This is a genomic window from Alkalibacterium sp. m-11, assembly GCF_054658155.1.
This window is the reverse complement of sequence record NZ_BAAGIR010000006.1, coordinates 1-46109: the sequence shown is the minus strand read 5'-3', so window position 1 is coordinate 46109 and position 46109 is coordinate 1. Positions and strand designations below refer to the sequence as shown.

Here is a 46109-nt window from a genome sequence, read left to right as displayed (position 1 = left end):
ATCTTTCGGGAACAGTGTTCTACAGTACACGGACTAATACTGTAGAAGTGATTTTACATATCTCGAAAAACTTCAAAAAAACGAAGTTTTTTAAACATGCCTTCTTATACTTCTCGTTGCTTTACTGGATCTGTTATAAAGCTGTTTAATCCAGACAAGGATTGGATTATATTACCTTCATCGACAGAAATCATCATACGAGCAACGAGAAATTTGGGAAACATAATTTTTCATAGATTATTGGGAGTTACCACTTTAGTTAATTCTGCGACTGTTCTATGTTCTTCTGCAAGAGATGTGGTAATGACTGCACAATCGTCTATGTCTGCCACTTTAGCAAACGTGACTTCATTAAATTTAGTCGGGTCTGCTAATACATACGTCGCATTTGACTGTCGGATGGCTTTTTTCTTCACAGCTGCCTCTTCAACATCCGGTGTAGTAAAGCCTGCTTCTGGATCGACACCATTCATACCCAAGAATGCTTTGGTAAAATGGTATTCTCCCAGCTGATCTGCCGCAACTGATCCGATGACCGCTTTTGTCCGTTTCTTAATGCGCCCGCCGATAAGTATCGCTTCGATCTGGTAATCGGCCAGACGTGCTGCATGGGGCACACCATTCGTTACTACCGTAATATCCTTATCCGCAAGCAGTGGTATCATCTCATAGGTTGTCGATCCTGCGTCCAGAAAAACCACCTCATGTTCTTCAATCAGTGCAATTGCTTTTCTGGCTATCGCCTGCTTCTCATGAGTGTTTTTGACTGTTTTGTCTTCCATTGATGCCTCATCAGTCGGCTGACGCTTTCTTCTGGCTCCTCCATGAATACGTACCAGCCTGTCCTGATTTTCAAGCTCGGTCAAGTCCCGTCTAATTGTGGATTCAGAATGGTTAAGTTGATCGATCAGTTCTTGTACTGTGATCGTATTTTTTTCATTCAGCACCTTCAGTATATAAGCATATCTGTCTTCTGTAAGCACTTACCTCACCTCTTCACTATTGAATTTTAACATATAAAACGGTCACAAACAATATTAAACGGTCACTTTCAACCAAAACCATTCATAGTTACATAATGACTGAACTACTAGTCGATTGTTCTCTCTAGAAAATGCAATTAATTCAAAATAACATTTTACATCTCTAAGCATATTTGATAAGCTATTAATCAGGAACATTAAATTTATACAATTAAAGATTAGAACTGGATGAGGCGCGGAAATCATGAGTACTTATTTCATAAAGACCTGTAAGTCTGAAATAAGGAAAGGGAAATCTGCCGAAATGACTTATTATTTACAGAGGATAAGTTGTTGGGTTGCATATGAACAATATGCAGACTGCCGCATAGCGTGTGCTTAACGGAGTGCTTCCACTTGTTTATGATAGGTTATTTAAAACAAGTCGGCATTCCCGGCTTGTTTTTTTTATAGTCAAAAAGCTGCACGGTTGAAGCCGTCCGTTTTATCCAATCTGATAAAGGAGCGCCTATGAAAAGAAGTGTACTAAAGTTCGGTGGATCAAGTGTGGCCGACTTCTCAAAAATAAAAAATATTGCGCAGTACATTAAGGAGCGTGTAGAAGCTGACGAGCAGCTAGTTGTCGTTGTCTCTGCTATGGGAAAGACTACTGACCAGCTTCTGGCATCAGTTAATGAACTGACATCTAAACCGAATGACAAAGACCTAGCGATGCTTCTGACGACAGGTGAACAGCAGACCATCTCTTTCCTGTCGCTGGCACTCAATGATCTGAACGTCAACGCCAAACCGCTCACAGGCTACCAGGCCGGCATCGAAACGATTGGTAAACACCTTAAAAGTAAGATTTCATCAATCAAGACTGATCTGCTTGAACAGTTGTTTGAAGAGCAGAACATACTGATTGTAGCCGGATTTCAAGGATTCAATAAGGCCGGTGAACTGACGACCCTTGGCAGAGGCGGATCCGACACGACCGCTGTTGCCATTGCATCCGCCCTTGACTGCCCATGTGAGATTTACACCGATGTGACTGGAGTCTTTTCTACAGATCCTCGTGTCTATCCTGAAGCCAAGAGATGGGACACGATCTCTTTTGAAGAAATGATGGAAATGTCAGCTCTTGGTGCCGGTGTACTGGAGACTAGAAGCGTGGAACTGGCCAATAATCACAATATCCCTATTTATCTTGGAAAAACACTCTCTAATGAGAAAGGAACATGGATCGTGCCGAATGATCAAATGCTCGAAAGAAAAGCCGTGACAGGTGTAGCTCTGGATAAAGAGATGGCTCACGTCACTATCACCTACCCTAACGAAAGTCAGTCCTTCCTGCATGACTTGTTCATCAAACTGGAAGAAGCTGAAATCAATATCGATATGATTTCTCAGATTCAGAATCAGGATGGCCTTCAGCTGTCATTTACATTCAAGGAATCTGAAGAAAGAGAACTGAACGAACTGTTCGACTCGCTTAAGTCGGATTATGATCATCTCTATGTTAAAATCGAAACAACTTACTGCAAAGTATCAGTCATCGGGGCAGGAATGAGAGACATGACTGGTATCGCATCAAAAATTTTTAAGACTTTGATAGAATCTGATATCCCCTTCTATCAGGTCACTACATCAGAAATTAGTGTCTCCTATGTAGTCGATGGAGAAAACGGTGAAAAAGCCACACGTATACTCTGTCAGACATTTGATTTATAAGAAAAGCTTCACGTACCGCTAAGCCTCGACAAGAAAATACCTTAGTATCTGTTCGAGCTTCAGCTCTTACAGATATACTTGAGATCGACCGAGCGATAGCGAGTAGACCTTACAAGTTGTAGTGCTTTAGCACGTACAACTATTGTTGTGATCGACCGAGCGATAGCGAGTAGACCTTACAAGTTGTAGTGCTTTAGCACGTACAACTATTGTTGAGATCGACCGAGCGATAGCGAGTAGAGGAAATGTGCCCCGAATTGCTGTGACTCTAGCATTTCCAATGCGTAGAGACAGAGTATGCGGAAGAAGAGCATCCTGCGCAATGGGTACATTTATCTTTTTCTCGAGAGGCTGGTACGTCCTTACAAGTTGTAGTGCTTCAGCACGTACAACTATTGTTGTGATCGACCGACCAACGGGAGTAGTTAAGCTAGACAACACTTCAACACTTTGAAACTTATTTTTTGATTTATAAGAATTGCGAAAGGATGATTTAACTATGGTATCACTAGCTCTAGTCGGAGCGACCGGCTTAGTCGGTCAGACCATGCTTCAGCTCCTGGACGAGGAATTAATTCCTTTTGATTCCCTTACCCTGTATTCATCAGCCCGTTCAGCTGGAAAAGAAGTAACCTTTAAAGGAAACACGTATATAGTAGAAGAACTGACAGAAGAACACGTCAGAAACAGTCAGTATGATTACGTGTTGATGTCTGCCGGAGGAGGAACAAGTCTCGAGTACGCTCCTATCTTTGAAGAAACAGGTGCAGTCATCATTGATAACTCGAGTGCCTGGAGAATGGATGATTCAGTAGACCTGGTCGTTCCTGAGGTCAACCGCGCATCACTGAAGCGTAAGCTGATTGCCAATCCAAACTGCTCCACTATTCAGTCTGTGGTCCCTTTGAAACCTTTAGCCGATAATTTCGGTGTCACTCGTGTCGCCTATACAACCTATCAGTCTGTATCAGGGTCCGGATGGAAAGGGATAGAGGATTTGGACCGCGGAGAAAAAGGAGAAAAACCTCAGAACTACAACCACCCAATCTATCACAACGTCATTCCACAGATCGATGTCTTTATGGAAGACGGTTATACTAAAGAAGAACAGAAAATGATCAAGGAAACTCAGAAAATACTAAATCAGCCCAATTTAGACGTGACGGCAACGTGCGTTCGCGTACCTGTTCCTCACGCACATGCAGTAGCCATGAACGTGACACTGGAAAAAGAAGTAAGTGTGGAAGAAATCAGACAATCGCTCGAAGGCTTTCCTTCTGTTGTACTGATGGATGACCCTGAAAACGAAATTTACCCTACACCGCTTGATGCTGCTCATAAAAAAGGCGTTTACGTCGGACGGATCAGAAAAGATCCAAGTCTGCCGAACTCGTATCATTTATGGTCAGTAAGCGACAATATACTGAAAGGCGCCGCTTGGAATGCCGTTCAGATACTTGACCAACTGATTAAAGGAGAGGAAAACTGATATGACCCGTTTATTTACAGGAACAGCTGCAGCCGTCACGACCCCTTTCATTGACGGTGCAGTCGACTACGATGCATTACGTGCCCACCTTAACTTTTTAAAAGAAAACAGTATCCAGTCTTTTGTCATTAATGGAACAACTGGAGAAGGCTCGACTTTGACAGCAGAAGAAAAACGCAATTGTCTGAAGATTGCTCTGGAAGTAGCCGACAAAGATATTCCAGTCATTGCCGGAACAGGATCGAACAATACAGCTCAGACGATCGCTGCATCTAAGGAAGCAGAAGCCCTTGGTGTCGATGCCCTGCTCGTTATTACGCCTTACTACAACAAGACTAGTCAGAAAGGTCTTGTTGCACACTTTACAGCCGTTGCAGATGCCGTGTCGATTCCTGTCGTCTTATACGATGTCCCGTCTCGTACCGGCATGACGATTGCTCCTGAAACACTTGAGCTTCTGGATAAACACGATAATATCGTTGCCTTGAAAGATGCTACAGGCGACTTTGCGCACTTTAGCCGGCTTCAGGCAGTGGTAGACGACAGCTTCTCTTTCTACAGTGGAAACGATGACCTGGCTCTTCCCTACTTCGCACAGGGTGGACATGGCATCATCTCAGTACTGGCCAATGCCTTGCCAAATGAATACCAAAAATTGTTTGAGCAGGCGACTACTGATCACAAAGCAGCCCTTGAGACCCATCAGCTGCTTTTCCCGTTAGTGGATGCATTAGGTGTGGATGTCAATCCTATTCCTATCAAGGCTCTTGTCAGTCACCTGGGTTATGGCGAATACGAAATGAGACTGCCTCTTGTAAAATTGGAAGAAAAAGATTCAGACGTGCTGATCAGCTTGTTTGATTCCATCAGAAAGGACGGGTAATATGAAGCTGTTGTTAGTCGGTTATGGCGCAATGAATAAACGTGTCGCTGCACTGGCGGAAAAAGGCGGGCATTCGATCGCCGGTGTGATCACACCAGTCGAAGAAGAGAACTGCCCTTACCCTCTTTTCACATCCTTTGATGATCAGCTGCCTGAAGCGGACGTTCTGATCGACTTTTCTCATCCGGATCTGACCAAGCGCATGCTGCAGTCTGATTTGACTGTCCCGATGGTCATTGCGACGACCGGAGAAAAAGATACCCTGGTCAAACTGATGCAGGAAAAGGCGGAGTCCGCTCCAGTCTTCTTTTCTGCCAACATGAGCTATGGGGTGCATATCGTCACTCAACTGCTCGAGCACATCGCACCGCTTATGGACGCTTACGATATCGAAATGATCGAAAAGCACCATAATAAAAAAATCGATGCGCCAAGCGGAACATTGATCAAGCTGCTTGATGCGATCAAGGATAACGGCCGTCAGGATGCCAGGGAAGTTTACGACCGCAGTCAGGTCACCGAAAAAAGAGACAAGAAAGACATCGGCATTTCCACCATCCGCGGCGGAACGATCGTCGGTGAACACGAAGTCCTGTTTGCGGGTGTAGATGAAGTCATTTCCATCAAGCATACGGCTCAATCCAAAGACATTTTCGCCAACGGTGCCTTGACAGTGGCCGAAAAACTGATCAACAAAACTAATGGGTTTTATACCTACAATAATTTAGGAGTGTAAATAATGAAAGAATTCAGCGCAAAAGAAATCATCCAGTACATCAGTGACTCAGAAAAGACGACCCCTCTAAAAATATATGTGAACACAGCTATGAAGAAAGACGAATTTCCCGATACGTTCAAAGTCTTCGGATCTGATGGCAGCTATACAATTTTCGCTGACTTGAACGACTGGAAACCCTTCTTCAATGAAAACAGTGACGCATTAGCTGATCTGGTCATTGAGCAGGATCGTCGTAATTCAGCTATTCCATTACTCGATGCAACAGAAGTCAACGCCCGCATCGAACCGGGTTCATTCATCAGAGAACATGCGGTCATCGGTGACAGTGCAGTCATTATGATGGGCGCAGTCATAAATATAGGTGCTGTCGTCGGAGAAGGCACTATGATCGACATGGGTGCTATTCTTGGTGGTCGTGCGATCACTGGTAAGAATGTTCACGTTGGAGCCGGTGCCGTTCTTTCAGGAGTCATCGAACCTGCCAGCGCCAAGCCGGTCGTCGTTGAAGACAATGTACTGATTGGTGCAAATGCTGTAGTGCTTGAAGGCGTCACGATCGGTAAGGGCTCAGTCGTTGCTGCAGGTGCGATCGTCACAGAAGATGTTCCTGAAAACACTGTCGTTGCCGGTGTCCCTGCCCGCAAGATCAAAAACACAGATGAAGTCGAATCGGATAAAGTGGCTATTATTTCTGCGCTTAGACAGTTGAAGAAATAAGATCATCATCAGATAACTTTAATTACACAAGCAGCTCGATCTTTATACTATCCCGAACATAAAAAAGAGACATCTGCAGACTGTCCGAATCAACTGGAGGATGACATGACTGATTTACTAGAAAGAGCTATAAAACACAGACAGTTCCTACATCAAATCCCGGAGCTGTCCTTTAAGGAATTTAAAACAACCAACTATATAAGACAGCAGCTCAGCTATCTGGACATTCCCTACTTCGAACCTTTGGAAACAGCTACGGTCGTCTATTTCAAAGGGACTTCTGATGACAAAGAAACGATCGGGTTCAGAGCAGATATCGATGCGCTACCGATAAAGGAAGAAACAGATCTGCCTTATCGATCATCCCATGAAGGTGCAATGCATGCATGCGGTCATGATGGGCACGCTTCTATTCTTCTTACTTTTGCCGAATGGCTCAAGGAACAGTATGACGCTGGGCATTTACACAAGAATGTCTTGCTGATTTTCCAGCCGTCTGAAGAATCAAATGCCGGTGCCGATGCACTGATTCAAGCTTTTCCTTTCGAAGAATACCACGTATCACAGATATACGGTCTGCACCTCGGTCCGGATATTCCGGAAGGCACCCTGGCGACTAAACCAGGTTTTCTGATGGCTAGTGCAACTGAATACCGTATTCGTGTTAAAGGACTGTCTGCTCACGTGGCTCAGAAAGATAAGGGTAACAGTGCGCTTGGCGCAGTGACCCAGATTGCAACACAACTCTCACAAGTTCAGCACTACTTTCTGAACGGGCTACATCAGAATATTCTTCATATTGGAAAACTCTATGCCGGAGAAGCCATTAATACGGTTGCGTCAGAAGGCTATATTGAAGGTACGATTCGCACATACGATCCAGAAGACCTTGAACGCATAAAAGTTAAAATGGAAGAAATCATCAGTGCAACCGATTCATTATACAAAACTGAATCCAAGCTGACTTTGGCTAAAGGGTATCCTTCAGTCTACAATAATGATGAACTGATGGATACTGTGACAGAAAGCTGCAGACGGGCTGACTTATCTCTAGAATTACTGAAAGAACCTTATCTCTTTGGTGAGGACTTCTCATTTTATTCGTCTATTGCCAAAACGAACTTCGCTTTTCTAGGTGTCAGAAATGAAGAAAAAGGATACATCCATGGCCTCCATACTGCATTGTTCAATTTTGACGAATCGATGCTAGAAAAAGGGGTGCACTACTATCAGTCAATCCTTCATACATTAGGAGCTTTGACATGACAGCACGATTGATCAGAAATCAGAAACGGCTGGCTGAACAGGCCCGGGACATTCAGAGTCAGGTCCAGACGATCGCAATTGTTAAAAACGATGCGTATAACTTTGGACTGAAAGACACCTTCGATGCCTTCTACCATGGAGGAATCCGGGCATTTGCTACGACTAACCTGAAAGAAGCCAAACGTCTCAGGAGTTACGACCAGAATGTCCTGGTGCTCCTTCTCGATCCGTCAACTGCATTTGATGAACTTAGACAGCATGACATCACCTTGTCCGTCCCCTCCTTCGAATTTTACTCAACCTATAGAGATGAGCTCGAAGGACTGTCGGTACAGCTGGTGTTCAGAAATGATCTGAATCGACTGGGCTTTACTTCTTCTAAAGATATGCTGACGATATTGGAAGATGACCAGCTTGATGTTAATGGTATATGGACTCATTTTGCTTATGCTGATGATTTTGAAACAGGCCGTCATGCTAATGAGGTCGCAAACTGGCAGGCTGTGCTGAAGGATTTAAATGACCATCTATCTGATCTGACCTATATCCATGCGCAGAATAGTGCGTCCTTTTTAAGAGAAGGCCTGCATGAGGGTCATACACATATCCGCGGGGGCGTCATTCTTTACGGGACACGTCCATATTATCAAGGGCTGGATGAAGCGATCGCCAGGCAGACCGTTGAAGTCACCGCTAACGTGATAGAAATTACCGATGTGCCGGCTGGACAGAATGCCGGATATTCTGCAGCTTTCAGAGCAGAAAAACCTACCCGACTGGCAGTTTGTGATATCGGGTATGGAAACGGACTGATCCTGTCTAGAAGAGACTTCCCTGTACTGATCAATGACCAGTCTTATCCAATAAGAGTAATGATGATGAGCCACCTGCTTGTCGAAATCGATGAGTCTGTCTCTGTAGGGGATAAAGTGGTCTTGTATAACGACCAGCTGCGCTTTGACTGGTTTACTGAACACGGTGCCGGATCCTTCTCACAGCAGATGGCTGCTTTCAACAAGGAAACTTTTGTGGAAGAGTTCATTCCATACTAAATACTATTCAAGAGACAAAAAAGCACCTTGTATAATTCGTAAAAGCAATGGGACACCCGATACAGTTAGGGGTCTCTCATTGCTTATTTTATTCTCAAAATAGCCCTTAAATTCCGGTGGCTTGAACACTATAACCAGAACAGAATCTACCAACGCCCCAAATTGCTCTCTATCTGATAACAAACCTCCCCACTGCTTGTAAACAACTGTACTAAAGAAGTAAAACATTAGAATAATATGACAGCAGTTTAATAAATTGCTATTTTAAATGATTTTGTGAAAAAAGTTTTATTTTATTGGTTGTTTGTGATACACTCACAATATAGGAGATAGCGATTACTTACTTAATTCGCATCTTTTTTACCTTTTCATGTGAACTAACTCACTAATAAGGAGCGAATACAGTGATTACCTTGGCTAGTTTTATATTTTTGATTCTGACCGCTCTGCTTATCTTTCAGTCGATGTTATCCAGTACCATTCAAAACTTGAATATCTTTCTGTTCGCTATTGTGGCCCTCTCAGCCTTTTCTTTACTGTTCCAGATACGAACGGAATGGACTGATTTAAAAGGTACTGTCAAAACCAATGCGGCTACATTGGCAAGCAGTTCCACATACACACTCCTGGCTCTGACAGGAGGCACCTACCTGACCTTTTTCTTAAACCATTCATTTGGAATAGGCGGTGTGCTTGCATCCAGTACCGTAGGGCTTGCAGGAGCATGGGCAGTCAGAAAATACGCAGCAGCAATTTACTGTGGATCTTTTATAGGTATGGCGTGCAGCATTATTTTTTCAAACCCTCTTTCGCTTCTGCTTGCCAGCATCATTTCAAGTGCCCTGTTTATTCTCTCTTCCAATATTTTTGTTGGCTATGGAGGAAAACTTGGATTCATGGCCTTTGCTGGAACCTACAGTGCTTCTGCACTTATAGGTACACCTTTGAGAACAATAGATCCACTTTCTAGAAATTTATACTTCCTTGTTTTTCTGTTTGTCATAATCGCTGGCATGGCTACCTATTTTCTTCAGAAAGCCCTAGAGATGAATGCTGTGACAGCTTCCGCTTTAGTAGGGCTGGTCATTGCCTTGTTATTCCCAGACGCAACCCATACAGTGGTCGTAGCTGCCTTCTGCGCAACTTTTACTGGAATGGTATCCCCTGTTAGAGTATCGACCTACCGTCAGATGCTCTTTTTAAGTGTCCTGACAGGCATACTCTTCATAGCTGCTTTTTCCCTATTTGACGGATCAGGTGGAAAACTGGGTGCCATCGCCTTTCTTTCCACAGTCAGCGGATCAGGGATGATCACTGGTCTCAAGCTGATTAGGAAACGACTCCAGTGTTCAAATGAAAAGTCATACTCTATTTAAATACAACAGAACACCCCTGCCGACAGTTTCAAAACCAGCAGGGGTGTTCTTTTATCATTCATCTAACTAACTTAATGCTTTGGTCAATGGAGGAACAACTTGTTTCTTCCTTGACACAACACCTTCAAGAAGGATCAGGTCATTGTCTACTTCTTTATCAAATGCTTCTGCAGCTTCAGCTTTCTGATCTCCATGAATCAGCGCAACTGAGTCGCTTTCCAGCACGTTTGTTATAACGAGTAGAAACAGATCATAATCCTCAGCTTTACTTTGAGCAGCCATCTCCTCAAGCAGTTCATTCTTACGGTTAAGAACCTCATCCACGTCGACCACATTGACCTGTCCAATGCGAACAGTCAGGTCGCCCATCGGGAAGTTCTTGGCATCTGAATTCAGAATCTGATCAGCAGACTTGTCGGCCGTATTCGTACCGGCTTTCAGCAAATCTTTCCCGTATGCTTCAAGCTCGACACCTGCCCGCTCAGCAAGCTCTCTAGCTGCTTCTTCATCTTCAGGTGTGCATGTCGGTGATTTGAGAAGCAGGGTATCTGAAATGATAGCTGACAGCATCAGTCCGGCGATGTCTTTAGGTACATCGATCCCATTTTCCTTGTATAATTTCAAAATGATGGTGTTTGTGCATCCCACAGGTTCTGCTCTGTAATAAAGAGGATTAGCCGTCTGGAAGTTGGCAATACGGTGATGATCAACAACGGCCACGACATCAACTTTATCGATATCTGATACACTTTGCTGAGCTTCATTGTGATCGACCAGCATGACTTCATCTGCTTCATCGGCAGCTGAAGAGATGACTCTTGGCGCTTTTGTATTGAAGAAATCAAGGGCATATTTTGTTTCGTCTGTAACCTCTCCTAAAGCAACGGCCTCTGTGTTTTTCTCTAACTGATTCTGAAGATATGAAAAGCTGATGGCAGAAGTGATTGCATCAGTATCAGGACTTTGATGTCCGAAAATCAATAGTTTACTCACTGTCATTCTCCTTTGTGATAAATGTCTTTAATATAAGAATATAGTAATTTAGTGAAAATTTCAATCAAAGCAAAAAGAACTTTACCTTTATCGTCTAACGAAATCTAGACAGGCAAAGTTCTTTAAAAATCAGTTTTTCTGATATTTGTAAGTCTTAAGGATACGATTGGCATTTTCAACTCGTTCTGCCGTTGGTGGATCGATATGCTCCAGCTTGTATGGAATACCGAGTTCCTTGTACTTGTATACACCCAGTTTATGGTACGGAAGGACTTCAACCTTCTCAACGCTGTCCAGCTGGTCTATAAAGTCACTTAACCGCTGCAGATACTCATCATAATCGGAGCGTTCAGGGACTAAGACATGCCTCAGCCACATAGGCACGTTTACTTCTGACAAGTAATTTGCCATATCCAGGATGCTCGTATTTGGATGCATCGTATATTTTTTATGAATCTCATTGTCGATATGCTTGATATCCATCAGAACAAGGTCTGTATACTTCATTAACTCCTGAAAACGACTGAAGAAAGGTTCATCATAGGTGAAGGGTTGACCACAGGTGTCTAAAGACATATGGATCCCTTCTGCCTTAGCGAGCTTGAAAAACTCGATCAGAAAGTCGATATGCAGCAGGGGTTCGCCACCACTTACTGTAATTCCACCTTCTTCACCCCAATAGTCCTTATAGTCAATCGCTTTTTCAAGCATTTCTTCGGGAGTGTAGGGCGTGCCGCCTCCCATATTCCATGTATCGGGGTTATGGCAGAATTCACAGCGCATACGACACCCCTGCATAAACACCACAAATCGAATGCCTGGTCCATCCAGTGAACCGAATGTCTCGATTGAGTGTACATATCCTACTGTTTTTTCTGCCATTTGTTGTTCCCCCTATAAATAAGTCCCTTACCGACTTGTCTTACATGTTGTCATGGAATGTTCTGCTCAATACATCAAGCTGCTGTTCTCTCGTCAGTTTGATAAAGTTTACCGCATAACCAGATACTCGGATGGTAAGCTGCGGGTACTCTTCCGGATGCTTCATAGCATTTTCAAGCGTCTCACGGTTTAGCGCATTGACGTTCAGGTGGTGCCCACCTTTTTTGACGTATCCATCCAGCATTGCTGAGAGATTACGTTTTTGAGTCTCTTCTTCTTTTCCTAATGCTTTAGGAACGATAGAGAAGGTATTTGAAATACCGTCAAGCGACTGATCGTATGGTAGTTTCGCTACAGAGTTCAGACTTGCAAGAGCACCGTTTGTGTCTCTTCCGTGAAGCGGATTGGCGCCTGGTGCAAATGGCACGCCTGCTCTACGTCCGTCTGGTGTATTTCCTGTCTTTTTACCGTATACGACGTTTGAAGTAATGGTCAGGATCGATGTTGTGTGTACTGCATTTCTGTAAGTTGGGTGTTTCTTAACTTTACTCATGAATGACTTAAGCAGATCCACCGCGATCTGGTCAACACGATCATCATTATTTCCGTACTTAGGATAATCGCCTTCGATGATATAGTCGACAACTAGGCCACTATCATCTCTTACTGTTTTCACGGTTGCATACTTGATGGCGGACAGAGAATCGACTGTAACTGAGAATCCGGCAATTCCAGTAGCCATAGTACGGACGATTTCGGAATCATGAAGAGCCATTTCGATGCTTTCATAGCTGTACTTGTCATGCATGTAGTGGATGATGTTCAGAGTATTGATATACATGCCTGAAAGCCAGTCAAGCATATCGTCGTATTTTTCCATGACCTCATCATAATCAAGAACTTCAGAAGTGATCGGACGGAATTTAGGTCCAACCTGAGTTTTCTTCATTTCATCTACGCCGCCATTGATGGCATAGAGTAAAGCTTTTGCCAGGTTTGCACGAGCTCCAAAGAACTGCATCTGTTTACCAATCGGCATAGCAGACACACAGCAGGCAATACCATAGTCATCGCCCCACTCTTCACGCATGATGTCATCATTTTCGTACTGTACCGCACTGCTTATGATAGATACTTTAGAGCAGTAGTTCTTGAATGCTGACGGAAGCTTAGTTGACCACAAAACAGTCAAGTTAGGTTCAGGAGCAGGACCCAGGTTGCTCAGCGTGTTTAAGAAACGGTAGCTATTCTTAGTGACCAGGTGACGCCCATCGATTCCCACACCGGCAATTGCTTCTGTTACCCATGTTGGATCACCTGAAAACAGTTCATTGTATTCTGGCGTACGAACGAATTTTACAAGACGCAGTTTCATGACAAAGTGATCGACAAGCTCCTGTGCTTCTACTTCAGTCATGAGGCCTTCTTTAAGATCTCTTTCAATATAGATATCAAGGAAAGTTGATGTGCGGCCTAATGACATTGCGGCACCATTCTGTTCCTTGATTGCGGCCAGATAACCAAGATACAGCCACTGGAACGCTTCTACAGCTGTCCTGGCAGGACGTGAGATGTCAAATCCGTAAATGTTACCCAGTTCCTTCAGTTCGTGAAGAGCTTTTATCTGATCGCTCAGTTCTTCACGTTTACGGATAATATCTTCGCTCATCATAGCAGTATCTGACTGGGCTTTATCCGCTTCTTTCTCTTTTAGTAAACGGTCGACTCCATACAGCGCCACACGACGGTAATCACCGATGATTCTTCCACGGCCATAGGCATCAGGCAGACCGGTAATGACACCTGTGCGTCTCGCGTCTAGCATTTCAGGCGTATATGCATTGAACACTCCTTCATTATGCGTCTTTCTCCAGTCTCTGAAGATATGAGAGAGATAAGGATCTACTTCAAAACCATATGATTCTGCAGCCTGTTCCATCATTCGGATGCCGCCAAACGGCTGAAGTGAACGTTTGAATGGTTTGTCTGTCTGGAATCCGACAACTTTTTCTTTATCTTTAGTCAGATAAGCCGGTCCATGAGAAGTAATTGTTGAAACAATAGAAGTATCCATATCAAGGACTCCGCCTGCTTCACGTTCTTTTTTGTTAAGATCCATCACTTGTTCCCACAGCTCTTCTGTGTGTTTAGTTGGGCCTTCAAGGAACGACTCATCACCATCATACTGTGTGTAGTTACTCTGAATGAAGTTACGGACATCAATGGTATCTTTCCATTTCTTTCCCTTGAACCCTTCCCATAAAGTTTCCAAAGTCATCTCATCTGTGCGTTGCTTTTCCATACTCGATTCTCCTTTGTCTTTCACGTTTTTCTACATGTTCATTTTATCACATTGACTCACTTTATACAAGTGAATATTTGAACAATTAACGACAATAAAGGGGGACTCTCCAACAAGTGCATATTGTGAGTTTAATCACAATGTGTCACAAATCTGACACAATTGCCATTTTAAGCAAGCGATTTCACTGTGTTATGATGTGCTTGTAAAAAGATAAAAACAATTCAAGTGTTGAGCATACAAGCTTTCTTCATTTTTCATCTTTATAAGACGATAGAATTGGAGGAAGACTTATTTTAATCTAACATTGCTCAATACTTCACTAACTAAATGGAGGGAACCCATTATGGTCAAAGTATTAGACAAAACTACCAAAGTAACAAATGTACAGAAAGATATCGATCAGTTAGTCACGAAAGCTAAAGCAGCTCTCGATAATATGTACAAACTCGATCAGGAACAAATCGATAACATCGTGAAGGAAATGGCTCTGGCTGCTCTTGATCAGCATATGCCTTTAGCTAAGCTGGCTGTAGAAGAAACTGGTCGTGGTGTATATGAAGATAAAATCATCAAAAACCTTTTTGCTTCAGAATACATCTACCACAGCATCAAACATGATAAAACAATCGGTGTAATAAATGAGAACGTTCATGAAGGCACAGTTGAAATTGCTGAACCGGTCGGTGTCATTGCCGGAGTTACACCAGTAACCAACCCTACTTCCACAACAATCTTTAAATCTATGATTTCTATTAAAACAGGTAACCCGATCATTTTCGCTTTCCACCCTTCTGCTCAGAAATCCAGTTCAGCTGCGGCACGTGCTGTTTACGAAGCAGCAGTTAAAGCAGGTGCACCGGAAAACTGTATTCAGTGGATCGAAAAACCGTCTGTCGAAGCGACACAGACTTTGATGAAACACGACGGAGTAGCTACTATTCTTGCAACTGGCGGATCAGGCATGGTTAAATCAGCCTACAGCTCAGGAAAACCTGCTCTTGGTGTTGGTGCCGGTAATGTCCCCTGCTACATTGAAAAGACTGCAAATGTCAAACGAGCAACGAACGACCTGATTCTTTCCAAAACATTCGATAACGGAATGATCTGTGCTTCTGAACAAGCTGTCATCGCTGATAAAGAAGTATATGAAGAAGTGAAATCACAGATGATCGACAACGGCTGCCACTTCCTGACTAAAGAGGAACGCATTAAAGTGGAGCAGCTGATGGTTTCAGAAGATAATCACTTGAATCCGGATATCGTCGGACGCTCAGCATATCAGATTGCTAAAATGGCAAACGTAAACGTGCCTGAAGATACGAAAATTCTTGTTGCTGAATACCCTGGTGTCGGAAGAGACTTCCCTCTCTCACGAGAAAAACTTAGCCCAGTACTGGCTGCCTACAAAGTCAATAGTTCTGAAGAAGGAATCAAACGTGCTGAAGAAATGCTTGCGTATGGTGGTTTAGGTCACTCAGCAGTTATCCATTCCAACGACGACCAGGTTATCAGCGAGTTTGACAGTCGAATGAAAGCGGGTCGTCTGATTGTCAACGCACCGTCATCTCAAGGTGCTATCGGTGACATCTACAATGCTTTTCTCCCTTCCCTAACTCTAGGATGTGGATCGTTTGGAGGAAACTCAGTGTCAACTAACGTCAGTACTATGCATTTAATCAATGTGAAGAAACGTGCGAAACGTACAAACAATATGCAGTGGTTCAAGATTCCACCAAAAGTGTACTTTGAACGTAACTCTGTTCAGTATCTGGCAAAAATGCCCGACATTAAGAAAGCGTTCATTGTAACTGATCCTATGATGGTTGAATTGGGCTACGTTGACCGTGTCCTGTATCACCTGCGTAACCGCCAGGAGTATGTTCACTGCGAAATATTCTCAGATGTTGAACCGGATCCATCTAAAGAAACAGTTCTAAAAGGCGCAGAAGCAATGGCTGCTTTCCAGCCGGATGTCATCATCGCCTTGGGTGGAGGGTCTCCAATGGACGCAGCTAAAGGAATGTGGCTGTTCTACGAGCACCCAGATACAGACTTCAACGGCATCAAGCAGAAATTTATGGATATCAGAAAACGTGTCTACAAGTACCCTACTCTTGGAGAGAAAGCACAGTTCGTAGCAATCCCTACAACATCTGGTACTGGTTCTGAAGTAACGTCATTCTCCGTTATTACTGATACTGAAAAATCAACCAAGTATCCTTTGGCAGACTACGAGCTGACTCCGGATGTTGCGATTATTGATCCTCAGTTTGTCATGAGTGTGCCAAAAGTGGTTACAGCTGATACAGGTATGGATGTCCTGACTCATGCGATCGAAGCTTATGTGTCAAACATGGCCAACGACTACACTGACGGTCTGGCAATCAAAGCGATCCAGCTGGTATTCAAGCACCTGCCTGCTGCTTATCACAATGGTGATGACGAAGTAGCTAGAGAAAAGATGCACAACGCATCAACAATTGCCGGTATGGCCTTTGCGAATGCATTCCTGGGTATCAACCACAGTCTGGCACACAAACTGGGTGCACAATTCCACATCGCTCACGGACGCGCCAATGCAATCCTTATGCCACACGTGGTCCGCTATAATGCCAAGAAGCCAACTAAATTCGTTGCCTTCCCTAAATATGAGCACTTTATCGCAGATGTACGCTATGCTGAGATTGCAAAAGCACTTGATCTTCCAGCCAGCACGACTGAAGAAGGTGTCGAAAGTCTGATCAAAGCCATCTATGATCTTGCTAAAGAACTGGAGATTCCAATGGGTATCAAAAATAACGGCGTTGATAAAAAAGCTTTCGAAGCAGTTGTTGACGACCTGGCTGAGCGTGCATTTGAAGATCAATGTACAACAGCTAATCCTAAAATGCCTTTAGTCAAAGAGCTCGCAGAAGTTTACCGTGCAGCTTTTAGAGGCTAAATCATTGCATAGGTAAATTTAATTCAAAAGACAAGACTGATCACTCGGTCTTGTCTTTTTTTTGTAGATCAGTCAGTTTCAATTGTCTACCCTGGTCTGCTGACAGATAACTTTATTATTGAGCAGGTCTTTCTAACGAGAGCATATTAATCAGCCATGACTTAAGCTTCAATTAAAGGAGCGGTAATGACAGTTTCGTGCTTATTCAGATATCTCAAATATAAATAAAGACTTTTTAGTTATAGTTTAGTTAGTCGTCAAGTAAGTAAGCTACAACTAGACCCCTTCTACTTGTAGCTTATATTATTTCATGATTGATATCCTTCTCTTAGACCTCTCCTAATGGAAACTACCGCAGTATACTTTATCATAAGCTAGAACTAGACGTCTCCTTGCTTCACTTTATGTCTGATTTGATGGATCAATGTAGAAAGAGAGTCTTTCTACTTTTACTTCCGCTTGAGAATGCCTCTAAGAAGTAAAAGTAGAACTAGACTGCACAACTCACTGCTGAACGATATGTTGGCAGGAATGATTCTTCACCTTCCGGCTATGTTCTCTCTGATATCCATGCTAAAATGATAAAAAGACCATAGAAATGCGCTGCCCCCTTCCAGCAGCGCAAACAGATATTTCTTATATTTTATCTTCTGATAGCTATTGTTATCGTTGGAACGATCGGCTATTCTCTTCTTCTGAATATCAGTCTTATGGATGCCATCTATATGACTGTAATAACGAAGTCCACTGTCGGTTTTCAGGAAGTCGCTCCTATGACGACGGCTCAAGGCTGAGTCATAAAACGCTTATGGATGCCAATATCCCTGAACAGACAGCTCTGATCAGCATTGCGGTCAAGGAAAATGACAATGCGACGGACGGAATCATATTCAATCTGACGAAAGAGTATCTGCTCAAACCGGGTCAGACACTGATTGTCCTAGGAGAAGACGCTCACCTGAACAAGCTTAAGAAATTAGCAGAAAACTGAATACTATAAATGACCACTGGTAGATTTTATCAAAACAAAAGACGAGCCGCTTTTCTCATCAATAGAAAAGCCGCTCGTCTTTTGTAGTCGTTCAGAAAATCAAAGATATAGCTGGTTTCCAGCCTTGTTTCACGTCATGCACAAATTACTTAACTATCTTTTTCATCTTTTTCATCTTTTTCGATTTCAACTGTTTTTGCCTTGTAGGCATCCACTGGCGTTCCGTCAGAATCTTCATCAAAAATAAAGGATCCGTTACTGTAACGGTCACTGTAGGAATAGTCTTTCGGCACAAGAAGCTGTCTGGTATTCTTGTCCGTGACGATCGTCCATTCATTCTGATCGTCATCTACATCGATTACAAGAGACACCCGATGAGGTTTGTTCTTCAGTTCTCTTAGAACCAGCAGTCCCCTCTTCGCTCTGGAAATCAGGTCGAAATCTTTCGCATTCATTTTCTTGACTGCACCTCTATGTGTTACCAGCATGATGCTCTTGTTCCCTTCTTCAGGATTGAACACGATTCCGTTTACCACATGATCAGTTTTCTTCAAATTGATCGATTTTACTCCACTAGCTCCGGCGCCTACTGTAGACACTTCCGTTAAATTATAACGTAAGCCGAATCCAAGGTGAGTAATCAGGAAGACGTCCAGTTTACTGTCATCGTCAATTAAATAGACGGACAGACATTCGTCAGTTGCTGATTTTAGTTTGACTGCTGTAGCAGACCGCGAGCGGTAAGTCCGTTTTGGTTCGTACTCAGATACTAAGGTCTGCTTGATGTAGCCTTCCTTGGTGATAAAGACGAAACGCTGCTTGTCGCTAAAGTCATCCAGTCCGTAGGCTGCAATGATTTTCTCGTTTGGTGCCAGGCCTATGCTTTGAGATATGTGATGACCAAGATCTTTCCATTTAATATCTGGAATTTCATGGACTGGTCGGTTGATCACGTTCCCTCTGGAAGTAAACAGGACAACCTGCTCGAGCGTCGACATCTTCTCTGTAAAGAGCGAGTAGTCTCCTTCTTTCAGTCCAATTTCTTCGGGAGTAGATGCCCCGTAAGATCTCAGACTGGTTCTCTTAAGGTAGCCATCTCTGGTGACAGAAACAATCACTTCTTCTTCAGCAATCAGCACTTCTTTTTCTACTTTTAATTCTTCAATTTCTTCTTCAATGACTGTTTTACGGTCCTGGGCATAAGTCTTGCCGATTTCCTTTAATTCTTTTCGAATGACGTTGTTCAGTGTCTTTTCGTCAGTCAGGATCTTATTGTATTCATCGATCCGGGTATTCAGTTCTTCTGCCTCTTTCTGCAGTTGTGTGATATCTGTATTAGTCAGGCGGTAAAGCTGCAGACTGACAATCGCCTCTGCCTGCATGGCAGTAAAATCATAGGCTTTGATGATATTGTCCTTGGCATCAGCTTTGTTGGCACTCTGTCGAATCGTCTTGATCACCTGGTCTAGAATGGAAATAGCCTTGATCAGACCTTCAACGATGTGGGCCCGTTTCTTATCTTTGCTTAACAGGAATTTCGTACGTTTAATAATGACATCACGCTTATGCTTCAGATAGGCATTCAGTATTTCTCTAATGCCAACTTGTTGAGGCCGTCTGTCACAGATGGCAATCATATTCAAGTTATAGGAGACCTGAAGATCTGTGTTCTTGAACAAATAAGTCAGGATTCCCGCTGCTGGTGTATCTTTTTTCAGCTCGATTACGATACGCAGGCCAGTACGGTCAGTTTCATCTCTGACGTCAGCTATGCCTTCAATTTTTTTATTCAAACGTATCTCGTCCATTTTACGCACAAGGGTCGCTTTGTTGACTTCATACGGGACCTCTGTAATGACGATCTGTTCTTTTCCGCCTCTCAAAGACTCGATTTCAGTCTTGCTTCTGACGGCTATTTTCCCCTTGCCAGTCTTATAAGCAGACTTAAGCCCCTTGACTCCTTGAATGATGCCACCAGTAGGAAAATCAGGGCCTTTGATGAAGTCCATCAACTTATCTATTGATGCATTAGGATGAGACACCAGATACACGCAGGCATCGATCACTTCTTTGAGATTATGTGGCGGGATGTCCGTCGCGTAACCTGCAGAAATCCCTGTTGCTCCATTAACCAGGAGATTTGGAAAACGAGCTGGAAGAACAGTTGGCTCGTTCGTCGTATCATCGAAGTTGAGTACCAGTTCGACCGTTTCCTTATCGATATCCTTAAGCAGTTCAGAGGCGATTTTAGACAGTCTCGCTTCCGTGTAACGCATAGCTGCAGGTGGATCGCCATCCATGCTTCCGTTGTTCCCATGCATATCGATAAGTGGCGTCTTCATCTTCCAGTCCTGACTCATCCTTACCATTGCTTCATATACACTGCTGTCGCCGTGCGGGTGGAAGTTACCGATGACGTTACCGACAGTCTTGGCAGATTTTCTGAACCCTTTATCCTGAGTGTTGCCTTCAGAAAACATGGCGTAAAGGATACGTCTCTGAACAGGTTTAAGTCCGTCTCTTATATCCGGAAGGGCCCGTTCCTGAATAATGTATTTTGAGTACCGGCCGAACCGGTCACCCATGACCTCTTCCAAGGTTAGTTCTTGTACTTCTGCTCGATCTTTTGTCATGTCAGTCATTCAAACCTTTCTTGCTATTGGATTGTATTTTCGAGTTCATCCATAACCTCGTTCGTTTCGAGAATGCTTCCTTCTTCTTCCAGAGAAAACTCGACATTGTCTTCGATCCATTTTCTTCTCGGATCGACTTTATTCCCCATCAGAACAGACACGCGGCGTTCTGCCTGGGCGAGATCGTCGATCGTTACTCTGATCAGCGTTCGGGTAGAGGGATCCATCGTGGTTTCCCACAACTGGTCGGCATTCATTTCTCCCAGTCCTTTATATCGCTGGATCATGTAGTTCTTGCCAAATGACTTCAGCAGCTTGTCCAGTTCTTCATCAGTCCAGGCATATTCGATAACTTCACTCTTCCCTTTACCTTTAGATACTTTGTATAGAGGAGGAAGTGCAAGATAGACTTTTCCTGCTTCGATCAGTGGTCTCATGTACCGATAGAAGAATGTCAGAAGCAGCACCTGAATGTGGGCTCCGTCCGTATCAGCATCTGTCATGATCACGATCTTGTCATAGTTGCAGTCCTTCAAATCGAATTCGGGACCGACACCAGCGCCGATCGTATAGATCATTGTACTGATTTCTTCGTTCTTCAGAATGTCCTGCATATTTGCTTTTTCAGTATTGATGACTTTCCCTCTAAGTGGCAGTATGGCCTGGAACTTTCTGTCCCGTCCCTGTTTGGCTGAACCACCCGCTGAGTCTCCCTCAACCAAATAAAGTTCATTTTTGCTGGCGTCTCTGCTTTGGGCAGGAGTCAGTTTGCCGGACAGTAGGGTCTCTTTGCGTTTGCGCTTTTTGCCGTTTCTGGAGTCTTCCTTGGCTTTTCTGGCGGCTTCCCTAGCCTCTCTAGCCTTAATGGCTTTACGCACGATCTGCTGGCTCATTTCGCCGTTTTCAGCCAGGAAGAAGTTAAACTGCTCCGATATGATTGTATCGCAAGCGGTCCGTGCTTCCGGAGTACCCAGCTTGCTCTTGGTCTGACCTTCAAACTGAAGCAGACTTTCCGGTATGCGGACTGAAAGAATGATTGCGATTCCTTCCCTAACATCCGTTCCTTCCAAATTGTTGTCTTTCTCCTTCAACAGGCCGACTCGTCTTGCATATTCATTGAATGTTTTCGTGATAGCCGTCTTTGAACCGATTTCGTGGGTTCCCCCATCTTTTGTGCGCACATTATTGACAAAGCTTAAAAGGTTTTCGGAGTAACCGTCATTGTACTGGAAAGCACACTCGACTTCGATCCCTTTGTACGCACCTTCGAAATAAGCGACCGGGGACAGTGTGTCCTTTTCTTCATTCAAGTAATGAACGAACTCCTTGATCCCCTCTTCATAGTGAAAAGATTCTTCCGCCTCCTTGCGTTCATCAGACACATTGATGGTCACGCCCTTCAGCAAAAAGGCAGATTCCCTAAGTCTCTCGCTGAGGACACTGAAAGAATATTCTATCGTTGAGAAGATTTGCGGATCCGGCTTAAAATGTACCGTCGTCCCGGATCCTTTTTTACCGACCTTTTTTTTAGAAAGTTTACCGACCGGTTTCCCGCCGTTTTTGAATTTCTGAACATATTCGTGACCGTCGCGCCGGACAGTCACTGTCAGCCATTCGGAGAGCGCGTTTACCACCGAAGCCCCTACGCCGTGTAGGCCACCGGATGTCTTGTATCCTCCGTCCTGACCAAACTTCCCCCCGGCATGAAGCACAGTGAAAATCACCTGGATCGTCGGGACACCTGACTGATGCATCCCAGTCGGCATGCCTCTTCCATTGTCCTTGACGGTAATACTGTTGTCTTTGTGGATCGTGATATCGATTTCGGAACCGAATCCGGCCAGAACTTCGTCCACTGCATTATCCACGATTTCGTAAACGAGGTGATGCAGCCCCCTTGAGTCTGTCGATCCGATATACATACCCGGTCGCTTCCGGACTGCTTCAAGCCCTTCAAGTACCTGAATTGATGTATCATCATATTTATTTGCTGCCATTGACACTACCCCTCGCAAAGTTATTCATTTGATTCGATTGTTATAAACATTTCAAGCAACCATTACTATGATACCATAAAAATGGGAACCTAAAAACTCAATAAGGAAGCGAACGCATGTTTTTATGTATATACCTTCTTTCAGGACCAGGATCCTTTTTTTTAAAAAAATCATACACTCCCTGCATGGAAGTCAGTGTGCAAATGCAACTGTCCCAGCAGAAAGGTATGATTGTATAATAGTTTCAGTAATTTTTCAGTAACAAGTGCAGCGGAATGATGGATATGATTATGATCAGCAATGCCCCGGGGGCTGCCTGAGCATACATAGCTTCTGAGGCATGATAGTAGACCCGGATAGCCAGCGTTTCAAAACCCGGCGGTCTCAACATAAGCGTCGCGGGCAGCTCTCGAATCGTGTTGACAAAAACAAGAGCCCCGCCTGCCAGAAGACCGGGCATCATAGAGGGTAACGTGACGTAAAAGATGACTTTCCAGGTAGAATAACCCAGGCTTCGAGCTGACTCATCCATGCGAGGAGAAATCATATTGATTGCCGCTTCGCCTGATTGCAGTGCCTGAGGCATAAACCGGATCACTTGAGCAATAATCAGCAAGAAAACGGTATGATAGAGCACGGGTATATGATTATTGAAAAGAGACACAAGTCCAAGTGCAACAATCACCCCAGGTAAAGCGTAGCCTGTGTAGCTGGACTTGTATATAAAGTTACTGACTGGTGAAGGATTTCTTGAATAAAGGTATAAAATCGGCACCGAAAGAATAATACTGAACAGGGCTGAAAAACTGGCAATTGTAAAGCTGTTCAGCATGTAGCCTGCAAAGGAGCTGTTGATCAGACCTTGACCGGCCGCAATCACTGTCCAGTAAATCAGTACCACTACTGGAAGAAATACAGATAAGAAGAATATCCCACCGACAAAGAACAATGCAGGATACTTGCCCCAGCCTAATCTCAATAGGCGTACATCCCGAGCCGTTCCACTGGACTGATAAAACACTTTTTTTCGGCGAAGTGCTTTTTCAATGATCAGAACGAGAACAGTCAAGGCAATCAGCACCAAGCTCAGCACAGCGGCTGACGGGATATCAAAACCGACACGCTGAAAGAATATGGCTGAAGTAAACGTCACGTAGCGCATCATTGAGACGGCACCAAAGTCGCCCAGCACATACAGGAAAGCCAGCACCCCCCCGGCACCCACTGCCGGTAGGATTAGCGGTAAATTGACTTTGAGAAAAATATAGAATGCTCCTCGCCCCATCGACCTGCCTGCTTCTTCATAGGTCTGACTCAGTTTTCTAAAAGCTGAACTGGTAATCAGAAAAACATAAGGATAGGTAAACAAAGTCATAACTAGCAAAGTTCCTGAAAAAGAGAACACGTTGTAGGACAGATTCAGCTGGTCGCTTCCAAGCCTAGCCAGCAACCTGAAAAGCATGCCTCTCGGCCCAAGGATATTGATGTACGCCACTGCACCAATGTAAGGTGGAATGACAAGCGGAACAGCCAGAAGCCAGCGCCAGATTCGTCTGCCTGGCAGGTCGGTCCGTGTAATTAGCCACGCCAGACCTACGCCGATAACTATACTGCCGATTGTTACTGAAGTGGCTAGCGATAGCGTCCTCCAGAGCAGATTGGGTATGCGCGTACCGATAAGTCTGAGCCAGCTCGCCCTTCCTGCCGTCAAGGACTGGTATACAACGTAAATCAGCGGAATAGACATCACAAGGGCAACACTTATGGCAGCAAGCAGCAGCGAAACATTAGGTACATTCCCGTTCCAAAAATGACGATTGTATTTTCTGATCATAGAGGTCAGTTTGCGGCCTTTATGATCATCTGCTGTTTTTCTAACTGCCATTTTTCCACCTGCCCCATACTGTTTTTCCTGATAAGCTTTAATCTTACTGGTTGATTATCTTAGATTCAAGTCTAAACCTGCATCTTCGATGAGGTTGCGTGTATCTTCAAAGTAGTTTCCAAGTTCCATAAGCCGCATATCCTGAAGCTGAAGCTCATCCAGTCTGACTGCTTGCTCAAATGGAGGCTCGAGGTCTCTGTTCATCGGAACTTCAAGCGATTCACCGACAAAGGCCAGCTGATTTTCCTCTTCCATCAACCAGTCAAGGAAGATGTCAGCCGCTTCCGGATTTGGGCTGTTCTCCAAAAGGCCTACACCCGCTGCATTGACAATGGCACCCATTTCGCCTTCACCTTGGTCCGTATATACGAAACCGACGTTGTTAGCGGTAGGTTCCATCAGTTGCTGGTGATAATAGTAGTTGTTAACCAAGCCAAAGGCATGAACCCCTTCACCAACAGCTCTTCTAATGTCTCCGTGCCCCTCAAAGATACCTGCTGCATTTTCCTGGATAGCATCGACCCAATCCCGTGTTCTCTCATCGCCCCATTCGTGTCTTAAGGCAGATACATTGGAAATCATGCCACCATTTCCGCCCCGAGTGATTGCAAAACCATTCGAAACATCTGAATAGTCATTTTCCAGCAAATCTTCCATCCGACTCGGTACATCCGCTTCGTCAATCATGTCCTTGTTGTAAATAAATCCACGCGCTCTGGAAGATAAAGCAATCCATTCATTGTTTTCTGCACGATAGGCTGCTTCGATGGACTCCACATTTTCAGGCTCTGTCGGACGCAGCAGGTCTTCTCTTGCTAAATATTCCATAGATCCAATGTCATTTGAAATAAAGACGTCTGCCTGGACATTTCCGCTCTCTTCCATGATTTGAAGCGGTTCGATACCGTGCAGGGCACTCACTTCTATACCCGTGTCCTCTTCAAATTTATCCAGCAGATCTCCAACAAAAATCTCGTTTCGGGAGGAATAGACAACGAGTTCCTGAGCCTCTCCATCCGTTGCTCCTTCACTTTGACAACCCGCCAGTACAGTTAATGACGCACCTGCAAATAAAAGCTTAAACATTGAGTTATTCATAAATCATGACCACCTTATCATTTTAATTGAGAACGATTATCAATCTCAATTAAAATGATACTCGAAACATTTGAGCACGTCAATCTTTTGTTTGTCTATTCACAAGTCAATGTTCATTATTATTCGATAACGGTAATGTCTTTACTTGATATATCAAACCTTACCTGTTCATTAACCTCTATATCAAAGCTTATCGGTGCATTAATGAGCAAGGGTGTCGGAGCCAAGCTACTATGACCTTCCGCTGTCAGATGGATCTCCTGAGAATCGCCCCCATAGACAATCCGATCAACACAACCGCTGTACCTGCCCGTTTCAGACACCGCGATGTTTTCAGGACGAATAGACAGCATCACCTTAGACAGAGCCGGCTGAAGGATCCCTTCCAGCTGATCAAACGTTCCAACACTAGTGTTTATACTCTGGCCGTCTTTACTGACCACACCCTGAAGGAGATTGGTTTTCCCGACGAACTGAGCGACAAAGCAGTTGGAAGGACAGCGATATAGTTCTTTCGGCGTGGAAACTTGCTGGATCGTTCCATCTTTCATGACTACGATCTTATCAGCGACGGCAAAGGCGTCTTTTTGATCATGGGTGACAATGATTGCGGTCGCATTAGCCTTCTTGAGAATCGAAGAAATATCGAACCGCATTTTTTCTCTCAGACTGGCATCAATATTACTGAAGGGCTCATCAAGAAGAATAACGTGTGGCTTAGGTGCAAGCGCCCGTGCGATCGCTACACGCTGCTGCTGACCTCCTGACAGTCTGGACGGAATCATATCCGCATAGTCTTCCAGTTCGACCAGTTCAAGCATTTCATTGACCCGTTTAATTTTCTGACTTCTTCTCATGTTCTTCAGACCGAACATGATATTTTTAGCCACAGTCATATGAGGAAACAAAGCATGTTCCTGGAAAACCATGCCGATCCCCCGTTTTTCTGCAGGTGTCACGTCGGACTCAGACACGATATACCTCTGATCGACCTGAATCGTACCCCCAGAAGGGTTTTCAAAGCCGGCAATCATTCTCAGCGCGGTAGTTTTACCGCATCCACTTGGCCCAAGCAAAGAAACGATTTCTCCTTTATTTATACTGAAACTGATCTGATCGACCGCAGGAGCCAGGTTCCCCTCGAAGCGTTTGGTCAGATTATTGATATGAATAAATGACATGTGAAAAACTCCTACTCTTATGCGTTCGTCCGTATTGAGAAAGATTATCAATTAAAAAAAGTATAGCATAGATTGTGAACAAATAACATACGTCTCCTTATTTTGCCTCATTAAATTCATAGAATTATAAAAAACAGTTCCTACCTGTTCACATCAGTAAAAATCATGGTAAACTGGTTAATAGTGGAGTGCATCAGCTAAGGAGGAAATAAGTTGACGGAAATTATTGTAATCATTATGGCCTATCTGCTGGGTTCGATCCCATCAGGGGTGTGGGTAGGCCAGCTTTTTTTTCAGACCGATATCAGACAGCACGGTAGCGGAAGCTCCGGAACGACCAACACGTTTAGAGTGCTTGGGAAAAATGCCGGGACGGTTGTATTGATTCTGGACATAGCCAAAGGTACGGTTGCAGCCTTTCTGCCTGTCTGGTTCGGTCTTTCCCTTCATCCGATGATTGCTGGTATCTTTGCTGTAATCGGGCATGTATATCCGATATTTGCCGGTTTTAAAGGTGGGAAAGCCGTCGCTACAAGCGCCGGAATTGTGCTCGGCGCTCAGCCTTTACTCGCTTTAGGGTTATTGATCATATGGGGAAGCATTTTATATACATCCAGCATGGTCAGTCTGGCCAGTATCATCACAGCAGTGATTGCCGCTTTGGCTTCTCTGTTTTTAGGTGATTTAATCTTTGCAGTGATCATATGGACAGCCATGGTACTGGTCCTGGTCCGCCACCGGTCAAATATTGAGCGGATAAGAAAAGGTGAAGAAAATCGTGTGCCATTTGGACGGAACCGTTCAGGCAGCTAATCGGGTCATATATCCGGAAAAGAAATAAAGAAAGCCGGCAGGAATAAATATTCCTGCCGGCTTTCTTTATATTCTTCTATAAGATAAAGGAGCTAATGCGGATCAGAATTTCTGACCCCGCTATCCAGTTTAGTGGACTGGATCTAGAAAAGGGCCCGCTACGCAATTTTTGCCTTGAGCCTTGGCCCGGTATAAATTACGGTCTGAGCATGTAACCAATTCTTCAACCGTCTGCCCGCTTTCATAAAGCGTAAACCCTATACTGACTGAAACAGCTTCATTCATCAGAAATTCATTGTGAATCACTGCCAGGCGGCAGCCATTTAGCTTTGCTTCTTCTACAGAACAGTTAGGAAGAATCAGAAGAAACTCTTCTCCTCCGTAACGGCCGGCCACTCCTTGGTCTGACAAGCTGTCTTGCAGCGTCCTGGCCGTTTCCTTAAGAACATAGTCCCCAAAGACATGACCTTTATTATCATTGACTTGCTTAAAGTCATCGATATCGACCATGGCAGCTACTAGAGACTTCTTATTTATGCCACTCAAGGACATTTGCGCCTTAAGCTGTCCCATAATCGACCGTCGGTTACAGATGCCTGTCAAGTCATCCTGGTCCATCAGCTGAATCAAAGTAGCTGCCAGATCTTCAAGGTTTCCTTCTTTTTCTTTCCTGTGCGTGATGTCAAACACGATCCCCGACGCAAAGAGTGGGGACCCGTCCGTTAGTCTTCTGGTCACTTTTCCCCTATCGTAGTACCATTTCCAGCTGCCATCTTTGGCCTGGATCCGGTATTCCACTTCGTATACCGGCGTAAGCCCTTTGAGATGGTCGGACATTTGTTCCATAATCCGGTCATAGTCTTCGGGATGCAGTCGGCTGGTAAAAAAATCATAAGGAACCTTTACTGGCAGTTCCTCCTTGGTGTATCCCAGAGCCTGTGCCTTAAGCGGGTTAAACATGACTTCATTGGTCTGAACATTCCAGTACCAGTGCCCCAGGTTTCCTCTCCAGGGATAATCCAGCCGAACTTCCGCCTCTTTTTCTTTCAGCAATTCCTGAATAAAGATCGCCTGTGAGTCGATCTGGTCGATCAGTTCTTTTTTAGATAGCCCATCAACTGACTTATCCCTCATCTGTCCCCCACTTTTCTTCGGCCAATTTACAGAATGTAACGGCTGAGATCTCTGTCTTCTACAATGTGGCCGATTTTATCTTCTACATATTTCTCAGTGATCTTGACTTCGCCCATGCTCATATCAGGGGATTCAAAGAGCAGATCTTCCAGCAGACGTTCTAAAATCGTATGCAGACGTCTGGCACCGATATTTTCTGTCGACTCGTTGACTTCAAAAGCGATGTGGGCAATCTTTTCGATCGCATCCATCGTGAAGACAACTTCGATATTTTCAGTTCCCAAAAGTTCCCGGTACTGATTGACTAGCGCATTCTGTGGTTCTGTCAGGATTTTGACGAAATCATCAGCCGTCAAGTCGTTCAGTTCGACACGGATCGGGAAACGTCCCTGAAGCTCAGGAATCAAATCACTTGGCTTGGACAAGTGGAAAGCACCAGAACCGATGAAGAGGATATGGTCAGTGTTAACTGTTCCAAATTTTGTACGGACACTTGATCCTTCAACGATTGGAAGGATGTCTCGCTGTACGCCTTCTCTCGATACCTGACCACTGTTCTGCTGACCTTTGGACGTGATTTTGTCGATCTCATCAATAAAGATGATACCGCTGTTTTCTGTCAGGTGAACCGCGTCTGCATTAATGTCTTCCTGATTGATCAGCTTGTCCGCTTCTTCTTCAGTGAAGATCTTCACTGCTTCCTTCACTGTCACCTTACGCTTGACTTTCTTCGTTGGTGTAAGTGCTCCAAATGTCTCAGATAAGTCGATACCCATGGATTCCATCGGTGCACTCATTGGATTGTTAGGCGTTTTTTTCTTTTCTTCGATCTTGATCTCTACTTCACGGCTATCCAGCATTCCTCTAGAAATCTGTTCCTTCAATTCATCACGTTTGGAAGAGATTTCTGAAGTGACGGTTTCCTCTTCGTCTTCCTGGTTATGAGGAAACTGGTTAGGGTCCATGCCCATACCTCTGAACATGCCGGCAAGAGGATTATTGTCATACGCACTCTTTTCTTTCTTGATGCCCGGTGCCAATACTTTAGCAACACGGTCAATTGCTCTTTTTTCAGCACGTCCTTTAACATTCTTGCGGTATTCCTCTTTGACAAGCTGAACGGCAGATTCAGTCAGGTCGCGAACCATGGATTCGACGTCGCGGCCAATATAACCCACTTCTGTAAACTTAGTCGCTTCAACTTTGATAAACGGTGCATCCACAATCGCAGCCAGACGTCTGGCAATTTCAGTTTTACCTATACCGGTAGCACCGATCATCAGAATATTTTTAGGGGTGATTTCTTTCTGCATGTCGTCATCCAGCTTCAGGCGACGGTAGCGATTACGCAGGGCAACAGCTACGGCTTTTTTAGCATCATTCTGTCCGACGATGTATTCATCCAGGCGACTTACGATTTCTCTAGGGGTCAAATCTTTTCTTGTTCTCATATTGTCCGTCTCCTTACAGTTTTTCCGTTACGATATTATGGTTGGTATAAACGCAGATATCTGCTGCAATAGTCAGGCTGTCTTTGGCAATCGTTTCAGCAGACAGACCATCGCCGTATTTTTTCAGTGCACGAGCAGCTGAAAGGGCAAAGTTCCCTCCTGAACCAATTCCTAGAATGCCATCGTCAGGCTGGATTACTTCTCCATTACCTGAAATAAGCAGCATCTGTTCTTTGTTCATGACAATAAGAAGAGCTTCAAGATTCTTCATCATCTTGTCTGTACGCCACTCCTGTGCCAGTTCAACAGCAGCACGCATCAGGTGACCATTATACTGATTCAGATAGCCCTCGAACTTTTCTTCAAGAGTAAAGGCATCTGCCACACTGCCTGCAAATCCAACGAGAACTTCGTTGTTATAAATTTTTCGAACTTTACGTGCTTTGCCTTTCATCACAACTTGTTCACCCATTGTGACTTGACCATCTCCAGCCATTGCGCATTCACCATTATGCTGGATTGCAAGAATCGTTGTTGCATGAAATTGTGTCATGTTCAAACCTCCGTATTTATCTTTCTTTACTTTTTGATTTCTCGTCGTTCCACTAACCAATGTATAACCTTTTCTTTCCATTGTAAAGAGCAAGATGCTGAAAGGTCTAACCTGTCTGATTAGGTAAGCCATTTTATAAGAATGATTCATCAGGCTCTAGGATGGAAGGCATTGTAATCTTTCTGTAGGTGTTCAGTCGTTACATGCGTATACACTTGAGTAGACGACAGACTTTTATGCCCCAGAAGCTCCTGTACAGTTCGAATATCCGCTCCATTGTTGAGCAGATGAGTAGCAAAGGTATGCCTCAGCATGTGCGGGGAAATTTTGTTCGTCAGACTGCTTTCCTTAATCAGCTGGGTCAGGACAAAATGAATCCCGTTTTGTGTAATCGGCTCACCATGATGATTGACGAAAAGATGATCATGTGTTTTATTGTACCGGGTCATCAGTACCTCACGTCCACTGACCAGATAGGCTTTCATTGCTTCACCGGCATAATGTCCAAATGGGATATAGCGTTCTCTGTTTCCTTTTCCTTTAACAAAGAGCATGCCCATGGTGAAGTCCACGTCATCTACTTGAATCCCCTGACATTCACTGACACGAATCCCCGTTCCATACAGCAGTTCCAGAAGCGCCTGATTCCTGTAGTCAAGTGGTGTATCTCCTTCTGCAGCCTTGAAGAGCGCATCCATTTCCTTCTCATAGAAAAAGGTCGGCAGTCTGGATCCCCTTTTCTTCACGTGTAGATATGAGAAGGGATTGTCACTGACAATTTCGTTATTTAAAAGAAACTGATAAAATGCGCGAAGACTGGAGATCTTACGTGAAATGGAAGCTCTCGAGTATTTTCTGTCTGTCAGGTAGCTCAAATAAATCCGGGCATCCGACAGTTCTACAGCTAGAAGGTCCGCTTCACCTGTTTCATTTAGGAAGACAGTAAATGCTTTAATGTCATCGATATAAGCCTGATTAGTATGTTCCGAATAGTGTCTTTCATTGTTCAAGTAATCTGAAAACAGATTCAGCCATTTTTTTGTCATGTCTCTTCACCCTCCGCTATCCCTATTTTAACACATTGTGGGCCAATGCGCATGAAGCTCTAACGCCTTTGTTTAGATTCAGATGTCCCTCTCATACGTCGGATAATTACTCCAGATAAGCATATTTAATTGATAAAAAGACCGCTCAGGATCTGATATCAGATCTGAACGGCCTTAAATAGGTGAGTTTATCTATTTATTTCTGCGGGGCTTCTTCGTAATCACAATTTGAACATTTGACCTGACTTTGCTTCCTGGTGTTCTTTTCAACAAGATAGTGGTCACATTTCGGACAGTCACGACCGATGGGTTTATCCCATGACGTGAAGTCACAATCAGGGTAGTGTTCGCAGCCATAGAAAATTCGGCTCTTCTTGGATTTACGTTCAACTACTTCACCTTTTTTACACTTCGGACAAGTAACACCCAGTTTTTTCACAATCGGTTTCGTGTTGCGGCAGTCAGGGAAATTCGAGCAGGCATAGAACTTGCCGTAACGTCCCATTTTTATGACCATTGGCGAGCCGCATTTTTCGCAGTCAAACCCGGCTGGCTCGTCTTCGATTTCAACTTCTTCCAGCTCTTTTTCTGCATGAGTGACTTCTTCTTTAAACGGACGATAGAACTGATCAATGACTTCGATCCATTCCTTTTTCCCTTCCTCGACGGCATCCAGGTCTTTCTCCATATCAGCTGTAAAGTTGACGTCCACAATATTAGGGAAAAATTCTCCGATGATCTGATTGACAATATTGCCTAATTCAGTCGGTTCGAATCGTTTGTTCTTCAACGTGACATAATATCTGCGCTGAATCGTTTCAAGTGTCGGTGCATAGGTGGACGGTCTGCCCACTCCGTTTTCTTCCAGGGTCTTGATCAGTGTCGCTTCACTGTAGCGTGCAGGCGGCTGAGTGAAGTGTTGATTCGGCTCCAGAGAGTCCAGTTTAACTGAATCGCCTTCCTCCAGTTCCGGCAGCATGTTGTCTTTTTCTTTCTTGCTCTCAGAGTAGACCATCTGATACCCTTTGAATTTCACTTTTGATCCATTCGCACGGAACATGACGTCATTCTGCTCGATATCGACACGCATCGTATCGTAAACAGCAGGTTTCATCTGACTGGCAATAAATCTGGACCAGATCAGCTGATACAGCTTATACTGGTCTTTACTTAAATACTGCTTGATGTCTTCAGGTTTTCTTGAGGCACTAGTTGGACGGATCGCTTCGTGCGCATCCTGAGCCCCACTTTTATTCTGCTGTTTTTTCGGCTTGGACGCCGCATATTCTTCTCCGAACTCACTGACGATCAGTTCATTGGCTTCAGCTTTTGCTGTTTCTGACAGACGAGTTGAATCTGTACGCATATATGTGATCAGACCGACAGCTCCGCCTCTCCCTAAAGAGATTCCTTCATACAGCTGCTGGGCGACCATCATCGTTTTACGAGTCCTGAAATTGATCTTGCCGGCAGCTTCCTGCTGGAGACTACTGGTTGTAAAAGCAGGATGCGGGTTACGTCGGCGTTCTTTTCTGACGACTTTTTTGACGTCGAACTCACCGGACTGGTCTATTTTTTCAAGTACAGCCTGGACTGCCTCATTATTCGGTAGATCTGCTTTTTTACCATTCAAGCCGTAGTAATTGGCCTTGAATTTACTTCTTTTCTTCAAAAAATTGGCTTCCAGAGACCAGTATTCTTCAGGTTTGAAATCTTTAATTTCCTTTTCACGGTCACAGATCATTTTCAGAGCAACCGACTGGACACGCCCGGCACTCAGTCCACGTTTGACTTTCTTCCATAGAAGAGGGCTGATGTGGTATCCTACGATCCGGTCAAGGACACGTCTGGCCTGTTGAGAGTCAATCAGGTTTTCATCCAGATGACGTGGGTTCTTCAGAGCATTCTTCACGGCATCTTTAGTGATCTCGTTAAATACCACTCTATTTTTCTCTTCATTATTCAAGTCCAGCAGAAAACTCAGATGCCAGGCAATCGCTTCACCTTCGCGGTCCGGGTCGGCTGCGAGAAAGACTTTTTCCGCTTTTTTAGCGTGCTTCTTCAGGTCCTTGATAACCGGTCCTTTTCCGCGAATCGTGATGTAGTCCGGCTGGTAGTCATTCTCGAAATCGACACCCATCCTACTTTTCGGCAGATCGCGTATATGCCCTAAACTGGCAACGACTTTATAATTTCGTCCTAAATATTTTTCTATAGTTTTTGCTTTAGCAGGTGATTCGACGATCACCAGATATTTGAAAGCCATACTGATGGCTCCTCCCTTTTGTGTTCCATTTTTACAAGGTATTCAAGTAACTGCACGACTTAGTGTCTTCACAATCAAAGAATCGTTTACCATCATATGTCATCTTAAATGGATTTGTCAACTTAGAATATTAAAAATTGTAATTATTTTCACTAATAATTGTCCCACTCTTCTAAAATATCTGAACTTTTTAGACAGGAAATAGCTCCACTTCTGATCAGCTCATTGCATCCGACAGACAGCTCACTCAGTACAGATCCGGGCACTGCAAACACATCCCTTCCCTCTTCAAGGGCCAGTCGTGCAGTGATCAGACTACCACTTCTACTTTTCGCTTCAACTACGAGAATTCCTCTGGAGAGCCCGGATATAATACGGTTACGTGCCGGAAAATGGTGTTTCCTGGGAGGCGTGCCGAACGGATACTCACTGATCACCAGCTGCTCTTCTCCCATCTTCTTCTGTACTGTCCGGTTAGTTGCAGGATAAGCGCGATCCAACCCTGTTCCCACAACGCCGACCGTTTTTCCGTTGGCTGTCATAGTCAAACTGTGTGCAGCAGCGTCCACACCTTTTGCGAGGCCACTGACGACAGTGATTCCAGCCTTGCTTAAGTCGGGAATCAGTATCTCGAGAACTCTTGAAGCATAAGCCGTACTGTCTCTAGCTCCTACTATTCCAAGTAATCTACCGGTTAGGAGTGATCTGTCCCCTTTACAGAAAATGACAAGTGGCGGGTCAAAGATCTCTTTTAGATTATGGGGATAGTCGGATGATAATATAGAGAGTAAATAAACCGATGAGGCTTTATAGCGGTCATTTAGTTGCATTATAGGCAAATCCCTGTCATAACGCAAAAATGAAGCTCGTTTGTTCTCTGACACCATCCGTCTTTTCTTCCCTACCCATTCAAATTTATTCAGTTCCGGTATCCTTTCAGCTGCCAGCTGCCATTTCTCTGACAAGGTGAGAAATGGGCAATGTGCCAGACTGAATAACAGACGGTCTTTCGGATCAATTATCATTTATCTTCCTCCAATAAAAAAAGTTTCTATCTATCTCATTGATGAAATAGATAAAAACTCATGAAAAAAGTTGGAATAACTTAAAAATAGGTACTGACGGGCTTGAATGAGCGCCTATGAATAGGCGTTGGCCCATATTTTTCAAGACCTTCCAAGTGCTGTTTAGTTCCGTATCCAGCATTTTTACCGAATCCGTAACCTGGATAAATTGTATCATAATCTGACATCAGCTCATCTCGAGTCACTTTTGCGATAATCGACGCCGCAGCAATCGAAATGCTTCTGGCATCTCCCTTTATGATCTTCTCCTGAGCAATAGGCAGATCGAGCTGCATTGCATCAATAAGCAGATGATCCGGCCTGATCGACAAGTCTGTGACAGCACGGGTCATCGATACACGGGTGGCCTGATAAATATTCAGACGATCGATGTCTTCTGCTGGAACAACCGAATAACTAATTGCCAGAGCCTGTTCTCTGATTTTACTTACCCAGTACTCTCTCTCCTTCAAACTAAGCTGCTTGGAATCATTGATTCCGATCAGCTCGGGTGACGGCGGGAGAATAACTGCTGCAGATACAACGGGTCCTGCCAGAGGGCCTCGACCTACTTCATCCACACCGGCAATATAAGAAGCACCCTGTTCATAGGCACGGTTTTCAAATGCCTGCATGGTCTCAAACTGAGTTAAAAGCTCTGCCTGTTTCGCTGCCTGGCGTTTCCAGCTTCTGACAGCCTGCTTCACACCAGCTCGCTCATCAGCTTCAAGTGCAGTCAGTGCTTCATCTGAAAGAGTCCTGCTGCTAGCCAGCATGTCCTTGATTTCTTTAATCGTCTGTTTTTTCTTTGATATCTGATGGTCGTTCAAAAGTAAACCGTCCTAACTGTCCGTTTCGTATTTCGTATATGACTGTTTTTGATGCCCGGTCATAATCATCTCGAAATCCACGTTTATGAGAGATTGTCATGAGCAGCTCCGGCATCGATTCACTCGTCTCAAGGTCTTCATCAAGCTTATACCGAGCAGCAAGAGCTCCTGGATAATTATCTCTCAGATATTCCATAGCATATATAGCAATATCATCCAGGTGAAGAAGCGTATCCTTGATTGCTCCTGTAACAGCCAGACGCTTGCCGACTTCCTGATCTTCGAACTTCGGCCAGAGAATACCTGGTGTATCAAGAAGTTCCAGTTCTTTTCCGTATTTGATCCACTGTTGTGCTTTAGTCACACCAGGCTTATTACCAGTTCTGGCAATATTCTTGCGTGCAAAGCGGTTGATAAGCGTCGATTTTCCTACATTTGGAATTCCTACACAGACTGCACGAATCGCTCGCATTTTCAGACCTTTCTGCTCACGTTTATCGAAGAAAGGCTGCAGTACTTTCTTAGCCAGCTGCATCACTTCTTTTAGACCCTGTCCCTGCTGCGCGTTGATCGAAACAGCAGGGATACCCTGCTCATCATAGTACCTGATCCATTCAGCTGTTCGCTTAGGATCAGCCAGATCGCTCTTCATCAGGACCATAACGTGAGGCTTGTCTCCGATCATCTCTTTTATATCAGGGTTCTTGCTTGAATAAGGGATACGAGCATCGACGAGTTCGAAGACAATATCGACCATCTTCAGTTTTTCAGTAAATTCTCTTTTTGCTTTGGCCATATGGCCGGGGTACCACTGTATTACCACATTATCAATCCTCTTTCATACCATTGCTCAATCCAGACCACCGATGCGGTCGATCGGCCAGATCCGTAAACTTGTTTCTCCTATGACAGAATCGATATCGATAAAGCCAAAGGAGCGACTGTCCTTAGAGTTGACCCGATTATCCCCCATAACGAAGAACGATCCCTCAGGAACTCTTTCAACGCCTTCAAGCGTCTGAAGGCTGAAGTCACTATTATAATAAGCCGCAACCTCATCACTTTCCTGTGATAAGTCAACGTAAGCCTCCTCCACCGGTCTGCTGTTAAGATAAAGGACCTGATCTCGGTAAGAGATTTCATCTCCGGGAATACCGATCACACGTTTAATATATTGTTTATCCGGGTCTTCGGGAGCTGGAAAAACAACAATATCGAACCGGTCGACACTGGAGACTTTGTTGAGGAGAAGTCTGTCTTCATGCTCAAGTGTCGGATTCATAGAGTCCCCTTCTACACTTACCGGCGCGAACAGGAAGGTTCGAATAGCAACAAAAATTCCTGTAATGACGATAATATATAAGAATGTACTGACTAACTCCTGGGCAAAACTTTTCTTTTTGTAACTTTTTTTTCTGTTTCTGCCTGTATTATGCCGTTCGTTGCGAGGTTCAAATGATGTGTCGCTCACAGTCATCCCTGCTTTCTTCGTGTTTTCACTCTGTAGCTCTATTCTACACTAAAAAAGATAGAGAAAGAAAATAAGGTGATTAACTTCCACACGTTACTTTCTTCCTCTATAGATTTTATTCATTATTTAATAAAAAGTCTACAGCTCTATCATATTGTGTGTCGTTCTCATTGATCAGTTCGCGAAGTGCCTCGATAAGAACACTAGCTGTCGTACCGGATACAACGCCGTCAGCATCCAGATCGTTTTCTTCCTGGAAAGATTTAACAGCAGCCTGAGTCTCAGTATCAAAGGAATTATCCACTTCCCCGATATCATAACCCAGTGCATCAAGAATGCCGTTGATGTTTTCGATTTCTTCAGAAACATCTCCTACCTGATACGTTTCTTCAGGATTGATGAACAGGAAACTCTGATATTCAGGCATTTCCACTTCAATATCCGGCTGAATCGGTTCTTCAGTGACCCAGTCACCATCAGCTGTCAGCCAGCGGCCGGCAGTGAACTTCACTTCTCCATCGCCTGACAGAGGAAGGATGTTCTGAATCGTTCCTTTTCCAAAGGTAGGTGTTCCGATAAGAGGAATATCAGCAGACTGACTCATCGCTCCAGCTAGAATCTCTGAAGCACTGGCGCTTCCTCCATCTATGAGCAGAACGGCCTGCTGATCAAATTTAAAGTCACCGTATTCTCCCGAATCTGCCACGTAAATGAAGGGTTCTTCATCTCTTCCCTGAGACTGCATGATCGGTTCTCCATCTTCAACAAAGATATTAGAGATGCGAATAGCTGAGTTCAGCAGTCCACCTGGATTCCCGCGGACGTCGAATATGAACTGTTCTGCGCCCTGGTCCTTAAGCTCTTCAATCGCTTCGACCAGCTCTTCGTAGGTAGACAAATTGAAATTGGTAATGTGCACGTAACCAATGGTCGGATTGTCTTCGTCCAGTTCGTACCGGACTGACTCAACAGGGATCGAATCTCTCGTCAGTGTGATGTTGAACATGTTTTCTCCCCGTAAAATGAGAAGCTCGACTTCAGACCCCTGTGGCCCTCTTATAAGAGAGACAGCTTCATTGATATTTAAATCTGCGACCGACTCATTATCGACCTCAACAATATAGTCATTCGGCATCAAGCCTGCTTCTTCAGCAGGGGAACCGGCAATCGGGGAAACGATACGCACGTATTCGCCTTCCTTCATGACTTCAGCTCCAATTCCTTCAAAGGAGCCTTGAATATCCTCATCCATTGAAGTCGCTTCTACTGCGTCAAGATATTCTGTATATGGATCACCTACAGCATCAGCCATGCCTTCCAGTGCGCCTTCTATCAACGTCTGTGAGTCTATTTCTTCAAGATGCTGAGTCATGAGTATAGAATACATTTCTTCGATAGGCTGAAAATCTACCGGCTGTGTGGTCTCTTCATCAGTAAAATCAAGTACCGTTTCAGTTTCTGAATGATCGTTTTCCTCAGCTGCATCTCCGAAATAGCTCAGCCCAAGAGCAGTACTTGCTATAGCAACAACGAGTACGATTATAAGTGATCCGATATATAAAGATAAACTGACTTTTCTTGTCTCTTTTTGTGAATCAGGTTCATGTTGCATGAGAGTCCCCTTTTCTTATAGCTTAGTTAGCTTGTGCTTCCATTCTTAAAGCAGCCTCCAGTGCAATAATCATCATGTCGTTAAAGGTTGTCTGTCTTTCTTCTGCAGTTGTTTCTTCACCTGTCAGAAGGTGATCACTAATAGTCAGTAATGCGAGAGCTCTCTTATTGTACTTAGCGGCCAATGAGTAGAGTCCTGCTGCTTCCATTTCAACTGCCAGCACACCATAGTCAGCAAGCTTCTGCTTGTCCAGTTCAGCATTATAGAAACGGTCAGCACTCAACACATTACCGACACGGATACTCATGTTTTTATCCATTCCGATATCGTAGGCGTGTTTAAGCAGATCGAAATCTGCGATCGGTGCAAAGTCGACCTGATTATTGAATATCTGACGGTGTAGACTGGAATCTGTAGTCGCTGCCTGTGCGAGTACGACGTCACGGATCTTGATTTCTTTTTTCATCCCGCCAGCTGATCCGACACGAATCAGATTCTCCACACCGTATTCCTGAATCAGTTCTTCACCGTAAATCATAACGGAAGGGATGCCCATACCGGTTCCCTGAACAGATATCTCCTGGCCTTTGTAGGTTCCAGTATAACCAAACGCATTTCTGACGGCATTATACTGCTTAACATCTTCCAGGAATGTTTCCGCGATGTATTTAGCACGAAGCGGATCCCCCGGCATTAAAACTGTTTTAGCAATGTCTCCCTGTTTTGCTCCAATATGTGTACTCATGATAAATTCTCCTTTGACTGTTATAGTTTCCTATCTGTTTGTTTCTCTATATTCCTGAAATACTTCATCGAACAAGGTCATTGACTCCACGTAGTCTGCATTCAACTCAAGGTAGTCTGACAGCTCGTCATAATCCTCAGATTGCTTGGGAAATGTGCCATCTCTGGAAACGGCATTGGCGAACAGCGTGAAGTCATCTTTTTTGTAAGGATCTGCCAGCGTTTTGACAAAATGATAAAATGAGCGTCTCATTCAGTGCCCACCTGTTTTCTGTCGTTGACCCATTCCTGGCGCTGTCTTTTTTCTTCTGCATATAACCTTGGATTCTTTTTGTAAAACTGCTGATGCTCATCTTCCGCCCGATAAAACGTCTGTGCCTGTTCAATTTCAGTCACAATAGGATCTTTATACTTTCCGCTGTCTTCCAGACGTCTTTTTGAGTCCCGTGCAGCTTTTTCCTGCGCTTCATTATAATAGAAGATAACCGGTCGGTAACTGTCCCCGCGGTCCATGAACTGACCCATAGCATCGGTAGGATCAGTCTGCTGCCAGTACATCTCCAGCAGATCGTCAAACGACACACGTTTTTCATCATACTCGATCAGTACAGCTTCAGTATGCCCTGTCTTCTGGCTTTTCACTTCTTCATAAGTTGGATTTTCGACATGGCCGCCAGTATATCCGGACTCTACATTCAGTATACCTTCCATTTCTTCAAAAGGCTGGACCATGCACCAGAAACATCCCCCAGCTAGTAAAGCTTTTTCCATCGTATTCAATCCTTTCACACATCATGATAAATGATTATCAGTATATCATCTTACAGCCTCTTCAGGCAAAATAATATTCAATCTGATATCATCTTCCTGCAGATCGATACGCTGCATAGCGAACTGAAGGTCATTTTCGAGCTGAAACTCGTTCAATGCTACCAGAATCATCTGCTGCTCACTATCTACTCTTATCCATTGAGGAAGATCAAGCTGCTGGCCGAGAACATTCATTGCGATCCCAATAGGTAAATCGAATGACCCTAATTGTATCGAAGTTGCCCTAAGCTGTAAATTGCCGTCATCGACAACATAAGGGTCCATTCTCAATAAAAAGTCTACATCAAAACCGAAGACTTGGAGAGCCCCGCTCAACTGTACATCCTCATCAATCACTACATTGTACCCGGCAAACTGTTCATCCAGCTCTTCTTCCAGATAAAGATTGATGACCCGATTAAGTTGATTTTTATCTGTTACAACTTCGAAGCTCAAACTGTCTTCGATTACTGTCAAGTCTCCAGCTTGTTCTCCTGTATAGTCTGAATTGGACGGTTGCAGACCAACAATAATCCAAATGCTTAATGAGATGATGATACCCAGCAGAATAAGGAAGGCCCACATCCATCCGTTTGTTCCTCTATTTCTATTTCCACGTGATTCTGCCACTTGCTGTCTCCTTTCGAGCATTTTAATTTCAGTTGTGTTATTTCATTTAACTGAGTGCTGTAAATATGTTATAATTCCGACTACAAGATAGAAGTAGTCTTTCTAAAGTAGTATACCAAATATTTGATTGGTCGTACAGAATGTGAGAGACAAAGGAGGCGTCTATGTCAAATTTTACAGATCACCCAGTATTTTCAAAAAAATATCTGGTATTTAATGAAGTACTGAACGCAATTACTCATGGAATAGGAGTAATTTTGAGTATTGTCGGTCTAGTGTTTCTTGTTCAGAAAGGGCTGGAATATGGCGGTGCAGTTGAAGTGACATCCTATACTGTTTACGGATCTACACTGATCCTGCTGTACTTGTCCAGTACGCTTTATCACAGTCTTACGTTTACTCGAGCAAGAAAAGTCTTTCGAGTGATCGATCACTGCAGTATTTTTCTGCTCATTGCCGGAACATACACACCTTATACTCTGATTACGATCGGAGGAAGGCTTGGAGCAATACTGACATCAGTCATATGGCTGATTGCCTTGCTGGGTGTTGTATATAAAACGGTCTGGTTCAAAAAATTCCAAGGTCTTTCAGTCTGGTTGTATATTGCAATGGGTTGGATCTCTTTATTTTTCCTCAACTACTTGTACCAGGGACTTGGCACTAGAGGATTCATCTGGTTAATGGCTGGAGGAGTTTCCTTTACAGTCGGTGCACTGTTCTACAGACTGAAACATGTTAAATATATGCATGTTGTCTGGCATCTGTTCGTACTGACAGGAACTGTATGCATGTTCTTTTCAATTTATCTTTACACTTAAGACAATCTCAAGCTAAATTCAATACTCTGCACAGTAAGTAATTTTTCTAGATACAGAAAAAGTCACACCCCGATCAGTCGGTGTGACTTTTTTTATATCAGATAAATGCTCGTAGCAGGAATCAGTCTTTTATCCGTTCAAAAATCTGAAATGTGTGTGGATGACGGTTCTTCTCATCTACAGTTCCGTCTACCTCTTCAATCAGCTTAAACTTACTGTAATCAATTTCTGGAATGTAAGTATCGCCCTCAAATGACTCGTGGATCACTGTCCGGTAAAGTCTATCGACTTCTCCTACGAAGGCCTCAAAAAGTGACACGCCTCCGATTATATGGAGAGGCTTGTCAGTCGCAGCCACATCCAGCAGCTCTTCTTTTGAGTGTGTGACAACTACACCTTCCATTTGAAAATCTGAATTGCGTGTCATCACATAATTGATTCGCTCTTTTAAAGGAGGATTCGGAATACTGTCTAAAGTTTTACGTCCCATAGCCACGTTACCTGTCAAAGTGACCTTCTTGAAGAAGGCCATATCTGCCGGCAACGACCATGGGAGCTGCCCATCCTTGCCTATCAGCCCGTTTTCGTCTTCTGCCCATACAAATGTTATCATGTCAGTCCTCCTGTTATATATTTGCGTGTTACAACTTATAAGTTGTAACACGCAACAATGTTCTCTTATACCGCTATTGGTGCTTTGATTGATTTATGTGGATGATAGTCTTTCACTTTAATATCATCCATTTCAAAATCAAAGATACTTTTTTCTTTATTGAGTTCAAGAGTTGGAAAATCCCGGACGTCTCTGGATAACTGTTCATTAATCTGCTCCATATGATTCAGATACAAATGAGCATCTCCTAAAGTGTGCACAAAATCTCCGACTTCCAGGCCCGTTTCCTGAGCTATGAGGTGAGTAAGTAGAGCATAGCTGGCAATATTGAATGGTACACCTAAAAAGACATCTCCACTTCTCTGATAGAGCTGACAGCTCAGTTTGTTATCCTGCACGTAAAACTGGAAAAGTGTGTGGCAAGGAGGCAGAGCCATCGTTGGGACTTCTTCAGGATTCCACGCTGACACTATGTGTCTTCTTGAATTAGGATTAGTTTTAATAGACTCAATCACTTCTTTGATCTGATCAATAAACCCGCCATCGGCTGTTTTCCACGCCCGCCACTGAGCACCGTAAACATTCCCTAATGACCCGTACTTTTCTGCAAATGAATCATCCGTCAGGACTTTTTCTCTGAACTGTGCCATTTCATTATCGTATTGTATTTTAAACTCCGGATCCTTCTGACTTCTGATACCGAAGTCAGTCATGTCTGGACCATTATAATCTTCGCTCTTAACAAAGCGTTCGAAAGCCCATTCGTCCCAGATATGATTGTTGTTTTCCAGAAGAAACCGGATGTTTGTATCGCCTTTTAAGAACCATAGCAGTTCACTTTTTATCAGCTTGAAGAACACGCGCTTTGTTGTCAGAAGTGGAAACCCTTTTTGAAGGTCGAACCTCATCTGGTGTCCAAAAACTGAACGTGTTCCTGTACCTGTTCTGTCTTCCCTTACTGATCCTTCGTTTATAATTCTCTTAGCTAAATCAAGGTATTCCTGTTCCACTTTACTCTCTCCTCTATACGTATTGTGCGAGATATTCCCATCGTTCATATTTTTCGGCAAGCTGTCCACTTAATTCAGTCTGCTTATCAGTTAATTCACTCAGCTTGACGTGATCTGATACCACATGACTAATTTCTTCCTGAATGGCTTCAAGTTCCATTTCCAGCTGCTCAATGTCACTTTCTATGGACTCCCACTCTTTTTTCTCCATATAAGTCAGTGACGTCTTTTCTTTCGGTTCTTTTCTCTTTTCAGGTGCAGTTTTGTTCTTAATGACTGTGGGCTTTTCTTCCTTTATTTCTCTAGTCTGTTCCAGGTACTCAGTTAATGTTGCGTAACTTTCTTCGATCCTTCCATTGCCGTTAAAAATCAGCAGCTTACTGGCAATTTTATCAATAAAGTACCGGTCATGGGAAACGGCAATCACAGCACCGGAGAACTGACTGATGTACTCTTCTAGAATAGTCAGCGTCTGAACATCCAGATCATTTGTCGGCTCATCCAGAATCAGGACATTCGGCTGCTGCATTAGGATTTTGAGCAGATATAAGCGTCGCTTCTCCCCACCTGACAGTTTATTGATAGGCGAGCCGTGCATTGAACGGTCAAAAAGAAATCTTTCAAGCAGTTGAGACACACTGACGCTGGTACCATCGGCAAGTTTTACTTCCTCAGCAATTTCTCTCAAGTAAGTTATAACACGCTTGTCTTCATCAAATGCTTCATTCAACTGCCTGTAGTAGCCTATTTTTACTGTATCTCCTATTATGAGTTCTCCTGAGTCCAGTTCTGTTTCCTGTGCAAGGATATTCAAAAAAGTTGTTTTACCCGCGCCATTTACACCAGTGATTCCTATCCTATCTGTCTGCTGAACAAGCAAGTTGAACTGATCCAGTATCGTTAAATCACCCATACGTTTAGTCGCGTTCTCAAGTTCCAGCACCTTTTTGCCTAATCTGGATCCTGATAAATTCAGTTCAAGGTCAGATTTAGTGACCTGACTTTTGACTTGTTTTTCAATACCAGCAAACCGTTCTTTTCTGGCTTCCTGCTTAGTCCCTCGAGCCCGTACACCTGCGCGCATCCAAGCCAGTTCCTGTTTATACAGCTGTTTCTGTTTGTGAGCCATCTTGGCTTCAGTTTCTTCCCGCTCAGCTTTTAACTGCACGTACTGCTGGTAATTTCCCGAATAAGACTGTATCTTTCCGTTCTCAAGCTCAAGTATCTCATTAGAAACCCGGTCAAGAAAGTACCGGTCATGGGTAACCATCAGTAAAGCCCCTCTATAACCCGCAAGGTAATCCTCGAGCCATTTGATCATCTGAAAATCGAGATGGTTCGTTGGCTCATCAAGAATCAGCAGATCCGGTTCCTGAATAAGAACTTGAGCTAGGGCTGCTCTTTTTTTCTGTCCACCTGATAAAGTACCAACTTTTTTTGTACTGTCTGACAACCCTAACTGGTTAAGAATTGATTTAGCTCTGGAGCTGACTGTCCAGGCATCTTCCTGATTCATCCGTTTTTCAGCTTCTGTGAATGCCTGCTGAGTTTTAGGATTCAGGGGATCGTCTGACAGTTTCTGAAGGACCTCTTCATAGTGTCTTGCGGCCTGCACGACTGGTGAATCTCCATCAAATACTGTCTCAAACAAAGTTTTCTCTTCATCAAGTTCCGATTTCTGACTGAGGTAGCCGATCTCATACTCCCCTGGTTTTGATATAAGCCCGCTGTCAGGTTTTAATTCTCCTGCTACAATTCTGAGCAGACTTGTCTTTCCGGTCCCGTTGACTCCGATGAGCCCCACCCTCTGTGCTTCTCGGATAGAAAATGACAGGTCGTCAAATAATGTCTTGATTCCATAAGAATGTGTCAGCTGTTCTATTTTCCACTCTTTCATTGCATATCTCCTCACCTTTTCTCCTAATCATTCTAGCATATTTTACAGGTCAACACAGCATGGATTAACGAGGACACCGGTGACTCCCTTGTACTATGTGTAAAATTAATGTCGGAAGAGGGGAAATTCGACCTAGACAAAAAGAAAGAAGACCCTTAATCTAGAGATAACGACAACGCTAGAGAAAGAGGTCTTCTTATGAATCAAATTATATCAGAAA

The 46109-nt window shown here is 43.9% G+C and carries 39 protein-coding genes and 1 riboswitch; of the genes, 13 read left to right on the top strand and 26 right to left on the bottom strand.

What is annotated here, in order from left to right; all coding sequences use genetic code 11:
- Nucleotides 1-230 precede the first annotated feature (230 nt).
- Complete coding sequence (locus ACYQ2O_RS01580; protein ID WP_346025455.1) at nucleotides 231-983, bottom strand: DeoR/GlpR family DNA-binding transcription regulator; 753 nt, start codon at nucleotides 981-983, stop codon at nucleotides 231-233.
- 220 nt (nucleotides 984-1203) lie between these two features.
- Nucleotides 1204-1383, top strand: a riboswitch (Lysine riboswitch).
- Between the two features lie 110 nt (nucleotides 1384-1493).
- Between ACYQ2O_RS01580 and ACYQ2O_RS01575 the strand changes: the two genes are divergently transcribed.
- The 8 genes from ACYQ2O_RS01575 to ACYQ2O_RS01540 all read left to right on the top strand — a co-directional run bounded on the left by ACYQ2O_RS01575 (nucleotide 1494) and on the right by ACYQ2O_RS01540 (nucleotide 10218).
- Nucleotides 1494-2696 carry an aspartate kinase gene (locus ACYQ2O_RS01575; protein ID WP_346025454.1) on the top strand — a complete coding sequence of 401 codons (1203 nt, stop codon included), beginning with the start codon at nucleotides 1494-1496 and terminating at the stop codon, nucleotides 2694-2696.
- A 499-nt stretch (nucleotides 2697-3195) separates the two neighbouring features.
- Nucleotides 3196-4185 carry an aspartate-semialdehyde dehydrogenase gene (locus ACYQ2O_RS01570; protein WP_459795861.1) on the top strand — a complete coding sequence of 330 codons (990 nt, stop codon included), beginning with the start codon at nucleotides 3196-3198 and terminating at the stop codon, nucleotides 4183-4185.
- A 1-nt stretch (nucleotide 4186) separates the two neighbouring features.
- Complete coding sequence (gene dapA / locus ACYQ2O_RS01565; protein WP_459770670.1) at nucleotides 4187-5068, top strand: 4-hydroxy-tetrahydrodipicolinate synthase; 882 nt, start codon at nucleotides 4187-4189, stop codon at nucleotides 5066-5068.
- A gap of 1 nt (nucleotide 5069) precedes the next feature.
- Nucleotides 5070-5804 (top strand): 4-hydroxy-tetrahydrodipicolinate reductase, encoded by a 735-nt coding sequence (dapB, locus tag ACYQ2O_RS01560; RefSeq protein WP_459795860.1) that lies wholly within the window; start codon nucleotides 5070-5072, stop codon nucleotides 5802-5804.
- A 3-nt stretch (nucleotides 5805-5807) separates the two neighbouring features.
- Complete coding sequence (gene dapD / locus ACYQ2O_RS01555; RefSeq protein WP_346025450.1) at nucleotides 5808-6524, top strand: 2,3,4,5-tetrahydropyridine-2,6-dicarboxylate N-acetyltransferase; 717 nt, start codon at nucleotides 5808-5810, stop codon at nucleotides 6522-6524.
- 105 nt (nucleotides 6525-6629) lie between these two features.
- Nucleotides 6630-7790, top strand: coding sequence for a M20 metallopeptidase family protein (locus tag ACYQ2O_RS01550; RefSeq protein ID WP_459795859.1), 1161 nt, complete (start codon nucleotides 6630-6632; stop codon nucleotides 7788-7790).
- A complete protein-coding gene (locus ACYQ2O_RS01545) occupies nucleotides 7787-8842 on the top strand; it encodes an alanine racemase (protein ID WP_459795858.1) in 1056 nt (351 codons plus the stop codon). Before ACYQ2O_RS01550 ends, ACYQ2O_RS01545 begins: the two co-directional genes overlap by 4 nt.
- 404 nt (nucleotides 8843-9246) lie before the next feature.
- Nucleotides 9247-10218 (top strand): hypothetical protein, encoded by a 972-nt coding sequence (locus tag ACYQ2O_RS01540; protein ID WP_459795857.1) that lies wholly within the window; start codon nucleotides 9247-9249, stop codon nucleotides 10216-10218.
- 66 nt (nucleotides 10219-10284) lie between these two features.
- On the opposite strand, the gene ACYQ2O_RS01535 is transcribed toward ACYQ2O_RS01540, so the two are convergent.
- The 3 genes from ACYQ2O_RS01535 to pflB form a co-directional block, all read right to left on the bottom strand.
- On the bottom strand, nucleotides 10285-11211 hold the full coding sequence (locus tag ACYQ2O_RS01535; RefSeq protein ID WP_459795855.1) for a manganese-dependent inorganic pyrophosphatase: 927 nt from the start codon (nucleotides 11209-11211) through the stop codon (nucleotides 10285-10287).
- A 129-nt stretch (nucleotides 11212-11340) separates the two neighbouring features.
- A complete protein-coding gene (pflA, locus tag ACYQ2O_RS01530) occupies nucleotides 11341-12093 on the bottom strand; it encodes a pyruvate formate-lyase-activating protein (RefSeq protein ID WP_346025444.1) in 753 nt (250 codons plus the stop codon).
- Between the two features lie 40 nt (nucleotides 12094-12133).
- A complete protein-coding gene (gene pflB, locus ACYQ2O_RS01525; protein WP_459795854.1) occupies nucleotides 12134-14395 on the bottom strand; it encodes a formate C-acetyltransferase in 2262 nt (753 codons plus the stop codon).
- Between the two features lie 346 nt (nucleotides 14396-14741).
- Between pflB and adhE the strand changes: the two genes are divergently transcribed.
- From adhE to ACYQ2O_RS01510, 3 genes are all read left to right on the top strand, one after another.
- Nucleotides 14742-17339 carry a bifunctional acetaldehyde-CoA/alcohol dehydrogenase gene (gene adhE, locus ACYQ2O_RS01520; RefSeq protein WP_459795853.1) on the top strand — a complete coding sequence of 866 codons (2598 nt, stop codon included), beginning with the start codon at nucleotides 14742-14744 and terminating at the stop codon, nucleotides 17337-17339.
- 629 nt (nucleotides 17340-17968) lie between these two features.
- Nucleotides 17969-18133, top strand: coding sequence for an ion channel (locus tag ACYQ2O_RS01515; protein ID WP_459795863.1), 165 nt, complete (start codon nucleotides 17969-17971; stop codon nucleotides 18131-18133).
- Nucleotides 18130-18330, top strand: coding sequence for a TrkA C-terminal domain-containing protein (locus ACYQ2O_RS01510; protein WP_459795862.1), 201 nt, complete (start codon nucleotides 18130-18132; stop codon nucleotides 18328-18330). The genes ACYQ2O_RS01515 and ACYQ2O_RS01510 overlap by 4 nt, the downstream gene beginning before the upstream one ends.
- Nucleotides 18331-18479: 149 nt before the next feature.
- On the opposite strand, the gene parC is transcribed toward ACYQ2O_RS01510, so the two are convergent.
- The 5 genes from parC to ACYQ2O_RS01485 form a co-directional block, all read right to left on the bottom strand.
- Nucleotides 18480-20972, bottom strand: a complete 2493-nt coding sequence (parC, locus tag ACYQ2O_RS01505) for a DNA topoisomerase IV subunit A (protein ID WP_459795851.1) — start codon at nucleotides 20970-20972, stop codon at nucleotides 18480-18482.
- Between the two features lie 14 nt (nucleotides 20973-20986).
- Nucleotides 20987-22960: a DNA topoisomerase IV subunit B gene (gene parE, locus ACYQ2O_RS01500; RefSeq protein WP_459795849.1), complete on the bottom strand. Its 1974-nt coding sequence runs from the start codon at nucleotides 22958-22960 to the stop codon at nucleotides 20987-20989.
- Nucleotides 22961-23204: 244 nt separating this feature from the next.
- The gene (locus ACYQ2O_RS01495) at nucleotides 23205-24845 is read right to left on the bottom strand and encodes an ABC transporter permease (protein ID WP_346025437.1); all 1641 of its coding nucleotides are present in this window, start codon (nucleotides 24843-24845) and stop codon (nucleotides 23205-23207) included.
- Between the two features lie 54 nt (nucleotides 24846-24899).
- Nucleotides 24900-25943: an extracellular solute-binding protein gene (locus tag ACYQ2O_RS01490; protein WP_346025436.1), complete on the bottom strand. Its 1044-nt coding sequence runs from the start codon at nucleotides 25941-25943 to the stop codon at nucleotides 24900-24902.
- A 119-nt stretch (nucleotides 25944-26062) separates the two neighbouring features.
- Nucleotides 26063-27124, bottom strand: a complete 1062-nt coding sequence (locus ACYQ2O_RS01485) for an ABC transporter ATP-binding protein (protein WP_346025435.1) — start codon at nucleotides 27122-27124, stop codon at nucleotides 26063-26065.
- Nucleotides 27125-27337: 213 nt separating this feature from the next.
- Here ACYQ2O_RS01485 and plsY point away from each other — a divergent pair, with 213 nt between their 5' ends.
- Nucleotides 27338-27937: a glycerol-3-phosphate 1-O-acyltransferase PlsY gene (gene plsY, locus ACYQ2O_RS01480; protein WP_346025434.1), complete on the top strand. Its 600-nt coding sequence runs from the start codon at nucleotides 27338-27340 to the stop codon at nucleotides 27935-27937.
- Nucleotides 27938-28066: 129 nt separating this feature from the next.
- On the opposite strand, the gene ACYQ2O_RS01475 is transcribed toward plsY, so the two are convergent.
- The 14 genes from ACYQ2O_RS01475 to ACYQ2O_RS01410 all read right to left on the bottom strand — a co-directional run bounded on the left by ACYQ2O_RS01475 (nucleotide 28067) and on the right by ACYQ2O_RS01410 (nucleotide 41548).
- Entirely contained in the window at nucleotides 28067-29071 is a 1005-nt protein-coding gene (locus ACYQ2O_RS01475) for a sensor domain-containing diguanylate cyclase (RefSeq protein WP_346025433.1), read from the bottom strand.
- A 26-nt stretch (nucleotides 29072-29097) separates the two neighbouring features.
- A complete protein-coding gene (gene hslU, locus ACYQ2O_RS01470; protein WP_346025432.1) occupies nucleotides 29098-30522 on the bottom strand; it encodes an ATP-dependent protease ATPase subunit HslU in 1425 nt (474 codons plus the stop codon).
- A 13-nt stretch (nucleotides 30523-30535) separates the two neighbouring features.
- Nucleotides 30536-31075, bottom strand: coding sequence for an ATP-dependent protease subunit HslV (gene hslV, locus ACYQ2O_RS01465; RefSeq protein WP_091268314.1), 540 nt, complete (start codon nucleotides 31073-31075; stop codon nucleotides 30536-30538).
- A 149-nt stretch (nucleotides 31076-31224) separates the two neighbouring features.
- Nucleotides 31225-32121, bottom strand: coding sequence for a tyrosine recombinase XerC (gene xerC / locus ACYQ2O_RS01460; protein WP_346025431.1), 897 nt, complete (start codon nucleotides 32119-32121; stop codon nucleotides 31225-31227).
- A gap of 196 nt (nucleotides 32122-32317) precedes the next feature.
- Complete coding sequence (gene topA, locus ACYQ2O_RS01455; RefSeq protein WP_346025430.1) at nucleotides 32318-34387, bottom strand: type I DNA topoisomerase; 2070 nt, start codon at nucleotides 34385-34387, stop codon at nucleotides 32318-32320.
- Between the two features lie 152 nt (nucleotides 34388-34539).
- Nucleotides 34540-35412 carry a DNA-processing protein DprA gene (dprA, locus tag ACYQ2O_RS01450; RefSeq protein ID WP_346025429.1) on the bottom strand — a complete coding sequence of 291 codons (873 nt, stop codon included), beginning with the start codon at nucleotides 35410-35412 and terminating at the stop codon, nucleotides 34540-34542.
- An 80-nt stretch (nucleotides 35413-35492) separates the two neighbouring features.
- The gene (locus tag ACYQ2O_RS01445; protein ID WP_091268170.1) at nucleotides 35493-36227 is read right to left on the bottom strand and encodes a ribonuclease HII; all 735 of its coding nucleotides are present in this window, start codon (nucleotides 36225-36227) and stop codon (nucleotides 35493-35495) included.
- A 13-nt stretch (nucleotides 36228-36240) separates the two neighbouring features.
- Nucleotides 36241-37104, bottom strand: coding sequence for a ribosome biogenesis GTPase YlqF (ylqF, locus tag ACYQ2O_RS01440; RefSeq protein ID WP_346025428.1), 864 nt, complete (start codon nucleotides 37102-37104; stop codon nucleotides 36241-36243).
- A gap of 27 nt (nucleotides 37105-37131) precedes the next feature.
- On the bottom strand, nucleotides 37132-37752 hold the full coding sequence (gene lepB, locus ACYQ2O_RS01435) for a signal peptidase I (protein ID WP_346025427.1): 621 nt from the start codon (nucleotides 37750-37752) through the stop codon (nucleotides 37132-37134).
- Between the two features lie 115 nt (nucleotides 37753-37867).
- Nucleotides 37868-39364 (bottom strand): S41 family peptidase, encoded by a 1497-nt coding sequence (locus tag ACYQ2O_RS01430; RefSeq protein ID WP_459795845.1) that lies wholly within the window; start codon nucleotides 39362-39364, stop codon nucleotides 37868-37870.
- A 22-nt stretch (nucleotides 39365-39386) separates the two neighbouring features.
- The gene (deoD, locus tag ACYQ2O_RS01425; protein ID WP_346025424.1) at nucleotides 39387-40109 is read right to left on the bottom strand and encodes a purine-nucleoside phosphorylase; all 723 of its coding nucleotides are present in this window, start codon (nucleotides 40107-40109) and stop codon (nucleotides 39387-39389) included.
- A gap of 30 nt (nucleotides 40110-40139) precedes the next feature.
- Entirely contained in the window at nucleotides 40140-40361 is a 222-nt protein-coding gene (locus ACYQ2O_RS01420) for a YozE family protein (RefSeq protein WP_346025423.1), read from the bottom strand.
- Nucleotides 40358-40879 carry a peptide-methionine (S)-S-oxide reductase MsrA gene (gene msrA, locus ACYQ2O_RS01415; RefSeq protein WP_346025456.1) on the bottom strand — a complete coding sequence of 174 codons (522 nt, stop codon included), beginning with the start codon at nucleotides 40877-40879 and terminating at the stop codon, nucleotides 40358-40360. Before msrA ends, ACYQ2O_RS01420 begins: the two co-directional genes overlap by 4 nt.
- Nucleotides 40880-40924: 45 nt before the next feature.
- The gene (locus ACYQ2O_RS01410) at nucleotides 40925-41548 is read right to left on the bottom strand and encodes a YpmS family protein (RefSeq protein ID WP_346025422.1); all 624 of its coding nucleotides are present in this window, start codon (nucleotides 41546-41548) and stop codon (nucleotides 40925-40927) included.
- Between the two features lie 164 nt (nucleotides 41549-41712).
- Here ACYQ2O_RS01410 and trhA point away from each other — a divergent pair, with 164 nt between their 5' ends.
- Nucleotides 41713-42369, top strand: coding sequence for a PAQR family membrane homeostasis protein TrhA (gene trhA, locus ACYQ2O_RS01405; RefSeq protein WP_346025421.1), 657 nt, complete (start codon nucleotides 41713-41715; stop codon nucleotides 42367-42369).
- Between the two features lie 121 nt (nucleotides 42370-42490).
- Here trhA and ACYQ2O_RS01400 read toward each other — a convergent pair whose 3' ends face one another.
- The 3 genes from ACYQ2O_RS01400 to ACYQ2O_RS01390 form a co-directional block, all read right to left on the bottom strand.
- A complete protein-coding gene (locus ACYQ2O_RS01400; protein WP_346025420.1) occupies nucleotides 42491-42982 on the bottom strand; it encodes a dihydrofolate reductase in 492 nt (163 codons plus the stop codon).
- A 65-nt stretch (nucleotides 42983-43047) separates the two neighbouring features.
- Nucleotides 43048-43992: a thymidylate synthase gene (locus ACYQ2O_RS01395; protein ID WP_346025419.1), complete on the bottom strand. Its 945-nt coding sequence runs from the start codon at nucleotides 43990-43992 to the stop codon at nucleotides 43048-43050.
- A gap of 13 nt (nucleotides 43993-44005) precedes the next feature.
- Nucleotides 44006-45889, bottom strand: a complete 1884-nt coding sequence (locus tag ACYQ2O_RS01390) for an ABC-F family ATP-binding cassette domain-containing protein (protein WP_346025418.1) — start codon at nucleotides 45887-45889, stop codon at nucleotides 44006-44008.
- Nucleotides 45890-46109: the final 220 nt, after the last annotated feature.

What these genes read in the sequence shown, in the direction of transcription:
- ACYQ2O_RS01575 (WP_346025454.1), top strand. Translation starts at nt 1,494, where the DNA reads ATGAAAAGAAGTGTACTAAAGTTCGGTGGATCAAGTGTGGCCGACTTC.
- ACYQ2O_RS01570 (WP_459795861.1), top strand. Translation starts at nt 3,196, where the DNA reads ATGGTATCACTAGCTCTAGTCGGAGCGACCGGCTTAGTCGGTCAGACC.
- dapA (WP_459770670.1), top strand. Translation starts at nt 4,187, where the DNA reads ATGACCCGTTTATTTACAGGAACAGCTGCAGCCGTCACGACCCCTTTC.
- dapB (WP_459795860.1), top strand. Translation starts at nt 5,070, where the DNA reads ATGAAGCTGTTGTTAGTCGGTTATGGCGCAATGAATAAACGTGTCGCT.
- dapD (WP_346025450.1), top strand. Translation starts at nt 5,808, where the DNA reads ATGAAAGAATTCAGCGCAAAAGAAATCATCCAGTACATCAGTGACTCA.
- ACYQ2O_RS01550 (WP_459795859.1), top strand. Translation starts at nt 6,630, where the DNA reads ATGACTGATTTACTAGAAAGAGCTATAAAACACAGACAGTTCCTACAT.
- ACYQ2O_RS01545 (WP_459795858.1), top strand. Translation starts at nt 7,787, where the DNA reads ATGACAGCACGATTGATCAGAAATCAGAAACGGCTGGCTGAACAGGCC.
- pflA (WP_346025444.1), bottom strand. Translation starts at nt 12,093, where the DNA reads ATGGCAGAAAAAACAGTAGGATATGTACACTCAATCGAGACATTCGGT.
- pflB (WP_459795854.1), bottom strand. Translation starts at nt 14,395, where the DNA reads ATGGAAAAGCAACGCACAGATGAGATGACTTTGGAAACTTTATGGGAA.
- adhE (WP_459795853.1), top strand. Translation starts at nt 14,742, where the DNA reads ATGGTCAAAGTATTAGACAAAACTACCAAAGTAACAAATGTACAGAAA.
- parC (WP_459795851.1), bottom strand. Translation starts at nt 20,972, where the DNA reads ATGACTGACATGACAAAAGATCGAGCAGAAGTACAAGAACTAACCTTG.
- parE (WP_459795849.1), bottom strand. Translation starts at nt 22,960, where the DNA reads ATGGCAGCAAATAAATATGATGATACATCAATTCAGGTACTTGAAGGG.
- ACYQ2O_RS01495 (WP_346025437.1), bottom strand. Translation starts at nt 24,845, where the DNA reads ATGGCAGTTAGAAAAACAGCAGATGATCATAAAGGCCGCAAACTGACC.
- ACYQ2O_RS01490 (WP_346025436.1), bottom strand. Translation starts at nt 25,943, where the DNA reads ATGAATAACTCAATGTTTAAGCTTTTATTTGCAGGTGCGTCATTAACT.
- ACYQ2O_RS01485 (WP_346025435.1), bottom strand. Translation starts at nt 27,124, where the DNA reads ATGTCATTTATTCATATCAATAATCTGACCAAACGCTTCGAGGGGAAC.
- ACYQ2O_RS01475 (WP_346025433.1), bottom strand. Translation starts at nt 29,071, where the DNA reads ATGAGGGATAAGTCAGTTGATGGGCTATCTAAAAAAGAACTGATCGAC.
- hslU (WP_346025432.1), bottom strand. Translation starts at nt 30,522, where the DNA reads ATGAGAACAAGAAAAGATTTGACCCCTAGAGAAATCGTAAGTCGCCTG.
- hslV (WP_091268314.1), bottom strand. Translation starts at nt 31,075, where the DNA reads ATGACACAATTTCATGCAACAACGATTCTTGCAATCCAGCATAATGGT.
- xerC (WP_346025431.1), bottom strand. Translation starts at nt 32,121, where the DNA reads ATGACAAAAAAATGGCTGAATCTGTTTTCAGATTACTTGAACAATGAA.
- topA (WP_346025430.1), bottom strand. Translation starts at nt 34,387, where the DNA reads ATGGCTTTCAAATATCTGGTGATCGTCGAATCACCTGCTAAAGCAAAA.
- dprA (WP_346025429.1), bottom strand. Translation starts at nt 35,412, where the DNA reads ATGATAATTGATCCGAAAGACCGTCTGTTATTCAGTCTGGCACATTGC.
- ACYQ2O_RS01445 (WP_091268170.1), bottom strand. Translation starts at nt 36,227, where the DNA reads ATGCTGGCTAGCAGCAGGACTCTTTCAGATGAAGCACTGACTGCACTT.
- ACYQ2O_RS01430 (WP_459795845.1), bottom strand. Translation starts at nt 39,364, where the DNA reads ATGCAACATGAACCTGATTCACAAAAAGAGACAAGAAAAGTCAGTTTA.
- deoD (WP_346025424.1), bottom strand. Translation starts at nt 40,109, where the DNA reads ATGAGTACACATATTGGAGCAAAACAGGGAGACATTGCTAAAACAGTT.
- ACYQ2O_RS01420 (WP_346025423.1), bottom strand. Translation starts at nt 40,361, where the DNA reads ATGAGACGCTCATTTTATCATTTTGTCAAAACGCTGGCAGATCCTTAC.
- msrA (WP_346025456.1), bottom strand. Translation starts at nt 40,879, where the DNA reads ATGGAAAAAGCTTTACTAGCTGGGGGATGTTTCTGGTGCATGGTCCAG.
- trhA (WP_346025421.1), top strand. Translation starts at nt 41,713, where the DNA reads ATGTCAAATTTTACAGATCACCCAGTATTTTCAAAAAAATATCTGGTA.
- ACYQ2O_RS01400 (WP_346025420.1), bottom strand. Translation starts at nt 42,982, where the DNA reads ATGATAACATTTGTATGGGCAGAAGACGAAAACGGGCTGATAGGCAAG.
- ACYQ2O_RS01390 (WP_346025418.1), bottom strand. Translation starts at nt 45,889, where the DNA reads ATGAAAGAGTGGAAAATAGAACAGCTGACACATTCTTATGGAATCAAG.